Here is a 56,760-nt window from a genome sequence, read left to right on the forward strand (position 1 = left end):
GAGGCCAGATCATCGGTATTGGTGGCGGCGATGCGGGCAGACACCTCGTCGGTGCCAACGCTGCGGCCTTCGAATTTCAAGGTATCGATGGCAGAGGAATTAATCTCTAAAACGCGCCGCAGCTGCGATGGCGAGCCCTTCAAATTCGGTTCCCCATCGTCTTGTAGGACCAGGTTTTCAACTAATTCGGAGTGCTCGCGGGTTTCGGTAATCGCCAGCACCGCGCCGGAGTCCTCGATAATCCAGCGCACCTGGGAGGCGGACGAGGAAGGATAAACCGGAACCGATGCCGCACCGGCGGCCCAGATGGCGTAGTCCAGCAGGGACCATTCGTAGCGGGTAGCAGAAATCAGAGCGATGCGATCGCCCTGCTCGACGCCTAGCGCGATTAAGCCTTGGGCTACTTCAAAGACCTCATCGATAAACTCTTTACCGGTGACATTGACCCACTCGTAATTAGCTGGGCGGGTAAACATGACGCCGTGCGGGCGCTTCTTCGCGGTATCCATCAGGGCGGTGAGGCAGGTCTCCCCCGGCTCAATGGTAAAATCCGCCGGAGTGTGCACTTGTTGCAGGGTCACGCGATGTCCTTTCGCACAGCTAATAATAATCTGTGCCTACTGTACCAACCGGTTGGCGTATCAACGCGTTTCACCCACGATCGAAGCTGTAATTATTCACGGCTTATAACACCAGAGTGGTCCATTTATTGGAGCAGTCCACCAGTTTGTCCTAGGGCCACAGGCTGCCGATAAGCGCAACGATGAGAACTAACGCAATCATGGACCACAGCGTGAGCGAGACCCGGGATTTAGGCAGAGAGCGCTTGCGGCGAACGGGCTGAGAGGTGCCAGCAACCAGCGGGTTTGCAGCGCGCTCATCCTTTTTGCGCTCTGGATCCCACAGGCCTTCGCGGGGATCGACCGGCTGGATCCTATCCGAGCTGGCGCTGGGCACGTCGCCGCTCGCTGCGTTATCGCCCGCGCCCTCCGAATGTTGTTCAGCCATGGTCTTTTACTGTAGTGCCGCGATTGCGAAACTGGGAAATTAGGACGGCGCTGCGGTCCACGGCCCACATCAGGCACCAGGCCAGCCCAATCATGATGGGCACCACGATGATGACCACGATGATCATCTGTACCCACACGGGCGCCTGCACCAAGAACTGCGAAAATGCGCTGCTCACGTCAGTCAACCACTCCATGGGTCCTTATATTACTGCCCCACGGTAATCTGGCAGGTATGTCGAGCGCACAGATACCCGTTACCATTGCCACCCCATCTGGACGCATCACCGGCTTTAGCCGCGATGGCCTCTCCTACTTTCATTCGCTGCGCTTTTGCGAAATCCCTAGCCGCTTTTCCACGGCGCGGCCGCTGGATGAGCCCCTCGACCAAGATGCGCGCACACCGCAACCGGATGAGGTAGCGCTCAGTATTACTGCCCCGGAAAACGCGACGGATTGCCCCGTGGTGGTCTATATCCACGGGGGAAGTTTTGAAGGCGGCTCGCATGAGGACGAGCGGGTGCCAGGCACGGTAACGGCCCGCAAGGGCATCATCCAAGTCCGGGTGGGCTACCGCGTGGGCCTGGCTGGTTTCGCCCGCTTTGCCGACGATGAAGCGGACCGCTACCGGGGCATCGATGACTGCGTGCTGGCGTTGGAGTGGCTACAGGACAATATCGAATCCTTTGGCGGGGATAAAACGAATATCACCCTGGTAGGACAATCCGCCGGCGCGGCGATTAGCCTGTGGCTTGCCCGGCGCGATCACTATCGCGGCGCTTTCCGGCGCGTCCTCGCCCTCTCGCCCGCCTACCCCCGCGATACCTTTGAGCACCGCGTGGCGGGATTGCACAGGTACCTCTCGGTACCTATTGAGCGCAGCGCCCTGGAATCGCTCTCGCCCGAGGCATTGGAAAAGGGCTATAAAAAGTTCCGCAAGAAGCACCGCTATGACTTGGCCCTCGGCCCGGCGCCGATGCAGGCATCCGAACTGGCGGATATCCCCATCGTGGTGAGCTCCACCCGGGATGAGTTTTACGATCTCCCGGCCGGCAAGCGCATCGATAATATGGCCCTGGGCAAGTTTATTTGTAACTACCTGTCCCAGCGCTTCGGCTTCCCGCACGGCCGCTACACGCAATGGCGCCAGCTCGCGCAGTACGTGGACCCGGACCGCCTGATGGGCCGGATGATCGGCGATTCCCTCGTTCGCCGCTGGACGGCGCAGGTGGCCTCCGGCGCACCGGGGCCAACCTGGATGATGGAGTTTACGAGGAAGCTTAAGCCAGCGCTGCACTGCGATGAGCTCTACCCGCTCTTCGGCACCGACTGCGAGCTGAACGAGTGGCTCTGCCACTTCGCCACCACCGGCGAGCCGGGCTTCCCCAACTATGGCAGCGACCACCGCGTGCTCGAATTTGATTTGGATACCGGGGATAGGCGCATCGCCTATGCCACCCTTGATTACGTGGCGGCGGCGTTTTATGAGGAAGACTAACTGCTACTGCGCCAAAGACTGAAGCGCCGCGCGCAATTCGGCTTCCGCCAGTTCCTCGCACATCCACGGGCTAAATACCGCCGGCACGGCATCGGCCGCGGCGATAAGCCGGGCGGGCTCGACCCATTCCCAGGAGTCGACCTCGTCCGGGTTCGGCTGCCACTGCGCTTGGGAGTCGAGCTCTACGCAGTAGACGGGGCAGATTTCGTTTTCCACCAAGCCGGAAGAATCCACCGCACGGTAGGAAAAGGTGGGCAGCACCACGCGCAAGTTGGATAACGCATCCGCGGGAATGCCTAGCTCGAATTCGGCGCGGCGAGTAACGGCATCGGCAGTCGCCTCCCCCGGACCAGGATGCCCGCAGAAGGAATTGGTCCACACGCCGGGCCAGGTTTGCTTGCCCAGCGCCCGGCGGGTGATGAGCACCTTTCCGTGGCAGGTAACCCACGCGGAAAAGGCAAAGTGCAAGGCGGTGTCGGTGGTATGCACCTCGGATTTGAGCGCAGTACCAATGGCTTTTCCATCAGCACCCGCCAGGACTACCCGTTCCGTCATAGGTTCAGATCCCCCACCCACGTGACGTTTCCAATGTGCAGGCGGGCATTCCAGAGGTTACCCGGCGCGACATCGTAACGGTATTGGAGGTTGACCGCGGCGCCCGCGCCCAGCGGGTGATCGAGGCCCGGGGGTTCCACGTCAGGCGCGGAGTTCTCGTCATACGGCAGGGCTTTTACCTTAGACCAGCCGCCATTCCCGTCGGCGCGCTCAAGGACGGGGTCATCGAAGGCATCGGTGGGCAGGGCCATTTCGTTTTCGTTCTTGAGCAAAATGGTTACCACGGAGCCGCCGGAATTATTGTCCGTATACACTCCTTGCAGCTCCCAGCTGACACCGAGGCCGGCATCTTTGACCGGGCTCGCTAGGTTGGAAGTGACTTCCTTATCGTCGGTGTCTTCCGCTTGATAAGGCGCTTCTTCTGAGCTGGAGACGGTGATATTGTCCCCCAGCCCGGTCTCTTCCGGCTGGAGAATGCTGCATCCGGCCAGGGTCACGGCGAGAAGGCTGACCACGCCTGCGCCTAAAGTGTGAGAAATTTTCACCGTGGATGGATCCTTTGCACGCGAAGATAACTTTATTTCTGCACAGATACCTTAGCCGAAAGCCCGCCCAAGGTATGCATCTGGGCTGCGCGCCGTGGCGTGTGGCATACTGGACTGTCTCTTTTAGGTACTCTACTTCCCTACGCGTCTTTGAATTGAGCATCCCTCCATGAAATCCCTCGTACGCATTACCCGCAGCGCTTCTGCCCTGTGGCCCTATTATCTCGGCGTGTTGCTCGCAGCGACGGTCACCGCCGTCCTTGCGTTGATTTCACCCTTTTTCACCAGGGAAGCCACCGACATCATCGTTGAGGCCCTCCAAACAAGCGAGCCGCTTGGCGATGCCCTTCGTTCCGTCCTTTTCCTAGCCCTCGCCCTCTTCCTGGCTGATGCCGCCAATGCCCTATTCCGCAATATCGGCAGCTACATCGGCGATGTCATGGTCTCGCGCCTGCGCCAGATTTTATCCAACCGCTACTTTGCCAAGCTCTTGGCGCTGCCGCAGGGCTATTACGATAATCAGGTCACCGGCACGATCATCGCCCGACTGGATCGCTCCATCGCGAATATCACGCAGTTTATCCAGTCCTTTGCCAATAATTTCTTCACGATGATCATTCAGACCATCGCGGTATTGGCCATTACCGCCTGGTACTACTGGCCGCTGACCATCTTATTGGCGCTGCTTTTCCCCATTTATATGTGGCTGACCGCGCTGACCTCGAAGCGCTGGCAAAAATTTGAAGCCATTAAAAACGAAAACATCGACCAAGCCAATGGCCGCTTCGCCGAGGTCATAGGCCAGGTCAAGGTCACCAAGTCCTTCGTCGCCGAATCCCGCGAGTTGGACCACTTTGCCCAGCGCTATGGCACCGTAGTCGATACCACGCGGCCGCAGTCCCGCTGGTGGCACATGATGGATACCTTCCGCGGCATCGCCATGGCCGTAATCTTTTTAGGCATCTATGCGGTCATCTTTTGGCGCACCCTTGAAGGCCACTTCTCCATCGGCGATATGGTCATGCTCTTGCAGATGGTCACCATGGCCAAGCAACCCGTCTTCATGATGAGCTGGATGATCGATACGGCCCAGCGCGCTATCGCCGGCTCACGCGACTACTTCAAGGTCATGGAAGAAGACCTGGAGCCCACCGCCTCGCGCGAGCTGGTCGCCGCCATCACAGACTCCGGCACCCCCGATCTGAACCTCACCCCTATTACCCCATTGGAGCCCACGCCCGGCGCGCCGGTCTTTGCCTTTGATGATGTTTCCTTCGCTTATGAAGAAGGAAAACCCGTCGTTACAAATATCTCCTTTAGCGCGCACGAGGGCCAGAAGGTCGCGCTCGTGGGTGAATCGGGCGGCGGTAAATCCACCCTGGTCAACCTGCTGCTGGGCCTGTATCACCCCTCGGCTGGCCACCTCGACGTGCTGGGCCACCGCGTCGATGACCTCACCGCTTCACGCCTGCGCGCGTCCGTCGGCGTGGTCTTCCAAGAGTCCTACCTCTTTTCGGGCACCATCCGCGACAATATTGCCTATGGCAAGCCGGGGGCTACTGAGGAAGAAATCGTGGATGTGGCCAAGCGCGCCAATGCCCATGACTTCATTGAGGCCTTCCCGGATGGTTATGACACGGTCATCGGCGAGCGCGGGTTGAAGCTTTCCGGTGGGCAGAAGCAGCGCGTGTCCGTCGCGCGCGCCATGTTAAAGGATGCGCCCATCCTGGTGCTCGATGAGGCCACCTCCGCGCTGGATACCAAGGCCGAGCGCGCGGTCCAGGCTGGCCTAGACGAGCTGATGAAGGACCGGACCACGCTTATTATCGCGCACCGCCTATCCACCATCGCGGATGTCGATACCATCATCACCCTAGAGGCAGGGCGAATTGATGAAATGGGCTCGCCTGCCGAGCTCGCGCAATCCGGTGGTATTTATGCCGAGCTGCTCAAGCTCACCCAATCCAGCTCCGCCGCGGACCGCCGCCGGCTGAAAAAGTACGGCTTTGTCACCGGGACCAATTCCCGCAGCGAGCACGGCGAAGAAAGTGAATAAATCCACTGGGACTGCTGCGCTTAAAGCGTTAAGCTTGTGTGCATGCAGTTTCCTAGCCTAGAAGAGTTGCAAGCCCGCGGAACCCGCAAGTGGACCGTCTTTGATGAGGACGTCCTCCCGCTGTGGATCGCGGAGTCCGATTTTCCCACCGCCCCCGCCGTCAAAAAGGCGCTGCAGGAGATGGTGGATAATGAAACCTTCGGCTATACCCCCTCCCCCAAGGCCTCGGGGCTGCGCGAGGCAGTCGCCGATTTCTATGCGGAACGCTACGACTGGCGCCCCAATGCCGATCACATCTTCTGGATAGGCGATGTCGTCCGCGGCCTCTTGCTCGGCGTGCAGTACTTCACCCGCAATGATTCCCCCGTCATCGTGCCCGTGCCCTCCTACCCACCGCTGCTAGAGCTCCCCCGCACGGCTGGGCGCGAAAAGATAGAAACTAGCCTCGAGCTAGAGGAAATCGAGCAGGCCTTCAAGGACGGCGCCGGTTCTATTCTCTTGGCCAATCCGTATAACCCGCACGGCCACGTCTTGTCGGAGGACTACCTCCGCGGGCTGGTGGAGTTGGCGGAGAAATACGATGCCCGCATCTTGGCCGATGAGATCCATGCCCCGCTGGTTTATGAAGGAAAGCATATCCCGGTGGCATCGCTAAGCGAGGAAGCAGCGCAGCGCACCATCACCGTCACCGCCACTTCCAAGGCCTTTAATACCGCGGGACTCAAGTGCGCGCAGATCATCTTTTCCAATGCCGCCGATGCCCAAAAGTGGAACGGTCTGACCGGCGTAGCCAAAGACGGGACCGGCACCTTGGGCGTGCTTGCCGCCGAGGCCGCTTACCGCCACGGCGGGGGCTTCTTAGACGAGGGAATCGAGTACCTGCGCGAGACACGCGACTGGTTGGTGAAAGAACTCCCGCAGCGCATCCCTGGGCTAAAGACCTCGCAGCCCCAAGCCACCTACCTGTTGTGGCTAGACTTTTCCGATACCGCCCTCGCTGGCAATCCCCAGCCCGCCAAGTGGCTGCGCGAAAACGCCCGCGTCGCCCTCAACGAGGGCGATACCTTCGGCACCGGCGGCCCCGGCCACGCGCGGTTGAACTTCGCCACTTCCCGCGAGATCTTGGGCGAGGCACTCGACCGCATGGAAAAGGCCTTCGCCGAGCTCGACTAGCTCCCCCGCCATCCTTTCTCCTCGCCCCATCGCACGCGCGATGGGGCTTTTATTGCATTTTCACCATGCTTTGATTTCTCAACAGGTGGGCAGTAATATCTCATTACACGAATAGCCCCTATAGGGCTACAGAATTCGCATTCTCGTTCGCGCCCCGCCACCACGGCTCTCGGCGCGGCCGATGGTTTTAGTACGCAATGTTAAGGAGCCAGGATGGCTACCACCACCGCCTCAGGCACCCCCAAGAGCAAGGCCACCGTTGTCATTGCTTCGCTCATGCTCTTTTCGATGTTCTTCGGCGCCGGCAACCTCATTTTCCCGCCCATGGTGGGCGTATCCGCCGGTACCAACTTCTGGCCCGCGGTGCTGGGCTTCCTCGCTGCCGGCGTACTCTTGCCCGTCCTGGCCATCATCGCGGTCGCCATTTCCGGCCGCTCCGTGCGCGACCTGGGCGCGAATGGCGGCGCTATCTTCGGCGTCGCCTTTTCCGCCATGGCCTACCTGTCCATCGGCGCTTTCTACGCGCTCCCGCGCACCGGCGCGGTCTCCATGGAAACGGCGATTACTCCCCTTTTGGGCTGGGAAGGCACCCTGGCTAGCGGTTTATTCAATACCATCTTCTTCCTCATCGCGCTCGGCCTGGCGTGGAAGCCCAATTCCATCATCGATACCCTGGGCAAATTCCTCACCCCAGCCCTGGTTGCGCTGCTGGTCATCCTCATTACCTTGGCCGCGCTGAATCACCCGCGCGATCCCCAGATGCCCACTGAAGATTACGTTTCTTCCCCCATGGTCACCGGCCTTTTCGAGGGCTATAACACCATGGACGCCATCGCCGGCCTGGCCTTTTCCATCGTCATCGTGGGTTCCCTGCGCTCTAAGGGCTTTAAGACCCAAAAGTCCCTGGTGAAGGGCACCATCACCGCGGCGCTCGTCGCCGGCGCCCTGCTTGCCGCCATCTACCTGGGCCTTGCCTGGGTAGGCCAGACCTTGCCCGATGGCCAGTCCTATGATTCAGGTGCGCCGCTGCTTGCCGAGGCCGCCAATCTCACCATGGGCACCTTCGGCCAGGCCCTCTTCTCCGCCATCGTCGTCCTCGCTTGCCTGACCACCGCGGTGGGCCTTATTACCGCCACCTCCGCGTTCTTCGAGATGCTGGTGCCGAAGACGACCTACCACCTGTGGGCCTGCATCTTTACCGCGATGTCTATCCTCTTCGCCTTCCAAGGCCTCGACACCGTGCTATCCATTGCGGTGCCGTTTATTACCTTCCTGTACCCACCGGCCATTTCCCTTATCCTGCTCACGCTTATCCAGCCGGCGGTAAAGAAGTCCGTCGTGTTCTACTGGACCTACCGCCTGGCCCTGTGGGTATCGGTCATCTGGTCCGCCCTGACCGTCATTTCCGCGCAGGGTTGGGGCACCACCGCCCTGGATCCCGTCTTGTCGCTGTCGCCGGGCCAAGCGGTGGATCTTGGCTGGATCGTGCCGACCGTCATCGCGGCAGTTATTGGCCTGATTGTGGATATCTCCACCAAGGCCGGGGAGAAGCACTCCAACTCCGTGACCGCGGCGGCCGATGCTGATGACGAGGCCGTCGTTGACTCGCCGCTCGATGCCGCGGCATCGCCAAAGAGCTAAGCTCTCTCCTTCCACACCCCGCCGTGGGCCCGCATTCCTCGGGCTCCGCGGCGGGGTTTTGTCTGCGATTTCAACTCAGCTAGGGACGCCGGGATGCGCATGGTCGCGCGAAAAAGTACGGAATAGCCCCGCCCCACGTACCGTTGCACTATAGGTACTATCCCCGCGAGAAAAAGGATTATTTTCCCATGACTGATCAGGCGCCGCTTTCCGTATTGGACTTTTGCACCATCTATGACGGTGAAACCCCTGCCCAATCCATTAACCGGTCGGTGGAATTGGCCCAAGAAGCCGAAAAGCTGGGGTATTCCCGCATGTGGTACACCGAGCACCACAATATGAAGTCCATTATGTCCTCCGCGCCCGCCGTCCTCATCGCGCACATCGGCGCCAAGACGGAGCGCATCCGGTTAGGCTCCGGCGGCGTGATGCTGCCCAACCACTCGCCGTACGTCATCGCCGAGCAATTCGGCACCCTGGAAGAGATGTACCCGAACCGCATCGACTTGGGCGTCGGCCGCGCCCCCGGCACGGACATGAATACCTTGGGCCGTGCGCTGCGCCGCGATGGGCAGTCTGCCGAGCGTTTTCCAGAAGACGTCAAAGAGCTCAATGCGTACCTCGAGGGCAAGGCCTATATCCCTGGAGTTAGCGCGATTCCCGGAGCTAATACGAACGTTCCTATCTATATTCTGGGCTCGTCCATGTTCGGCGCTTCGCTCGCGGCAAAGCTCGGCCTCCCCTACGCCTTTGCCTCCCACTTCGCCCCGCAGCACCTCGAGGAAGCAACCACCTACTACCGGGAAAACTTCCAGCCTTCCGAGCGGTTTACCAAGCCCTACGTCATCGCCGGGGTAAACGTCACAGCCGCCGATACTATGCAAGAGGCAGAAGCCGAGTACGAGCGCGTGTGCTTCAACCGCGTGAAGTCTTTCGCCGGCCGCGGCAAGTACCTGACCGATCAGCAGGTAGAGCAGATCATCGAGTCCTACCAGGGCCAGCAAATCCTGGACATGCTGCGCTACTCCGCGGTGGGTACCACCAAGGAAGTCACCGAATACTTAGAGAAGTTCCAAGAGCACGCCAAGGCCGACGAGCTTATGATTTCCCTGCAGTCCAGCTCGCACGAGAACGTCATCAAGAATATGCACGTGCTTGCTGAGGGCTGGCAGCTCGATCCAGCCAACGTAGCGGGTACCCCGCGCTAAACCCCGCCTCACTGCGCTACAAAGCGCCGCGTTGGGCCGCCCTCGGCCTCAACGCTGGCCGCTCGGTGCCACCGAGGCTCGCCACACAACAGCCGCTGAGATTGCCCTAATTAATGGCAATATATGCCTCCCCCCGAATGGTTTTAGAGCGTTTATGTGTTGAGTAACACACACGTTATTCTTCATTTATGAAAATTTTGCGTGCGCGCTCAGCGCTAGGCTGTCTCGCGATGGTGACAGCGCTGAGCACGATAACAGCTTGTTCAGCGGGCCATACCGCGGTGGTAGATACCTCCGGCGACAACGCCGCCCTAACGGTGGCATCTAGTTCGGGGGCCACCTCGCTCGATTTCACCACTACCGGTGGGGCCGCCGCGCCCTCGGTGCTTATGGATAATGTCTATGAAACCTTGGTGCGCATCGATGAAGACGGCTCCATCACCCCAGGCTTAGCCAAGGACTGGGACATCAGTGAGGATGCGAAGACCTATACTTTCCACCTGCGCGATGGCGTGACCTTTTCCAATGGCGACCCCTTTACCGCGCAGACCGCAGCCTTTTCCATTAATTACGTAAAAAATGACTGGGCCAACGGCATTTCCGCTGCCATGGACCCCGTCGAAAGCGCCACCGCAGTAGATGACCACACCCTCAAGGTGCGCCTAGAAAAGCCCTCCAACCGCTGGCTGTGGTCCATGGGCACCACCATCGGCGCGATGATGTCGCCTAAGGGCATGGATGACCTTGCAGCGAAGCCTATCGGCACCGGCCCCTACGAGGTGGCGGGATTTTCCCCCGCAGAATTCGTCTCCTTGCACAAGCGCGATGATTACTGGGGCACACCGTCTGAGCACGATGTCACGGTGCGCTACTTCCCCGATGCCATTTCCTCGGTCACCGCGCTGCGTTCGGGCGGAGTGGACGTCGTCTGGGGCGTGGGTAATCCCGAAATCCTCGATTCCCTGGATGATTCCATCGATACCAACGTAGGCACCACCAATGGTGAGGTCCTGTTATCGATGAATAATGACCGCGCCCCCTTCGACGATCCGCGCGTGCGGCAGGCCGTGGCCTACGCCGTCGACCGCGAGGCGGCCAATGACATCGTGTGGTCCGGCATGGCCACCGATACCGGCGGCGCGCCCATGCCGCCCACCGATCCTTGGTTCGAGGGCAAGAACTATTACGACTTCAACCCGGATAAAGCCCGCTCGCTGCTTGCCGATGCCGGCGCCGAGGGCACCCCACTCACCATCACCGTGCCCACGCTCTACTACGCCCAGGCCATTTCCGAGCTGCTGTACTCGCAGCTTTCCGATGTCGGTTTTGATGTCACCCTCGAAACCGCCGAGTTCCCCGCCGTGTGGCTGGGCCAGGTTCACGGCGCCAAGGACTACCAGATGTCGATTATCTCCCACGTGGAGGCCCGCGATATTCCGGCGCTTTTTGGCAACCCGGATTACTACCTGAATTACGATTCCGCCCGCACGCGCGAGCTGCTCGATAAGGCCGATACCGCAGCGCCTGAAGACTATCCCCGCCGCATGACGCAGGTGGTGGACCAAATCATGGCCGATGCCGGCGCGCTGACCGTGATGAATATGCCGAATGTCGTTTTAACGCGCCACGGCATTAGCGGCTTGCACACAGATCAGGTCACCGACGCGATAGTCTTGCGCGATCTCACCGACGACAAGGAGGACCAATGAGTACCTCTCGAGCCCAGGCCTTAATCCGGCCGCTGCTGCGCTTTGTGCTCACGCTTTTTCTCGCCTCCCTCATCATTTTCGCGCTCATGCGCGCCGTGCCCGGCAACCCGGCGCGCGTCGCGTTGGGGGTTAATGCCACTGATGATGCCATCGCCGAGCTCAGCGCGGAACTCGGCCTGGACCGGCCGCTGCTCGCACAGTATGTCGAGTGGGTAAAGGGCCTGGCCACCGGCGATTTCGGCAAGTCGCTGTCCTCGCAGCAGGACATCACCCCGCTCGTCCTTGACCGCCTGCAGGTCACGCTCATCCTCATCGGCCTGGCCATGGCCTTGGCGCTGGCCTGCGCGATTCCCATCGGTATGTGGTTGGCGCACAACCGCAATTCGCGGGTTGCCGGCTTGGTCTCTGCGGGAACGCAGCTGGGCATCGCCGTACCAAGCTTCTTGGTCGGCATCATCTTAGTGGCCATCTTCGCGGTCCACCTGGGCTGGCTGCCGGCCAATGGTTGGGTGCCACCTAACCGCGGCGTAGGCGATTTCCTGCGCCACCTCATCCTGCCGGTCATCGCCTTGGCCCTGGTCCAGGGTGCGATGCTCACGCGCTATATGCGCTCCTCGGTGCTCGACGTTATGGACCAAGACTATATCCGTACCGCGCGCGCCCTGGGCGATTCCCCGCGGGAGGCCCTGCACCGCCACGGGCTGCGCAATGCCGCGCTGCCGGTACTGACTGTTTCTGGCCTGCAATTGACCTCGATGGTGGTAGGCGCCGTGGTCATTGAATCCGTCTTCGTCATCCCCGGCGTAGGTTCCATGCTGCTCGATGCAGTCTCCGTGCGCGATCTGACCACGGTGCAGACGCTTGTCATGCTGCTGGTCACCTTCGCGCTGGCAGTAAACATGCTTACCGATGTCGCCTACCGCCTCATCGATCCCCGAATCAAGGCAGGTGACGCACGATGAAAATGCGTTTTTCTGGTTGGCTAGGCGCCGTGCTCGTCGGCGCGGTCGTAGTAGTCGCCCTCGTATCGCTGGTGTGGACGCCGTACGATCCCACCCTCGCGCAACCGGGCAGCCGCCTGTCCGGCCCCACCGCAGATCATCTCTTGGGCACGGACCGCTTCGGGCGCGATACCGCCTCGCGCATCATGGCGGGCGCGAAAATCACGGTCTTCGTGGGGCTTATCGCCGTCGGCATCGCAGGGCTTATCGGCATCCCGCTGGGGATCCTCGCGGGCATGCGCCGCGGCACCTGGGTAGAAGCGCTGGTCATGCGCGGCGCCGACGTCGTAATCGCCTTCCCGGCGCTTTTGCTAGCCATTATCGCCGGCGCGGTCTGGGGCCCATCGACGCTTACGGCCATGATTGCCATCGGTATTTCCGGCATCCCGTCCTTTGCCCGCGTGGCGCGTTCAGGCACGCTGCAGGTGGTCACGCAGGACTATATCGCCTCCGCCCGCATCTCCGCCGTGCCGGGATGGAAGGTGGCGGTGCGCCATGTCCTCCCGAATATCGCGGGCCTTATCATCGTCCAGGCGTCGGTGTATTTTGCCCTCGCCATCCTCGCAGAGGCGGGCCTGTCCTACCTCGGTTTGGGGACGCCTCCCCCGGCCGCCTCGTGGGGCCGCATGCTGCAGGACTCCCAATCGCTGCTGAGCACCGATCCCCTCCAGGCCCTCTGGCCAGGCCTTGCCATCGCCGCCACGGTCTTGGGCTTTAACCTGCTTGGCGATGCCCTCCGTGATGCCCTCGACCCCCGCATGAAAGGAGCCACGCGATGAGCCTTTTAAGCGTGCGCGATCTCAGCCTCAGTGCCTCCGAATCCTCCCTCGTCGGGCCTCTTAACTTCGAGCTCGAGGCGGGCGAAAAGCTCGGCATCATCGGCGAATCCGGCTCTGGTAAATCACTGACCGCGCTGTCCATCATGGGCTTGCTGTCCACGGGCATTTCCGCCACCGGCGAGGTCACAGTGGCCGATCACCAGATCATCGGCGCGCGGGATTCCGCTATCCGCCCGCTGCGCGGCAAGACCATGGCCATGGTCTTTCAAGAGCCCATGAGCGCGCTGGATCCCTTAATGCGCATTAGTGCCCAGCTCACCCACGCCGGCGCACACGATACCGCCGCGGCCCTAGAGGAAGTCGACCTCGACGCCGACCTCGCCTCGCGCTTTCCCCACCAGCTATCCGGCGGGCAGCGCCAGCGCGTCCTCTTAGCCATGGCCATGGCGGGCAGCCCCGACGTGCTCATCTGCGACGAGCCCACCACCGCCCTCGATGCCACCACGCAGGACGGTGTCCTCCGCGTCATCGAGCGCGTTACCGAACAACGCGGCACCGCACTGCTTTTTATCACCCACGACCTCAATGTCATCCAGCGCATGTGCCCGCGGGTGTTGGTCATGCGCGATGGCTACATCGTGGAAGAAGGCCGCACCGAGCGCGTGCTTACTAAGCCCCGCCACGCTTATACCCAAGAGCTGGTCTCGGCCTCGCAGCCGCCCGACTTCGCCCTCACCCCGGCGGGCGAGGGGAAGGATGTGGTGGTATTGGAGGGCATCGGCAAGCAGCATGGCTCCCAGGCCGCGCTGGCGGGGATCGATCTCCGCGTGCGCCGCGGCGAGCGGCTCGGCATTGTCGGTGGCTCCGGTTCCGGCAAGACCAGCCTGCTGAAGATTGTGGCGGGCCTGGATGCCCCGACCTCTGGAACCAGCACCGTGGACGGGCGCGTGCAGATGGTTTTCCAAGACCCGCAAGGTTCACTGAACCCGCGGCTGAAGATCTGGAAATCCATCGCCGAGGCCATGCCCGGGCGCCTATCCAAGGCCGAGCAGCGCGAGCGCGCCGCCGCCGCACTGGAAGAAGTGGGAATTTCCGGCAAAGCGCTCGACCGCTATCCCCACGAGTTTTCCGGCGGGCAACGCCAACGCATCTCCATCGCCCGCGCGCTGTGCGGCGAACCGGATATTCTACTTGCCGATGAAGCCGTCTCCGCCCTCGATATGTCCGTGCAAGCCCAGGTGCTGGAATTGCTCGCCCGCCTCATTGAGGATCGCGGGCTGACCCTGCTATTTGTCACCCACGATCTCTCCGTGGTGCGCGGGCTCTGCGATAGGGTCGCCGTGCTCAACCGCGGCGAACTGGTCGAACACGGTCCCACCGAGCGCGTGTGGTCGAAGCCCGAGAGCGACTACACCCGCCGGCTCATCGCCGCCGCAGGGCAATAAATTCCCACGGCGTAAGGTGGTTGCGGTAGACGTTTTTAGCGAAAGGAGTCCCACAGGCTCGTGAGCATCGACCACCCTATCCCGCAACGCCCCAGCACCACCCAGTTGCTGACCGCCTTTAATACCGCCTCCGTGCGCTGGCCCGGTGCCCTGCGCGCGGCCCTGGCACTGCTGATTCCCGGCACCTTCGCCCTGCTCACCGGCCACGACTACGCCATCCTGCTGCTGGCCACCGGCGCCTTCGCCGTGATTTTCGGCGAAGGCCATCCCTTTCGCACCCGGCCCCGCGTCATCCTCACCGCTGGCTTAGCCCTGACCACCGTGGCGACCGTGGGCGTGCTGGTCGGCCACCTCATTTTCGTCCCCGGGCACGGGCACTGGTGGCTGCTGCTCGCCGGTCTTTATTCCCTCCTGCTCGCCGCGCTTTGTGGCTTCACCCAGAACGCGCTGCGCCTGCCGCCGCCGGGCGCCTTCTTCCTCGTCTTGGTCGGCGGCGGTTCGGTGATGTTGGCGCGGACGGATACCAGTGTTAGCCAGCTGTTCCTCTGGTCCCTGACCGGCGTGCTGGCCAGCCTGCTTTTGGGCATGGCGCCCGCGCTCATTGATGTGCACGGCCCCGAACGCCGCGCCGTCGCAGCCTTGGAAAAGGCCACCGCCGCGTTTGTCTCCGGTGAAGATGATTCCCTCGCCCGCCACCACCAGGCCCAGACGGCGTTGTCGACGGCCTGGCAAGCGCTTGCCAATGCCGGCATCATCCGCGGCGGCCGCATCATCAATACCGCCGCCGCGGGCTTGGTGGATCGCACCTTGCAGGCCCAAGGGCGCATCGTCGCGCATAACCGCGCGCTGGATCTGGGATCCTCTTCGGACCTGCTCACCGATCACGCTACCGATGTGGATCCGCACCGCACCGCCATCCCGCACACCCACCCCACCGGCCGCTACCGCATCTACCGCGCCGCGGTGCGGGATTCGCATGCCATGGTGACCACGCAAAAGATCGTGGTCTCCGCCGCCATCACAACGGTGGTCAGCCTGTCTTTAGGCTTTGACCGCCCGGACTGGGGCGTGGTCTCCGCCTTCCTCATGCTGCAGTGGGGACCGGACCACGTCGCCGGCACCGTCCGCGGCATCCACCGCATGCTCGGATCCATCGTCGGCGTCATGCTGTTTTCTATCTTCCACTACTTCGGCGTATCCGGGTGGAGCTTGCTCTTAGCCCTCGCCGCCTGCCAATTCTGCGCAGAGATTTTCGTGGCCAAGAACTACGCCATCTGCGTCATCTTCTCCACCCCGCTCGCACTGCTCATGGGCAATTCCGCGCAGCGCCCCCTCTGGCCCACCATCCAGGCGCGCATCAGCGAGGTCCTCATCTCCATCATCGTGGCCACCATCGTGCTGTGGTTCTGGCAGCGCTCCGCGCCCGTCCGCAACCAGCACCGCTTGCAAACCCGCGCCATGGAATCCATGTCCACCCTGCTCGGGTTGCTGTTTATCAATACCCCCGAAGAGGTCCTAGCCAGCCGCCGCGACCTGCAATACGAGTTGTTATCCGAGCGCCGCGCCATCCAATCCCTCGCCGCCGATAACCCCGCCACCGCCCGCGAATTGTGGCAACGGCACATCGCCATCCAGCACGCGGGCTATTTCCTGCTCGATTATTGCTCCACGCACCCGTTCAGGATGGCGAGCAGGGAGGAGCTAGATGGCATCGTCAAGCAGATTCACGCCGCGCATGCCCAACCGCGCTAGCTTGTGGAATGCGCTGCGGTGCTGAACAATTGAAGCCACGACTCCCGCCGAGCTAAGGACACCGTGACTTCTTCCTCCCGCGCCTATAAGCGCTCCCTCGAACCGCACGATAAGGGCAGCGCCGTCGGGCTCTACCCGCACAATATGCACCCCGGGCTGGTGCCCGGCATCAGCGTTGAGGACCAACGCAACCGCTTCGGCCTGGATAAATCGCTATTTTCCATCACCGCCGTCCTCATCGTAGCCTTCATCATTTGGGGCATTACCATGCCCGATAACCTGGCCGCCGCCTCCTCCACCGCCTTTAACTGGGCCATTACCAATACCGGATGGCTGCTGAACATCACCATGCTGCTGGCCACCGTGACCATGGCCTATATCGGGTTCTCCCGCCTCGGCCGCATCAAGCTCGGCACGGATACAGAAAAGCCCGAATTCAGCTACTTTAGCTGGGTAGCGATGATGTTTGGTGCCGGCATCGGCGTCGGGATCTTCTTCTATGGGCCCTCCGAGCCGCTATCGCACTACCTCAGCCCTCCCCCGCACACCGTGGATAACGGCAGCTCCGTCGAGGCATTGCACCAAGCCATGGCCCAATCGCACTTCCACTGGGGCATTTCCCCGTGGGCGGCCTATGCTTTGGTTGGCGCGGCGATTGCCTATTCCTCCTACCGGCGCGGGCGCGTTCCCCTCATCTCTTCCATCTTCCAGCCGCTCTTCGGCTCCCGCGCCACGGATGGTCCGCTGGGCAAGCTTATCGATGTCATGGCGCTTATCGCCACCCTCTTCGGCACCGCCGCTACCCTGGGGCTTTCTGCGATTCAAATCGGCGAAGGTGTCAGCATCATTCGCGGCGCAGGCCCCATGACCAATTCCGCGCTCATCATCGTCATCGCCGTTTTGGGCTGCGCGTTTATCGTCTCCGCAGTCTCTGGCGTCGCGCGCGGCGTGCGCTACCTGTCCAACTTCAATATCACCTTGACCTTGGGGCTAATTGCCTTCGTCTTCTTGGTCGGGCCCACCCTATTGCTGCTAAACCTCATTCCTTCGGGCATCGTGGTCTATATCGATCAATTCCTGCCCATGATGGCCAAGGGGCTGTCGTGGGGCGATGAAACCATTGAATTCCAGTCCTACTGGACGGCGTTCTACTGGGCCTGGTGGATTGCATGGACGCCGTTTGTGGGCATGTTCGTCGCCCGCATCTCCCGCGGCCGCACCATCCGCGAATTCGCCGCCGTCACCATCTTCGCGCCCACCGCCATTTTGGCGCTGGCTTTTACCATCTTTGGTGGCACCGCCATTTCCTTCAATCAGGATGGCGTAGCGGGTTTCGACGGTGAATCCTCCAATGAGCAGGTGCTCTTTTCGATGTTCCAAGATCTCCCCCTCGGCACCATCACCCCGTTTATCCTTTTGGTTATCCTCGCGGTCTTCTTTGTCACCTCGGCTGACTCTGCCTCTGTGGTCATGGGCACCATGTCCTCCAAGGGCGACCCAACCCCCAATAAGCTCATCGTCATCTTTTGGGGCCTGTGCATGATGGGCATCGCCATCGTCATGCTGCTGACCGGTGGCGAAGACGTGCTCACCGGCCTGCAAAACCTCACCATCCTGGCCGCCCTGCCCTTCTGCCTCGTGCTGCTAACTATGATGGTGGCGTTCATCAAGGATCTGCGCTCTGATCCAATGTTTATCCGCCGCACCTATGCCCGTTCGGCGATGGACAATGCGGTCATGCGCGGCATCGCGGAGCATGGCGATGAGTTCGAGTTCTCCGTCCAGCACGCCGAAGACGACCGCGGGGCCGGCCATGACTTCGATTCCGCCGCGGACCGCTACACCGAGTGGTACCAGCGCACGGACGAAGAAGGTCGAAACGTCGACTACGACTTCGAAACCGGCGAATGGTCCGACGGCTACGACCCAGAGGAGGAGAAGTAATGGGTCTTCCCAGCGAGGTTGTCCTCGATGGCTACACCCTCATCGAGCAACACGAGATTGACCACGAATTCTTATTGCGCGGCTCGCCGCTTAGCACCAACACTCCCCTGCTCTTCGCGCTCACCATCGCCGGCATCGCGCTCGTCGCCGCCAGCTTATTCCTGCGCGGGCGCGGGCGGGTCATCGCTGGTGTACCGGGCGCGGTGCTCACGGTGAGCAAGCTGTGGTGGATGCCTTTCGCTTTGGCACGGCACTTCGATGACGGTCAGGTCTTTGGCTATACACTCAAGTACTTCCCGCAATACTGGCCGGTGGCCTCGGTCATTGTCGGCGCCATCGCGCTCATCGGCCTTGCCTCTGCCTTTATCCGACGGCCTTAGCCGCCGAGCACGGCACCTCCAGCGACCTGCCCACTACTCTGGCGCACGCGCAGTTCACAGGGATGAATTACTTCTGCACGCCGGCGGCCTCGCGCATGGCCTTGGTCTGCGCGGAAGGGTGCTCGTTTTCGGTGGCTAGGCGCTCGAAAGCCACGGCGGCGAGCGCTGCCGCCTGCATACCGAGCACGGAGTCGTCGAAACGCATCATCGGCGAGTGGTTCCACTCGCGCTGGTTTTCGGGTGTCGAAGGGTTGGCCGTACCCATCCACATAAACGTGCCCGGCACCTGCGAAAGGACATAGCCGAAGTCCTCGGAGGCCATCATCGGGGCCTCGAAAGGCTGCATGTTTTCCGCGCCAAACATCTGCCCCCACAGCGTAGCGGCGAATTGATTCTCCCGCGGGTTTGTCTTCGTCGTGGGATACAACACCTCGAAATCCACCTGCGCGGTGCACCGGTGCGAGGCGGCCACCGAGCTGGAGACCTCGGTAATCATTTGGCGGACGGCGTCGATCTTTTCGTCGCGAAGCACGCGCACCGTCGCCCCCAGCGCCGCGCGATCCGGAATGGCGTTATACGCACCATTGCCCGCCCATAGGTTGGTCACGGTGATCACGATGGGCTCCAGCGCGTCGAAGCGGCGCGTGAGCGCGGTCTGCAGCGCCATCTGGATTTCCGCCAGCGCCGCGACGGGATCGATGGCATCGTGCGGGCGGGACCCGTGCCCGCCCTTGCCCAGCACCGTAATGGTTAGGTTGGACGAGCTTGCCATCATCGGCCCGGGAACATAGTGGAACGTGCCCCGATCCTGCGGGCCGACGTGCAGGCCGTAGGCGGCGATTGGGCGTCGGCCAGCGGCATCGAGCACGCCCTCCTCGATCATCAGCTGCGCGCCGCCGGGGCCTTCCTCGCCGGGCTGGAACATAAAGGTGACATCGCCATGCAACTCCTCGCGGTGCTCGCACAGCATGCGCGCCGCCCCAATCAGCCCCGCGGTATGCAGGTCGTGGCCACAGGCGTGCATGTATTCATTGATCGACGCAAAGGGGCTGCCGGTCTGCTCATGCACCTCCAGGGCGTCCATGTCCGCGCGCAGCAGCACCGAAACCGGCCGCTCGCCGCGCTTGCCGCCGCGCAGCACCGCCACTACGGAGCTGAGGTCCTGCCCCACATGAATCTCCAGCGGCAGGCCCTCGAGTGCTTCAAGGACCTTTTTCTGGGTGCGCGGCAGGTGCAGCCCGATTTCCGGGTGGCGGTGCAAATCGCGCCGAATGTCCTGCAGGTCCTCCACCATGGATTCGCCCATGTCCTGAAAAATCTCCGTCGCCGGCTGCTTGCCAATGCGCGCCCTTGTCACCGGCAGCGGCGGCAACTCCTGCGCCTGGCGCGGGACGGACTTACGGCCGGGGTGGTTGGGGCGAACAATTTTCGTGGGATCAGTCATGTGGGCTCCTTTACTCGCTGTCGTATTCGACAATACCGCAGGTTATCCACAGGGTGAATGGCGGCGAGGCATCAGGTGTGACGCGTGGGGCGAGTTATCCACAGGCGGGGCGGCGCGGGCTTTCCCGCGGGTGGCCGGTGGATTAACCTCGCAGGCATGACCCGCTTGCAGGACTACGCCCGCCAATTAACCTCGCCGATGGAGCTTCTCGGCGAGGTCTTCGTCCTTGCCGAGGCGGACCTGCGCCGGACTGGCATTTCCCGGCAGGAATCGCGCGAATTGCTGCTGCTTGCCGATACCTACTTCGGCCCCACCTCCTTCACCCGCCGCCAGCGCACGTGCCGGGCGACGAAGCACTGCTTAACCACGCTCAAGTTGATTGAAAAATACGTCTCCCGCACCAACACGAAGAGGGATGCTTGGGCGCTGCGGGCAGAGTTGTGTGGGACTTCGGGGGACATTGACAAGCTGGCGCGCACCCGCCTCAAGGAGATGTATCCTCCCCGCCAGCCCCAGCGCGGGGTGCGCATGACCCGGCGAAAGGGCGGGCCCTCCACGCTGTCGATTACCGGCGATTCCGATTTCATCGCCGACCTGCATTCCACCATTGGGGAGGATTCCCCGCTCGAGGCCGTCGATCGCATCTTCTTCCGCGGTGGCGCCACGCGCCCGGTGGCTAGCACCAATATCGTCATCCACCTCGATGAGATGGACAAGATCTTAAGCGGTGGCGGCGAAGAGGTCACGCTGCAGATGACCAATGGCGCCGAGATTTCCGGGGCCAAGTTGGTGGAGAAAAAGCTTGCCGAGGTCGGCCTTGTCACCCTCATTCACCCCTTCGAGGGCCCAGTCAACCTCTATAGAACCTCGCGGTTCGCCTCCGAAAAGCAGCGGCTGATGGCCGCCGCTGAAAACCCCTCCTGCCCGTGGACGGAGTGCAATTATCCGGCCGATAAATGCCAAGTCCACCATCTCCAGGCGTGGAAGCACGGCGGCGAGACGAATATGGACAACTTGACCATTTCTTGCCCCTATCACAACGGCGTCAATGACGATGACCCGCACGCCCCACCGGTGCGCGGCCGCCTGCATCGCCATCGCGGCCGCATCGAATGGCTTCCGCCCTGGGCCTCGCCGCCCAGCTAAGTGCCGCCTTTACTTGATTCGATTGAGCCGGGCCCGAGAAGTTCTGCGGTTCCTAAGTAAGTGGCTCCTTTTCCTACCGTTGCTCTTCTCATTGCCGCCGATAGCAACCGCTGGTTTAGCGGTTGCCGGTTTGGCATGCCATAAGCCTTCTACCCTGCGGAGCGTATGCTGTGAGACCCGTGCACCGTGGGAACCGTGTGCCATGAGACCCGTGCGCCGTAAGGCTCGCGCGCCATGGGAACCGTATGCCAAGAGACAGGACGCCCTGGGGTCCGGCCGCCGTAGCATCTTTGTGCCGCCGGTGCGCTGTGGTGTGTCCTCAACGCTGGGTGGTGGCTAAGTCACGGCCTTGGCGCGGTGGTAGATGTTCGCGAGCGACCAGTGGTTAGCTGGGTAGGAGGCTTTATGCTTCGAGGAGGCTGCGGCCGAAATAATCGGATTCATCGGCAATGCCGGGAAGCGCGTAGAAGTAGCCGCCGCCGTAGGGGCGGATATAGTCAGCCAGCGGTTCGCCTTCGAGGCGTTTTTGCACCGTAATGAACTGTCGTTCCAGGTCCTGCTGGAAGGAGATGAAGACCAGCCCCACGTCGAGGGTGCCGTTATCGCGCACGCCGTTGTCGTAATTATAAGCGCGGCGCAACATAAGTTGGTCAGCGGTTTCTGGGGTGCGGGGGTTGGCCAGGCGGATGTGGGCATCGGTGGGAATGACATCGCCGGTGGCGTCGTCGAGGTAATCCGGCTCGGCGTGCTCGTCGCCGCCCGATAACGGGCCGCCCGTTGCGCGGTCGCGGCCGAAGATTTGCTCCTGCTCAGCAATGGAAATGCGATCCCAAAACTCGGTGTACATGGCAATAAGCCGCACCGCCATATAGCTGCCGCCCGTGGCCCAGGCAGGCTCATCCGAACCGGCCCACACGAGCGAATCGTAGTCATCGGGGCCAGGATTGACGATGCCATCCTTAAACCCCAGGTGATTGCGCTGCGTACCCGATGGCCGCGGCGAGTTCATATAACCATTTTGCCGCCAGCGCACCGCCACATCGCCGCGCGTATGTCGCAATATATCGCGCAGGGCGTGGAGAACGGTATCGCGTTCATCGGCGCAAATCTGCAAGGCTAAGTCACCGTGGCACATTTCTTCTTGCAGGGTGTCATCGGCAAACGATTCCATCGCGCTCAAGTGCGCGGGCTTGTGGGCGGCAAGGCTGAAGCGGTCATCGAAAAGCGAATCGCCCACCGCGAGGGTGATGGATAAGTGATCGGCCGGCAGCTCTGGGCCCAACTCGCCCGAATCCATCGCCGGATAGGCAATTCCGTCGGGGGCGAGCGTGCCACCTGCGGTTAAGATGCGCGCCCTTTCACTTAGCGTGCGCAGGAGCTTGTCCAAACGGGCTTTTGTCTTCACCTGCACGTCCAGCGCCACTATTTCCGAGTATTTCTGCGGGGGATTGATGATGCCTTGCTGGTGTTCGCCGTGAAAATCCAGCGCGCCCGGCTGATCCAAGGAGTCGGTGGATTCCAACGGAAGCGAGGGGGACTCAGCTTCTGCTCCCGGGGCTGCGCCGACGGCCGCGGAGGCGGCGAGGCCAGATAAAAAGGAGCGGCGGGAAAAGTTAAACGGGCACGGCACTAGTTCATCCTCCGGATAACGGTCATGGTGGCAACCGGGGCGAGCAGCTCATTCGCCTTGGCGACGCCCGCCTGCAAACGCAAGCGGTCCTCCTGCGGCCAGTCCGCAAAAGCGACGCTAGGCGCACCACCGTATTTATCGTCGAATTCCTCAGCAAGAGCGTCCAAGTCCGCGAGCTGGTCGTAGATGGGCTCGGTGTCTAAGCCGCGATCCTCGACCAAAGAGCGCACGGGATCCAACGTCACCCGCGTCGATGTAATAACCCCGCGCAGGGCGGAAGGAAGGGCATGGGCGCCGAAATCGCACTCGCCGCGCAGGTCAAAGCGCTCGAACTCCTCCATCACCTCATGCGCGCGCAGCCCATAATCCGGGGCGGGGATGGCGAAATGGGAGGTATCGAGGGCGTGGGCGGTTTTGTCGGTGGCATCGGCAAGCGCGGTGGCGGGCAGGGTGGCATCGCTGGGCGGGCGGTTGGACCACAGGATGCGCTCGATGTCTTCGTAGCCCTCCAAATCCGGGCCCGGCCACTCCGCGCTGGAATCGTCGAAGGAACGGTAATACTCCAAGTAGTCGAGGTAGGCGGCTCGGGCGGCGGAGCGGGAGGAGGAGGTGGCATCGGCAAGCGCATGCGCACGCTTTTGCAGCTCCGGCACGCGCTTTTTCTGGTTTTCTGCCTGCTTGATGGACACCGCGGCGACCTCGTGATCCGTAATGGGAACCATCTTGGGAGCATCAGCCACGGTAGAGCCCGCCACCGTGAAATCATCCGACTCCACCGCGGAATCGTTGTGAAATACACAGGTCAGGTGGTAGGTTCCATCCTCCAGCTGGGGGTTCCACTCGCGGATGGCGGGGGTACCGATACGCTCGAGGACCTGGTAGGCATTACCCTTGTCATCTGAAACATAGACCGTGAGGGCAAGCCCGGTGGTGTTATTGATCTTCCATTTCGCCTCGCCCTGCACGTCCTCAGGCACCGGGCAGGAATACACATCGCGCACGGCGAGCTCGCGCATGGGTTGCTCGTCGCTGTGCCCGCCGAGCCTCGCCTGGGCAGCCGTTTGCGGGATGGAAAGCCCAACGGCGAGCGCGAATGCAATGGCGAAACGGGAAATCTTCATAACTTAGAACGGCAGGTTCTTCAAATCTAGGCCGGGGTGACCGCTCATGAACCAGCCGATGATGCCGGCGGCGATGCCCAGTGCGGCGAGGATGCCGATGATGCCTGCCTTGGAGGACCCGGAAGCGGCGTGGTTGGTGTCCGGCTGCTGGGCCTTATCCAGCGTGGTCACGGCGGGAACGCCCTGCTCGGTGACCTTGGTGTCATTCATGCCATCGACAACCGGCTTCAGATTGGTGCCAGCGCGTGAGGTGTCATCCACGCGCTCTACGGAGTCATAATCTTCTGCGACAGTGCCATCGGTTTCATTGAGGAAGAGCTTCGGAGCCTTATCTGCAGCCGCAAAGTCGAACATGCCGGTGAGCGCACCTGCGCGGTCATCGAAGGAATCGCCGCCCAAGCGGCCGAGGCCCCAGTTGTCCTGGATGAACTGGGTTACCGAGGTCTGCTCGGTATAGGTGGAATCGATGTGGTTGGTCTTGGCGTAGGGGGATACAACCAGCAGCGGCTGGCGGGTGCCGGGTCCGCACTGGCCGTTCTTATCGCCCTTGATGCCTACCTTTGCGGCAGCGGCGGTGCAGATTTCCTTATCCTGGTGCGGGTCGGCGGAGCCATTGAGGATTTCCGGCGCCTTGTGGTCGTACCAGCCATCGGAATCGTCGTAAGCGATGACGACGGCGGTGGAATCCCACTCCGGGGAGTTTTGCAGCTCGTTGATGTAGTGGGTGATAAACGCCTGCTCATCCAGTGGGTTGGAGTAGCCGGCGTGGCCATCCTGGTAGTTGGCGGCCTTGAGGAAGGACACGGAGGGCAGGTTGCCCTGCTCGATGGCGGTATCGAAGTCCGCGAGGTCGTACTGGTGGTTTGCCTGGTCGGTCTTGCCAATCATGTCATCGCTGGACGGGGCCAGGTGGTGCGGGTTGGCGGTAGAGGCGTAGTACTGGAACGGCTCGTGGTGCGGGTTGTAATCCGTCTGGTTCTGACCGGTCAGCGTGGTGTGCGAAGAACCGCAGCGGGCGCGAGAGTCCTTCGTCGCCTCATCGGTGGGGCGGAATCCGCCTTGGAACCAGCCCCAGGTGACGTCCTTATCGTTGAGCTGGTCACCGATGTTCTTGGAGTGCATCGCGGTGACCTGGTTGGTACCGGCGGAGGACTTATTGGAGCAGTCATCGAAAAGCGGGTCCGGGTCGCCCACCACGGTGGCAGTGCTGCCGTCCTCGGATACGCCGGCCAGGGCGTGGTTCTTGCCATCTTCGATTTTCTGCTGGTCACCCGTGGCTGGGTCGTGCATGGTGGCATCCGCGACGGTGCCGGAAATCAGGTTCAGCGCTCCCGGGGTGGAGGGGCCGAAGATGGTGGAAAAGCTGTTGTCATTCAGCGCGAAGTTCTGCGCGTAGTTCCACATGCCGGTCACGGTATTGCCGTCGTAGTATCCCATGGTCATGCCGGGGGTGGCGTACGAGCCTTCGCCATACTTATCGATGTCCGTGGACACCGTCTCCGGGAACTTGTCCATCTTGCCGCCGTTGTAGGCTTCCTGCTCATCGGCGTAATGGTGGTTCTGGTCCGTGGTCACGGCGTGTTCGGGAGCGATGCGGAAGGGCTTGATGGAGTTGGGGTTCTTCTCCCCCAGCAGGTCAGTATTTTCGAGGTTTTCTGCCCGAGGGGTGTCGTCCTTGGCGGTGAATTTGGGGGCGGGCTTCTCGCTGCCCTGGAGTTTCTCGTCGTCGTTATTTGCGGCGTGGGGGTAGGTGCCGAAGTAGTGGTCGAAGGAAATGTTTTCGGAGTAAATGACCACGACGTGATCGATGGGGGTCTTGGTTTCGGCCTGTGCGATACCGGGGGCCAAGAAAGTTGTGGCAGCGGCTGCGGCGCACACTGCCACAGCGCGAGAGCGAAGCTTCATCTTATTTTCCGCCTTAAGTTAAACGAGTGAAACAAAGAGGGAGAAAGTGGCTGTGGCTCGCCGAAGAGTCATCGGTCGCTTTCGAATCGAAATTAAACGCCGCGAAACCATAAACCGCAAACACTCAAAATGGGCATTCCCAGTCTCAGGAATGCCCTATAGGTGCAGCTCAGCCTCGCTTTTAGGCGGCGGCCACCGCGGAGATTGTTAACTGAAAGTTAAGGTACTATTACGCTGCGCTTTCCAGTGCCTAGTCGTCCCCGTCGGTCGACAGTGCCGCCACAAAGGCCTCCTGCGGCACCGACACGGAGCCCAAGGTCTTCATGCGCTTTTTACCCGCCTTCTGCTTTTCCAGCAGCTTGCGCTTACGCGAAATATCGCCGCCGTAGCACTTGGCCAGCACGTCCTTGCGCATGGCGCGGATGTTTTCGCGGGCGATGACCTTGGTGCCAATAGCCGCCTGGACGGGGACCTCGAATTGCTGGCGCGGGATGAGCTCTTTGAGCTTCTTGGTCATCTTATTGCCGTACCACTGGGCGGAATCGCGGTGGATGATGGCGGAGAAGGCATCCACCGGGTCGCCGTTGAGGAGGATATCCACCTTAACGAGGTCCGATTGCTGCTCACCGGCCTCCTCATAGTTGAGCGAGGCGTAGCCCTTGGTGCGGGATTTCAACATGTCGAAGAAATCAAAGATGATTTCGCCCAAGGGCATGGTGTAGCGCAGCTCCACGCGGTCTTCGGACAGGTAATCCATCCCGCCCATCTGGCCACGCTTGGATTGGCATAGCTCCATCGTCGGGCCGACGAACTGCTCGGGCACGATGACGGTCATGGAAACAATGGGCTCGTAGACCTCATTGAGCTTGCCTTCCGGCCAATCTGAAGGGTTGTGAACCCAGCTTTCCTCGCCGTCTTCTGCCACCACGCGGTAGGTCACGGACGGGGCGGTAGAAATCAGGTCGAGTCCGAACTCGCGCTCCAGGCGGTCGCGGGTGATTTCCATGTGCAGCAGGCCCAAGAAACCGCAGCGGAAGCCAAAGCCTAGGGCGACGGAGGTCTCGGGTTCGAATGTCAAGGAGGCATCGTTAAGCTGCAGCTTTTCCAGCGCATCGCGCAGGTCGGGGAAATCGGCCTGGGAGATGGGGAAAAGCCCGGAATAGACCATCGGGTCAGGGTCCTTGTAGCCCTTCAGCGGGGTCTCGGCGCCGCCGTGGGACCAGGTAACGGTATCGCCCACCTTGGTCTCGCGCACGTCCTTCACGCCGGTAATCAGGTAGCCCACCTCGCCAGGGCCCAATCCCTCACACTTTTGCATCGTGGGCGAGACGATGCCGATTTCCAGCAGCTCGTGGTTGGCGTTGGTGGACATCATCGTCACCTTCTGGCGCGGGGTGAGCTTGCCGTCCACCATGCGGATATAGGTCACCACGCCGCGGTAGGTGTCATAGACGGAGTCAAAAATCATCGCGCGCGCGGGGGCATCGGGAGTGTGCTCCGAGGAGGGCGGCGGCACCAACTCGCAGACCTTATCGAGCAGCTCGACCACGCCCTCGCCGGTCTTGCCCGATACCTTCAGCACTTCCTCGGGCTCGCAGCCGATGATATTGGCGATTTCCAGCGCGTACTTTTCCGGATCCGCCGCAGGCAGGTCGATCTTATTGAGCACTGGGATGATTTCCAGGTCATTTTCCATCGCCAGGTACAGGTTGGCGAGGGTTTGGGCTTCGATGCCCTGGGCGGCATCGACAAGCAGAATGGCGCCTTCACACGCCTCGAGCGCACGGGAGACTTCGTACGTAAAGTCCACGTGGCCGGGCGTGTCGATCATCTGCATGACGATCTGCTCGCCTGCCGATGCCCCAGATTGCGGCACCCACGGCAGGCGCACGTTCTGCGCCTTAATAGTAATGCCGCGTTCGCGCTCGATATCCATGTTATCGAGGAACTGGTCACGCATATCGCGCTCCGCAACCACCTTAGATAGCTGCAGGATGCGGTCTGCCAGCGTCGACTTTCCGTGGTCGATGTGAGCAATAATGCAGAAATTACGGATCCGGGAGGGATCCGTAAACGTCGTGGCCGCAAAGTTTTCAGACATACGTCTACAATAGTCGACATGAATTCCGGCATGCTCACCCGTCTGCGCGAGGCGCTCGGAATCAGCGAGCGCGAGCCCGTGGACTCCGGCCTCAACCGCATCAACTCCCAGTTAGGGCTGGATAGGTCCACCCACAACCACGAGCCGCGCAAGGCCGCCTCCATCCAGGTCGAGGCCACCGCGGCGCACCCCCGCTCCATCTTCTTCTCCCCCGATATGGATGGCCAGGCCGATTCCGGCGAGGTGGTATGGGTGTGGACGCCATCGGAAGGCAAGCAGTCGCCTCCCCGCGAGCGCGCCATCTTGGTGATCGGGCGCACCCGCACCACCGTGACGGGCCTGCTCATTTCCGCCAACCCGGAGCATGCGCTTGACGATGCCTGGCTCGAAATCGGCAGCGGCGAATGGGACGCCTCCGGGCGCAATTGTTGGGTGCGCTTGGACCGTTTATTGGAGGTTTCCGAGGAGCAGGTGCGCCGCCAGGGCATCCTTTTTCCAGAACGCAGGTTCGAACGGATTGCGAACCGCTTGCGCTCGCGCTATCACTGGGCGTAGCTCAGCGGCGTGGCGGCGGCAGACTTGGCTGATGCGCGGTTGCGCTGCTACTATGTGCAAGTTACTTACTTTCCGGGCGCGTTGGTCGGGGCGGGCAGGACCTTGGGTTCGCTCTTCGAATACCAACGCCGAGCGCTTCTCCACGCTTAGTGGGGATCACGGGACACGTCCGGCGGGTTTGTTTCTGAATCAATCATCTTCGATTATCAAGAGGTATTTTCATGGCTAATATCAAGTCCAAGCAGAAGCGCGTTCTGACCAACGAGAAGTCTCGTCAGCGCAACAAGAGCGTACGTTCCGCGGTTCGCACCGAGATCCGCAAGTTCCACGCAGCCGTAGAGACTGGTGACAAGGCTGCAGCTGAAAAGCAGCTGCGCGTCGCTTCCCGTGCGCTGGATAAGTCCGTTTCCAAGGGCGTCTTCCACCGCAACGCTGCTGCCAACAAGAAGTCCGGTTTGGCCACCGCCTTCAACAAGATGGACTAGTAACTAGCCTTCTTGTCTCCCCCGAGCAAAGCGCTGCCTGTGTGCAGCGGCTTGTTCGGGGGATTTTTATTGCGCCGAGGTGGACCTAGGCTAGGTCATCATCGAAGTAGGCCTCGAAGATCTTGCCTGCATCCGCATAGGCCACCGACAAAGATGTACGGCCATGGGTTTCGACGAAAGTCTGGATGGCGGTTTGAAACTGCGTGTGGATGATATTGACCGTCGGAATGAGCCTCAGATCCGAGGCCTTCCACCCTTCGCGCGCTTGCAATGCCCGGCGGATGTGCATCATGACGCGTTCGTTTCGGCGCCAATACATGGACAATAACTTCCCGTCTTGGGAAAGCGCCTGGGCGGTTAATTGGGAAATCTCCGGGAAATGATCGTTACCCACGGCGTGATCAAATTCCGCATTCGCCATGATGGCAGAATCCTCCCGCAGGCTACCCGTGGGCAGGCCTGCGGCGAAGTTCTGCAATTGCTGGTCGAACTTTTCCGAAACCTCTGGGCCCAGAACCGCCGATTCCTTATCCTTGACGTAGTTAAAAAGGGTGCGCCGCGATATCCCTACGTCTTGTGCAAGCTCTTCCATGGTGAACCCGTCATATCCGTGGTCAATGACGAGCCGCAGTGCTGCGACGCGGATTTCTGAAATGCGCGGCATACTCTCTCCCCTCTTCCTCACGATATTCAACCCGTGGAAACCCAACTATTCAACCCCATAAATATGGTATTTTTCTTCACCTTATAGTCTTTCTGCCCACCACGAAAAACCGACCCTTGGTAGGCTTGCCTAACCGTCTTAAATCACCGAAGTTACAGCATGTCAATACGACGTTCCCAGCCCACGACGGCAAAGCAGGCGCCTACTCAAACGCTAAGACAGCTACTGAAGCAGGCGCTTGATCGCCGGGACATTTTACGCTGTAGCAACCAGTTTATGGGCTTATACGTTCGAAAGGGTGATGGTGTTCGTGTCTGCGGGGGCGGCTAAGATAAGTCACCAATGAACAACGTCAAGCCTCTGGTGAAATGGGCCGGCGGAAAACGCCAGCTCTTGCCGCATATTCACGCCGCCCTGCCCGCTGGGACGCCGCGGCGTTATTATGAACCCTTCATCGGCGGCGGAGCGGTTTTATTTTCGCTCACCCCGGCCTCAGCGCGGGTCAATGACCTCAACTCGGAGCTGATTAATTTATATGAGGTAGTGCGCGAAGGTGTCGACGAGCTCATCGGCTTGGTATCGACGTATCCGAACGACGCGGACTTTTTCTACCAGCTGCGCGCGGTGGACCGGGATGCGGAACGATTCGCGGCGCTTTCTGCCACCGAGCGCGCCGCGCGGACGCTGTATCTGAATAAGACCTGCTATAACGGCCTGTACCGGGTAAATTCCGCGGGGCAATTCAATGCGCCTTTTGGACGCTATAAAAACCCCACTATCTGTGATGCGGATACGCTGCGCGGGGTCCACCGGTATTTTCGGGACAATGACGTTACCTTCACGCAGGGCGATTTCGCTGCGGCGGTGGCAGGTGCTGGTGAGGGAGACTTTGTCTATTTCGATCCGCCCTATGACCCGGTCAACGTCACCAGTTCCTTTACCGGTTATCAAAAGGGCGGTTTTGACCGCGCGGAACAAGAGCGATTGAAGGCGGTGTGCGATGACCTCGATGCCCGCGGGGTGAAGTTCCTCCTCTCTAATTCCGCCACGGAGTTCATCCGCGACCTCTACGCGGATTTTTCCATCGACACCGTTGCGGCCACCCGCGCCATCAACTCCGTGGGATCGCGCCGCGGCAAGGTAGATGAAGTGCTCGTGCGTAACTACGAGGTGGGCCATGAGTAAAGTACCGAGCGCCCAAGAACAGCGGGAGCTTCGCACGCTGTTCGGTGTCCCAGAGGGCGAAAAGCTTGGCCTCGATGATTGGGGCTGGCTGCGCATCGTGGCCTCGGGGTGTGGCGAGCAGCTAGAAGAAAAAGGATACTTCTACCTCACGGCCAAAGAGCTAAAGGAGCTCTCCGGCCGGGAGCCGCGGCTGATGGCCAAACACGACTTTTCCACCTCTCGGCCGTGGATTTTCAAGGAATTGGGGCTTGGGATTCTCCCGGTTAGCCGCAGCGAATACTTTGTCGGGCCATTGGACCTGTATGAACAGTTCCCGGAGCCCACCCACGCCGGGGCGGGTTCCGTGCGCACGCTGGACATGCCCGCGGGCCTTGACACCCTCGATATCGAAAGCGTGAACTCGGAATCGATGGCGTTGAATGTGGCATCGGCAAGCGGCATGCTTGAGCACTTCTTGGGATGCGAACCATTGCAGGCCACCGTCGCTGGGCGCATGTCGTCGCTGGAGATGACCATTCCGGTGCCGGATCTTGGGCTGAAAGTCAAGGTCGACCGCGCGCAGATGGAAATCGACGGCGGCTTCGAATCCCTCGAGCATTTGGTGCTGGTGGAGGCGAAAAATCACATCTCCGAAGACTTCAATATCCGGCAATTGTATTTTCCGTACCGGCGTTTCCAGCAATGGCTATCCAAGGCCGTGGTGCCGGTCTTTTTGGTCTACTCGAATGGGATTTTCCACCTGTATCGGTACGACTTCAGCGATCCCGCGGATTTTCGCAGCATCGCGCTGGTAGACCACGCTCGCTACGCCCTGAGCGCTTCGCACCTCAACGTGGAGGATGCGCTGGGCATCATTGGCTCCGTCGAGGCCGAGCCGGAGCCGGCGGGGATTCCCTTCCCACAGGCCAATAGCTTCGAGCGCGTGGTCAACCTGGTGGAGCTCATCGCGCAGCAGCCGATGAGCAAGGAGGACATCGCCGAGCAGTACGATTTCCATCTGCGCCAGGCGGACTATTACGCCAATGCGGCCTGCTACCTCGGGCTGCTGGCGCTTGCCGATGGTCACTATCAGCTCACCCCTCGCGGCGAAAAGGCCATCGCACAGCCGCGGCGCGATGGGCGCAACGCTGCCCTGCTGCGCGCGTTGGCGGCGCGGCAGGTATTCCGGCAGGCGCTAGAGGTGAGCCTGCGGCGTGGGAAGGTGGCCGAGGCGCACGAGATAGCGGCGGCGATAGAAGGACTCGGCTTGGGCGCTGGCACGGCGAGGCGGCGGGCCTCGACGGTGGCGCGGTGGATCCAGTGGGCGCTGGATGTGGTGGCAGAGGGCGAACCTGAAACCCTGCCCGGGCTTTAAGCCACGAGCTGCTGTACACCAGCGACCACGAGCGCGAGGCCGGCGATGATGAAGAACAGGCCCGATCCGATATCGATCCACGGGCCCGCGGCGATGAGCTTGCGGCGCACCGCATTCGTGGAAATCACCGTGGCCACCACGAGGAAGAAGGCGAAGGCCGATAGCGCCAGCGCCAGGGTTAAGGCGATGGCCAGCCACAACGGCGGGGATGCCGGCAGCTGCGGGGCGATCATGGCGGCGAGGAACAATACGATCTTCGGGTTGGACAGGTTCGTTGCCAGCCCCATCTTGAAGGAATGGCGCAGCCGGCCCAGCTTGGCCTCGGCGTCCTCCAGATCAACGGGCGGGTTGGTGCGCTGTTCGAGGCCGCTGCGCAGCGCCCGCCATCCCATGAAAACGAGGAAACTGCCGCCGATTGCCTGGACCGCGCCTAAGATTCCGGGGAAAGCGGTCAGGAGGGCGGCCGCACCAAAGACCGTGGCGCCGCACCAGAACAACACGCCGATTTGAATGCCCGCGGCCGCGGCGATGGCATGGCGGCGCGACTTGGTGGCGTAGCGGGTGACCAGGATGATATCCGGGCCTGGCGAGGCCACACCCACCAGGTTCATCAGGAGGATGGTGAAAAATGAAGTCCAGCTCACTGCGCGGACTCGCCTTCCAGGCGGCCGAGCAGATCCTCGCGGCCAAACATGCGGGCCGAATCGATGGCGGTTGGTTGGCCGGCGGTAGCGGAGGCGCCGGCGTTTAGGAGGGCATCGACAACCGCGTCTTCTTTTTTGAAGATCGCACCTGCCAGGGGTGACTGGCCGCGATCATTGAGCAAGTTCACGTCGGCGCCGGCCTTCGCTAGCGCGGTGACGAGTTCCGCGTGGCCGTGGTAGGCGGCAAGCATGAGAAAAGACTGGCCTTCTTGGTTGACCAGATTGATATTGACGCCCTGGTCAATATAGTTCAGGAGATCCGGGTTTCCTTCCCGCGCCATGTCAAAGAGCCGGCCGGCGAATTCTTGCACTTGTTCCTCAGACATGGACTCTAGCTTAACGTGCCAATTCCGCGATTCGTTTTACGGCCGCCTCAACGGCGAATTCGGGCTCGCCACCTTGGCCTTTAACGGCGGCATCCAGTTCAGAGACGAGGATGACGGCGGCGGTGATGTCATCGGCAGTCCAGCGCCTGGCTACCGGTTGGGTCATTTTTACAACGTACGGGGCAAGCCCGGTTTGGCTGGCAAGTGTGTACTGGTCCCCGCGGGCGGAATACAGGCGCGCGATGGCACCCACCTTATTGGCCAAGGCCGCGGCGATGGCCACGGGGCTGGCGCCGAGTTGGAGGGCGCGCCGGCAGGTAGAGACGGCGGCCTCAACGCGGCCGGCGACGGCGGCATCGGCAATGTCCCAATTGGCTACCTCGGCCACGCCGACGTAATAATTACGCACCGCTTCCTGCGTCACGTTTCCACCAGTATCGGCCACGAGCTGGGAGATGGCGGAGGCAAGCTCGCGGAGGTCGGAGCCGACGCCGTCGAGTACCGCGTGCACGACATCCGGGGTGGGGCGAACGCCGTGGGAGGCGAACTCGCGGGTGGCCCACTGGCCCAGCTCATTGGGGTAGAGCGAAAAGACTTCGTGCACCTCCGCAATCTTGCGCAGCTTCGCCACCAGCTCGGGCGCCTTCTTCTTTTTCTTCAGTGTCTTCGCGGCCACGGAATAAACCACCACCATGGTCATGCCCGGCGCGGGATTAACGCAGGCGCGCAGGATGATATCGACTACCTCTTTCCCGGCGCGTTCGCAGTCCGTGATGACGATGACGCGGTTATCGCCAAACAGCGACGGGCTGGTGGCCTCCAGGATTTCGCCCTCGGAAACCTCGGAGGCCTTGAGCGTCATCAATTCGGGGCGAGTGGCCTCGCCTTCGGCCGCTGCCTTGTGGATGGTGTGGCGGGCGCGTTCGGTGAGGAATTCATCGTCGCCGAGAATGAGGTGTACGGGAGGCATGCCCATCATTTTAGCGCTAGGCGGCAAACGCACCCAGACAAACGATGCCCGCGATAACCCCTGCCAAGGTCAGCCATGGCCGGTGATACAGCAGCCCGGCGCTGACCCATCCGTACGCAAGGAGCGTAAACAGCGGGTGGGCGGTGATGGTGACCACGGGCAGGCTAGCCACGCCGTGGGCGATGGTATTGATCCACCACGCTGCGGGTTCGATGAGTTTCAATAATCCCGCGGCGACGATGCTTAAGGGGCCTAGCTGCGCGGCGATGGCCGCGAGCAACCCCACCACAGTAATGGGGGCGGTGGCGGGTGCTACCAAGACATTGGCGAGGACCGAGACGACGGATACCTCGCCGGACATGAGGGCGATAAGCGGCAGGGTGAGGATATCGGCGGCAATCGCCACGGCGACAGCGCGCAGGAAGATGGCGGGCCAGCCGGTGACCGCGAGCTGCGAATAGATAAGCGGGCTCAGCATGACGATGCCGAAGGTCGCCGCACACGATAATGCAAAACCAAAGTGCACCGCGAGGTCCGAATCCACGAAAAGCAGGGTGAGGATGCCGAGGCTGAGCGCGTGGATGGGTTCCATAGTGGACGAGTGCAGCACCGCGAGCAGGCCTACTACCCCGGCGACGGCCGCGCGCTGCACCGACGGTTCAAGGCCCACCAAGACGACATAGATGGCTAGCGCGGCCAAGGACACCGCCACTCTGGTGCGTGGACCGGCGGCGCACGCGGCGCAGACGATGGCGGCAAAGGAACAGACGATGGCCACATTGGCACCGGATACAGCGCTGAGGTGCGATAGCCCGGTATCGATGTAGAGTTCGCGGTCCGCGGGGCTTTGCAGGGAGGTATCGCCAAGCACCATGCCTGGGATAAGCCCCTGGCTGCTCGGGCCTACTGTCTCTAGTACGACCGCGCGGAAGTTATCGGCCACCCGTGCGGCCCAGCCGGCCAGGCCCGAAGGTGGCGCAGAGATGCTCAGGTGGGAGGCGTTTGCTATCACGGTCCCGACTCCGGGTTGGTCGGACTCGGAAAGCTGTACCGCTACCGTGACCTGCGTTCCGGCGGGTGCGCTCAGTGGTTCGGGGCTAAAGACCGGAAGCTGCGCGGGATAGCCCGGGACATCGAGCCGGATGAGCCAGCCGCCGGTGCTCGTTTGGGTCGGCGCGGTGACCACCCGGCCGGTGATCTCGCGGCCGAACTCGAAGGCGGCCGCTCGCGCCTGCCGCACGGCGGCTACGAAGGCGGCGGCGCTGGCGAGTACGCCGCAAAAAATGGCTTGGCCCCAGTGCCGGGCGAGCAGGCATATCCCTACGACACTGCCGATGCACGCCACGGCCCACCCCTGCCCGAAAACCAGCACCGCGATGACCGCCACCCACGCGGTCAGGGCGCCGGGAAGCAGACGGAGTTCTTTCATCTCGGCGTGGCCTCTTACGTCTACAGCTGCACGTTATCTTTGAGCTTGGCAAACTTGGCAGGGCCAATCCCACTGACCTCGAGGAGTTCCTCGACGTCCTTAAAACCCCCGCGCTCTTCGCGGAAGGAGACGATGGCTTCCGCGGTGACCTCCCCTACCCCGTTGAGATCCATGAGTTCGGCGGCGGTCGCGGAATTGAGGCTGACTTTATCGCCGCCGGCGGGTGCGGCGGTGGGGGCATCGGCAAGCGCGGGGTCGGGCGGAGCACCTTGGGGCAGGATGCGGAGCTGCTGGCCATCGGCAAGCCGCTGCGCTTGGTTGAGCGTCATGGTCTCCGCCTCCGGCAAGGGCGTGGCGGCCGCGAGGGCATCGGCGACGCGGGCACCAGGCTCGAGGGTCTTCAGGCCGGGCGCTGCAACTTCGCCGACGACGGATACGACGATTTCGCTCGCCTCCGCGCTAGGCTCGGCGGTGGTACTGCCCATCGCCGCGGGTTCGGGCATGCCGGACTCATCCGAATTGCGGGTACTAAGGCCCAGCCAGATAATGACGCCCACCACCACAATGATGGCTACCGCGCAGGCCTGCCAGCGGCTGATGCGCACGCGCGGGCGCGGGTAATCGACGTGGAGGAGTTCTTCCTCGCCGGTGGGTTGGGTAAATTCGCGGAGTCGTTCGCTGATTTTGGGTGCCGCCATAGCCCACAGGCTAGGAAGCCGCCGCGTGCGGTGCGAGAACGTGGGCGGAGGCGCTGTGGATAAGTCGTTGTAGGAAGCAACCAAACGGGTCCTGGCGGGGTGGTTATCCACAATCGGGGGCGCACAGGCCGTCGGGCTTCGCCCGTGCGTGCGAGGGCCTAGGAGCTAAATACCGCAGATACCCCAATGGCGGAGGGTCCAGCGTGCACGGCGAGCACCTCGGTTAGGGGCGTGGTGATAAAGGACGTGCCTTCTGGTAGGGCATCGCGCAAGAGGCCCTGCAGCTTGTCCGCCGCTTCGCCGGCCTGGTTATGCTGAATGGCGATGAAGGCGGGCTCCCCGGCGGCGCGGGCGGCGATGATCTCTACCACCTTGGTAAAGGCCTTGGTCTGCGTGCGGGTTTTTCCCACCAACTCCAGCTTGCCATCTACGATGGACATAATCGGCTTGGTGGCTAAAAGCGCGGTGGACAACATGGCGGTGGCCGCGGACATGCGGCCCGAGCGGCGCATATCCTCCGTGGAATGCAGGTACACCCAGGTAGCCGCGCGTTCGATGCTGTCTAGCGCCGCCGCGTGGCATTCTTCCAGCGCCGCGCCCTGTGCCGCCTTGGTAGCAGCCGCCATCGCCGCCGCGCCCATGACCATGCCGGCCGAGCCGGAATCGATAACGCGCACCGTATCGGGAAAAACCCCAGCTGCGGCCACCGCCGCCGACCACGTGGACGAAAGCTCCTTGGACAGGTGGATGGCGATCACGCCATCATCCTGCGCCTTTTCCATTTCCCGGCCGTAGGCGGCGGCCAATTCGAGGGAAGACAGGCCCGAGGTGGTGCGCAGCTTTCCGCCCTTATCCTCGCTATCCATCACGTGTAGGTCAATGACGGTGATATCGAGTTCTTCAGCGATCTCTGGGGGCAGGCTGGCCGCGGAGTCAGTAATGACGCGAACGGTCACTAGGTATCTGCCCCTCCATCACCGGTGACCTCGCCACCCATATTCCAGCCGTCGAAGTACCATTGTGCGCTCGCCACCGTCTCCGGCGTAAATTCCAGGGAGGTCACGGGGGTTTCTGGATTGAAATCCGGGCGGGCGGTCAGCTGCGACCAGTGGGTATTTTTCAGACCGGATAAAATTCCGTACTGGCCGTGATCCAAGCCCAACAGGTGGCACGTGAGCGCGGAGATTGCGCCACCGTGGGCGACGATGAGTACGGCGCCGTCATCCCAACCGGAAAATTCCTGCATGAGCTCGTCAATGACCGGGCGGGCGCGCCGTGCCACGTCCACGCGGGACTCGCCCTCTGGCGGGGCCCAGGTGGGATCGTGGCGCCAGATGGCGCGGGCGCCGGGGAATTCCGCATCCACTTCGGCAGAGCTCTTTCCCTGCCACTGCCCTAGATTGGTCTCGCGCAGGCGAGGGTCCGTAGAAAAGTCCAAGCCGAGTGATTCTGCCACTACCCGCGCGGTTTCCCGAGCGCGCTGCAAATCGGAGGCGACGATTTTTACCACGCCCTGATCCCGGAGCAGGCGCGCAGCGGCGCGGGCCTGTTCGTAGCCGACATCGGAAAGCTCAGTATCCAAGTGGCCCTGCATGCGGCCGGAGGCATTGTAGGTGGTTTGTCCGTGGCGGATCAGAATCAGGCGGCGGCTCATGGTGGGGTTAAAGCTCCTCGTCCTCGCCAGGGGCCTTTTGCGCCAATGGCAGCTCATCAATGGAATCCACGGTGCGCGGATTGATGCCGTTGGTCCAATCGCCGGGGCGCTCGGGTGGCTCAATGCCCTCAATGTCCACCAAAGGGCAATCGTGGTAGAGGCGGTCGAGCCCATAGTGCTCCCGCTGGTCCGTGCGCTGCACGTGGATGACGATATTGCCATAATCCAACAGCACCCAGCGGTTTTCGCGGTTGCCCTCGCGGCGCTGCGGCTCGAAGCCCTGAGCCGTCATCTGGTCCTCCACCTCATCCACGATGGAGCCGACCTGGCGCTCATTATCGGCAGAAGCCAGCACAAAAACCTCGGTGATGGCGAGGACATCGGAGACATCGATTGCAGCGATATTGCTTGCCAGCTTGTCCTGTGCGGCATGCGCCGCGGTTGCCGCCATGCGGCGGGCGAGATCAGAAATAGACAATGTATAAAAATTCCCTTTTCGCGTCTGGTGAGGAAGTGTCTTTTAGCTGTCTATTCTTGCACGTTCGGCGCGATTGTGCCCAAACTTGAACTATAAAGGTTTATCCGGCTGCGCCGAGTAGAGGTTATTTTTGGTGATGTATTGCACCACCCCATCCGGAACCAGGTACCACACCGGGCGGTTTTGGGCGGCCCGCTCGCGGCAATCCGTGGAAGAAATGGCCATGGCCGGGATATCGATAAGGTTGATATCCTCCCGCGAACCGGCGGGCAGCATGTCCGTACTCAGCTCGTAGCCCGGGCGCGTGACGCCCACGAAGTGCGCCATTTCCAGCATCTCTTCCCAGTTATGCCAGCTCATAATGGATTGCAGGGAATCCGCACCGGTGATGAAGTAAAACTCGGCGTCCGGAAAAAGCTCGCGCAGATCCCGCAGGGTATCGATGGTATAGGTAGGGCCCTTGCGGTCGATGTCCACGCGGGAGACGGTAAAGCGCGGGTTGGAGGCAGTTGCCACCATCGTCATCAAATACCGGTGCTCCGCGGCGGTGACCTCGCGGGAGGCCTTCTGCCACGGTTTGCCGGTGGGCACAAAGACTACGGTATCGAGGGCAAAGCGGTGCGCCGCCTCGCTGGCGGCGACCAAGTGGCCATTGTGGATTGGATCAAAGGTGCCGCCCATGATCCCAATGCGCTGGGAATTAGTCATGGCTGGAGAGTATAGCCGCTACCCTGCTGGGGAGTTAAGCCAGCCAGCCACGGTATCGGCCACGCGGGCATTGTCCTGTTCCACTGCCGCATCGCCTTCGCTATCGCGGAAATATGAGGCGTGGTGGGCGGCCTTGGTGGCCAGGGTGTCTTTGGCATTGCGCAGGTTGAGGTCGCAGACGAAGTCGCCGGCAAGGCAGTAATCGATCCGGCGATCGGCCTGCAGTGCGGCGCTGTGAGGAATGAGATATCGCGGAATCGGCCCGGCCATGCCGCCGGGACGCCGCAAGGGATTGCCCAGGTAGATCGCCCCGGCGAGCTTGTCCTGGGACGCGAGGTAGCGCTCCGCGCTGGTGGCGATAATGGCTCCTTGCGAATACCCAGCGGTGATATAGCGCGGGCTGCAGCCGGTTTCCTCTTCGTACTTCTCCACCACACGCGGCGCGTTGTTCATACCGCTGCGCAGGCTCTGCACAAAGCCAACGGTGACCTGATAGACCAGCTCATGCAAGGGATGTTCCAGCAGCACCCCGCCCAAGCGGCGCATCAGCTGCAGCGGGCCCAGGTTTTCGCCCTCTTGGGCCAACGGTGGAAGGTTCATAGAGGCCGGATATGCATCCGCATCCAACGCCAGCACGTAGGCATTATCCATGGTTCCGGGGTGGCGTTGTTCTACCAGGTGGAAGAGCGCTGCGAGGTTGGGACCTTCATAGCCATTGGATTCCGCGCCCTGGTCCGAATAGCGCTGCGGGCCGAAGTACTCCCCGTGTTCCTCATTTTGGTCCGAGCCGCGCGCGGCAAGGAATACATAGTCGGGGCAGGTCTCGGCCGGCGGATGAGTCTCCCCCGCTGCCGCGACAGGTGTGAGCACAGACATGCCAAGCGCCGCCGTGGCGGAGATAGCTACAAAGCCAGCGGCGGCGCGAGAGAGAGGAAAAAGGCGCACGTTCTTATGGGCGTACGTGACCGGTGCCTTGGAGGACCCACTTGGAGGAGGTCAGCTCCGGCAGGGCCATTGGGCCACGAGCGTGCAGCTTCTGGGTGGAAATACCGATTTCTGCACCCATGCCGTAGACCTCGCCATCGGTGAAGGCAGTGGAGGCATTCAGCATGACGGCTGCGGCATCAACCTCGTTGCCGAACTTGACCAAGACGTCCGCATCCTGGGCGGCGATGCCCTCGGTATGGCCGGTGGTAAATTCCGCGATGTGGGCGATGGCAGCGTCAACGCCGTCGACCACCTTCGCACAGATATCCATGGACAGCGACTCTTCGCGCCAGTCCTCCTCGGTAGCCTGAACAACGTCCGTGGCGCCGAAGCCCTCGAGCTCGTCTACATCACCGTGGACGGTGACGTCTGCGTCCTGGAGGGCGCGGACGATACGCAGCTTGGTGGCATCATCAAGCGCGGCATCAATAAGCACGCACTCGGTGGAGTTGCAGACAGAGGTGCGGCGGGTCTTGCCGTTGATGACCATGTCGATGGCCTTGTCCATATCGGCCGAAGCATCGATGTAGAAGTGGCAGTTGCCGGTACCGGTCTCGATGGCCGGAACGGTAGCGCCGGTAACTACAGCCTCGATGAGCTTGGCACCGCCACGGGGAATGACTAGGTCCACCAAGCCGCGGGCGGTAATCAAGTCCTGGACGGAATCGTGGGTCTCACAGGGCAGGAGCTGGACTACCTCGCGCGGCAGATCAAACTCTGCAAGGGTGTCCTGCAGGAGCTCCACCAGCTTGGTATTGGAGTTGCGCGCGGACTTGGAACCGCGCAGCAGCGGCACGTTGCCGGATTTCAAAGCGAGGCCGAAGGCATCCACGGTGACATTCGGGCGGGCCTCGTAGACCATGCCCATCACACCGAGCGGGACGCGCACCTGCTTCATCTGGATGCCGTTATCCATGGTGCGGCCCTGCAGGATCTCGCCTACCGGGTCTTGCAGGCCAGCGACTTGGCGCAGGCCATCGGCAATGCCCTCGACGCGGGCAGCGTCCAAGGTCAGGCGGTCAATCAGGGAATCGGACATGCCGCGTTCGCGGCCTGCCTCAATGTCCTGCTGGTTGGCAGCAAGGATGTCATCGGTGTGGGCAATGAGATTTTCGGCTGCGCGCTGCAAGATTTCATTCTTGCGCGGCGTGGACAGCTGCGCCACGACGGGCGCAACGTCCTTTGCAGCACGGGCTTTGGACAGAACTTCTTCGCGTTCAGTGTTGCTCATGTCATACCAGAGTAACGTACCCGCCCGAGTTTTTCAGCCGCCCGCCGTGAACCTCACGCTTTGCCTGAATTGGACAGGCCACGCAGAGAAAACCACTTCCCTACCCTAGCCCGAAAGTGCAGTGAACCTCACAATACCAAATCTTATTGTTCAATACCTTGAAACTTTTAATTGGGTATGTTTATTCTTTGTTTGATAAGTTTCAGCCTGAAAAAGGAGCACTCATGAAAAAGAACGTGGCCAAGCTGGGCCTGATGTTGACCCTGAGCGGGCTCGCCCTCGCCGCCTGCAGCACGAATGACGGAGGCAACGGTGCCAACGCGGGCTCCGGTTCGGGCGACGATCAGACCATCAAGGCTGTTGCCACCACCACGCAGATCTGCGATTACCTCACCCAGATTGCCCAGGGTGGCATGACGCTCCACAAGGTGGATTCCAGCGGCAAGGAAACCACCGAGGGCGATGGCGATACCACCCTCGATCTCACCTGCCTGTTGGCGCCGAATGCCAGCGCGCACGAGCACGAGATGACCCCGCAGCAGATGAGTGCCATGGCAGATGCGGACTTCCTCTTTAAAAACGGCGTCGATCTCGAGCACTTCCTCGATAACGCCGTGGAGTCTTCCGGCTTTGACGGCGAGACCATCGTCACCGCCGGCGATGACAACTCCAAGCACAAGGTAGACCTGCGCGAGTGGCCTTTCCCCGGTGAGGACGGCGAGGAACCAGAATTCACCCACGACCCGCACGTATGGACCTCCCCCAAGAACGCCAAGATCCAGGTAGAAAACATCGTGGATGCCTTGGCCGATAAGGAGCCATCCGTGAAGGAAGTCGGCGAAAAGTACACCAAGCAGCTCGACGAGCTGGATAAGTGGGTCACCGAGTCCCTGGAGACCGTCCCCGAGCAGGACCGCATGCTGTTTACTTCGCACGATGCCTTTGGCTACTTCTCTAACGATTATGACGTGAAGTTCATCGGCTCCGCGCTCACGGACTTCAATAACCAGCAGGACGCCACCTCCTCGCACATCGAGGATGCCGCTAAGGAGGTTCGCGATTCCGGCGCCAAGGCCATCTTCGCGGAAAACTCCAATAACTCTAAGTCCATCGAGGCCATCGCCCGCGCCGCAGGCGTCAAGGCCATTATGGATGACGACGCCCTGTACGGCGACTCCTTGGGCGTGCCGAATAGCGACGGCGCCACCTACATCGGCTCCATCATCCACAACGTCACCACCTTGGTAGATGCCTGGGACGGTGAAGCGGCCGATCTGCCAGAAAGCCTGGATAACGCACGATGAATGCACCGCTTTTAGAACTTTCCCATGCCTCCTGCGGCTATGGCACCACCACCATCGTGGACGATGTCTCCTTGACCATCCACGAAGGTGAGGCCATCGCGCTGCTGGGGGCTAATGGTGCTGGTAAATCCACTCTCTTAAAGGCCATCGCCGGCCTTGCTACGCTGCGCGGCGAGCATCAGCGCACGGCGACGCTGGGCTATGTTCCCCAGCACCACACCTGCGATCCCACCTTTCCCGTCACCGCCGGCCGGGTCGTGGAAATGGGCCTGCTCAATAAGGCCTCGTGGTGGGAGCGCATGGGCAGCATGCGCCGCCTGCGCCCGCAGATCGACCAAGCGCTAGAGCTCGTCGGCATGGCGGATAAGGCGAAGACCCGCTGGGATAAGCTATCGGGTGGGCAGCGCCAGCGCATCTTTATCGCCCGCGCGCTCGCCGCGCACCCGGACTTGGTGCTCATGGACGAGCCCTTCAATGGCCTGGACCAAGACAGCAGGCAGGTGCTTTTAGGGATCATCGCCAAGCTTAAGGAAAGCGGGGTTGCCCTGCTCATTTCTACCCACGATCCCATTTTGGCGCAGCGCGCTTGCGATGCTGGAATGCTCATCGTGGACGGCCACAGCGAGGTCCTCGATACCGAGGATGCAGTCGAGCGCTACCTGGAGGCCACGTCGGTATTACAGGGGGACATGTGACGCTTCTGCTTACTGCTCCCTACATGCAGCGCGCCGCCCTGTTCTTGCTGTGCGTGGCCTTAACCGGCGCGGTGGTCAGCGTGGTGGTCAACCTGCGCCGCATGGAATTTAGCGTTGAGGCGCTGGTCCACTCGGTATTCCCGGGCATCGTCATCGGCCTGGCCGTGGCGGGCTTTCCCGGCATCTTGCCCGGTGCCGCCGTCGCCGCGGGTGTCGCCGTGCTCATTTTGGCGCGCCTGAATTCCGGCAGCGATGGCCACGACCATGAATCCGGCACCGCGGTGGTACTGACCTTGATGTATGGCATCGGCGTGGTCATCAGCCTCGCCGTGGGGGATCGCTCCGGCCAGCTGGAGGCCCTTATGTTTGGCCGCTTGCTCGATATCACCACTGACCGCATGATCCCCTCGATCATCTTGTGCGTGGTTGCCGCCCTGCTCATTCTGGCCACCTGGCGCTCGCAAGTAGCCGTCGCCTTTGACCGCGAATCCGCGCGCGCCACCGGCATCCGCGTGGGGCTAATCGATGTCACTGCCAACGTAGCGGTGGGCCTTATCGTCGTCGCCGCGAGCTCCGCCATCGGCGTATTGCTCGTTTTGGGTTTCGTGGTGGTCCCGGGCCTGGTCGGGCGCGTCCTGGCTAGCACCCCACTGCAGATGCTCCTGTGGGCGCTGGTGGGCGCGGTAGTCGCCGTATGCGTGGGCCTGTGGCTCATGCTTTCGGTGACCTCCCACCAGATTTCCCCGCAAGCCATCGTCGCGCTGTCGCTGTCCCTGACCGTTCCGCTCGCACTTTTAGGCAGGCGCATATGGGTGTCTTAACTTTGCCATTCTTCGAAGCCATCGCGGTAGGCTGCCTCTCCGGGCTGGTAGGTACGCTCATGGTGTTGGGCAATCGCGTCTTTTTTGCTGAGAGCCTCTCCCACGGCACCTTTCCCGGCGCGGTCCTCGGCGTCGTCGTGGCCAATGCGCTGGGTGCCAACTTGAGCGATGGGCTCATGCTCGGCTCCGTGGCGGTCTGCATTCCGCTGGCGATTTTCATGCATTACCTGGGCAAGGTGCACGGCGTCTCCTCCACCGCTGCGGCGGGCACCACGCTCACTCTGGGGTTTGCGATGGGTATCTTGTTGCTGCGCTGGTTCCAGCCGCTGCCGCTGCACGTCGATAGCTTCCTGGTGGGCTCGCTTACCACGGTCAACCACCGCGATGTCGCCGTCGCAGCCGGCCTGGTCATTATCTGCCTACTGGCGGTACTAGCCTGCCGGCGCCGCCTCTTCCAGGCGTATTTCGACCCCACCACGTCCCCGCATAGCGGGCTTTACGATGCCCTGACGCTCGGCCTTATCTGCTTGACGATGGCCGCCGTCATCCCCGCCGTCGGCACCATCTTGTCCATCGCCTTGCTCGTGGCTCCAGCCGCGGGCCTGCGCCCGTGGGTATCGCGCCCGGAGGCGCTGCTTATCGGGGCGGGCATCATCGGCATCACCATCGCGGTGGCCGGGCTTTTTATCGCTGCGCACTTGAGCCTTTCGGCCGGCGGCACCATCGCCATTGTGGCCGGCGTGTTCTACCTCGCCAGCATGACGGCCTATAAGGCGGTCTCCTAACGTGCGGCGCAGCATGGCGTCGCACGGCGCGGCGCAGCACTGCGTTGCTGCGCCGCGCGTTAATTAGACGAGGACAGGCGGACTGTGATCTCGCGGGCGGCCACCTCCGCCAGCGACATCTCGCCGCCTTTGGTCTGCACCGTCAATAAGCCGGCCACGCTATCGCTTACGCGCAGCTCATTGCCCAGCTCCACCCCAAAGCGGTCGAGGTAGCGCAATAGGCCAGGATCCTCATCGCAGACGCGCTCCACGGTCACGGGAGCATCGAGCGGGGCGCTGGCGAGCGTGAGCGTGCCAAGATCCTCGATCCCGCCGCCAATATCGGGAATGGGATCGCCGTGCGGATCGCGGTCGGGGGATCCCAGCAGCGCATCGATGCGGCCAATAAAGCGATCGGAGCAGGCGTGCTCGAGGCGATCAGCGTCCTCGTGCACCTCGTCCCAGGAATAGTCCAGGGTCTCTACCAAGAAGGTTTCTAAAAGCCGGTGGCGGCGCACCATCTGCATCGCCAGCTCGCGGCCCGCAGGGCTCAATGAGACGCCCTGATAGCGCTCATGCTCCACCAGCCCTTGAGCGGCGAGCTTTTTAATCGCCTCTGAGGCAGTAGGCACCTTTTGATCCAGGCGCCCCGCCACATCCTTCAGCCCCACTGGGGCGCCGCCGGAATGCTCCGATAAGTCCCACAGAACTTTGAGGTAGTCCTGGCTGCGGGTAGGGAGTTCTTCTAGGTGCATGTCCACCATCTTAATAATCGTGCTTGTGTTGCCCTTGGATAAGTGTTAAATTAGCAGTAGTTCAACACATTGAACTTTTAATTTCACTTGCCACGGACAGTGGGCGGTACGTCCTTTCTTCGGTACACACACGACGCACCCAGGCTTCGCTGTCCGTGGCTCTTAAGCTTTCTAGTATCCCGCCTCCGGATCTACCTGGGTGGGCATGGGCTCACCCTTATCCCACGCGACGGCATTGGCATTAAAAATATCGCCCATGTGGTACTGCGCCACGTGCTTTGTTGCCCCGATGTGCGGGGTCATGGTGCAATTGGGCAGGGAGAGCAACGGGTGGCCATCGGGAAGCGGCTCTGGGTCCACAACTTCCAAGCCGGCCCCGGCGATTTCACCCTCGCGCAGGGCATCCACGAGGTCATCGGTAACCACGGTGCTGCCGCGCCCGACGTTGATAAACAGCGAGGACGGTTTCATGGCGCGGAACTTTGCGGCATCGATTAGCCCCTCCGTTTCCTGCGTGGCGGGCAGGATGCAGAAAATAACATCGGCCTCGCCCCACACGTGTGCGGCATCAGCCATGGCAACCACCTCATCGGCGCCCTCCACGGGGCGCCCAGAGCGATTCACGGCGGTGATGTACACCCCAAAGGGCTTGAGCAGGGCAATGAGCTGCTTGCCGATGCCACCAGCACCCAAAATCGCTACCTTCTTCGGCCCCTGCTGGTCATAGATCCACTCCTGCGCTTCATCCAGCTCCTTGGCCACCGACCAGGTGCCGGCCTGCACAAAGGCCTTGTGCTGATGAGCTTGGGAGAGCAGTAGGCCCAAGGCGCATTCGGCCACCGGCTTGGCAAAGGCGCCGGCGGAATTGCACCACGGCAAGCCCTCAGGGGTAATCAATCCAGCATCAATGAGTTGGTTTACACCGGTAAAACAATGCTGCACCCAGCCGATATTGTCCGGCATCTCTGGGATGCGGCGTGGGCTGGGTGTGTTATTGACATAAACCTCTGCGTCTTCGAGGTTTTCTACGCGTTCGTGGCCGGCAGCGCTTAAGTCATCGACCATCGGCTGCCACGTTTCTGGTCCCATAAAATACTTCATGGGACCAGCGTACGGCACTTAGCTAGATGCGAGAGGCGAAGTTGGACAGGTAATCCGCGTGCACGACGGAGCGGCGCTTATCTTCTGGCAGCTCACTCATCTGCATGCCCTTGATGGCGTTCAATTCCTCGGAATCGAAGCGGACCTCACCGCGGCCGATAACCTCGCCCTTCGGGCCCAAGATATCGATGATCTCGCCCTTGTTGAATTCACCGCGGACATCGGTAATACCCACGGCGAGCAAGGAGGTACCGCCCTTGGTCACGGCCTCCTTGGCGCCCTCGTCCAGGCGGACGGCTCCGCCGGTATCGGCGCAGTAGAGCGCCCAGAACTTCCAAGCCGAAAGCTGGCGTTCCTCGCGGGTGTGGAAGACGGTGCCCACGGAGGCATCGGAAAGCGCGGGGCCAATATTATCGGTAGAGGTCAACAGCACAGGAATGCCGCCGCGGGTGGCCAGGCGGGCGGCGGAGACCTTCGTGGCCATGCCGCCGGTGCCGACCTTGCCGCCATCGCCGGCAACAACGCCCTTGAGATCCTTACCGGTGCGCACCTCATCGATGAACTTCGCATCCGGCTCGGCCGGGTTCTTGTCATAGAGGCCATCGACATCAGAGAACAGGAAGAGCGCGTCTGCGCCCACCAAGTTGGCGACCAAGGCCGACAGGCGGTCGTTATCGCCGAAGTGCATCTCAGAGGTAGCAACGGCGTCGTTTTCGTTCACGATGGGAATGGTGCGCAGCTGGCGCAGACGATCAATGGTGCGCTGCGCGTTGCGGGCGCGGTCGCGGTGTCCGGCATCGGAGGCCGTAAGCAGCACCTGACCGATGGTGCGCTGATAACGCGCAAAGGAACGGCCCCACTCATAGGCGAGGTGTACCTGGCCCACAGACGCCGAAGCCTGCTTCGTAGCCAGGTCGGTGGGGCGCTGGTGCAGGCCGAGCGGGCCCATACCGGCAGCAACCGCACCGGAGGAAACGATGATGACATCGGAGCGTCCCATGCGTGCGTGGACAGCATCAACGATGTGATCGATCTTTTCCTGCGCCACGCGGAAATTCTCATCCGTCAGCGACGAGGAACCAATCTTTACAACGACGCGCTTGGCCTCAGCGATAGAGTTGCGCAATTCGGATTCAAACCCGGAGGCTATCGGGTTTTCATCAAGGGCTTCGGGGAACGGAGTATCAGCGGTAGGGCCATCAAACGGCTCTACGGGGAGCGGAAGAATGGGCTCTTTCTGTTGATCAGAAGACATAACTCAATAGTGTACAAAGCTTATGCCTCCCGCCCCCTTCATTGGGGCACATTTCCCCCATGTGCGCAGCATAATGTGTCTGAACTGGGGGCAATCGTCCGGTGGAATTGCCCCCACTTCCCTTCGCCAGAAGTTAACAACTAACCCTGCCACCGGTCACGGTTAGCGCCTTCGCGGGTGATCTCTTCCTCATCTCCGTAGTCGAGCTCATCGACCAAGCCACGCCGGGCTTGGGAGGCACGCTTGCGCTCCGCTGCCGACACGCGGTTGGTGCCCTTCAGGCGGGCATCCTCGCCGCGGCTGGCCATAGTTGGATCGCCGCCGGTCATCGGCTCCCATTCGAATGTAATGCCGCCGATGGTCACGGGACAGCCTTCCACCGCGCCCTGCTTGTGCAGCTCGTCTTCCACGCCGGCCTTGGCCAGGCGGTCCGCCAAGTAACCCACGGCCTCATCGTTTTCAAAGTCGGTCTGGGTAATCCAGCGCTCGATCTTTTCGCCTTCCACAATGAATCCGCCCTGCACTTCTGGGTCCGGTCGCACGCTAAAGTCTGCGAAGCTGCCGGTGTTTTTCTTATGCGCTTGGGCCTTGGGGTGAATAACGGTATGGGAAGGATCCCGCTTCGGCTTAGGCTGTGCCTTGTGATGCTCGGTGACCATTTCCATGAGCTTGAATTTCAGCGGGTCCAAGCCCTTGCGTGCTGCCGCAGAAATGATGAACACCGGCCAGCCAAACTTTTCCTTCAGGTCATCCTTGACGAACTCCGCAAGCTCTTCCGCCTCCGGCACATCGGCCTTATTCAAAATAATGACGCGCGGGCGCTCGCGCAGGTCACCCAAACCGGTATCGCTTTCTAGCGCCTCCTGGTACTTAGCCAGCTCATTTTCCAGCGCCTCAATATCGGATTCCGGATCGCGGCCAGGCTCGATGGATGCGGTATCAACGACGTGGGCCAGCACGGCCGTGCGCTCGATGTGGCGCAGGAAGTCTAGGCCTAGGCCCTTGCCATCGGCGGCGCCAGGGATAAGGCCAGGGACATCGGCAATGGTAAAGGAGCTATCGCCCATATCCACCACACCCAAGTTGGGCTGCAGGGTGGTAAACGGGTAGTCACCAATCTTCGGCTTGGCTGCAGAGAGCACAGAGATCAACGAGGACTTACCCGCCGAAGGAAAGCCCACAAGCCCCACATCCGCCATGGATTTCAGCTCGAGCACCAAATCATGAGCTTGGCCCGGCTCGCCCTGCAGCGCAAAGCCCGGTGCCTTCCGGTTCTTAGACGCCAACGCCGCGTTGCCCAAGCCACCGAAACCGCCCTCAGCCGCGACGAAACGCGTGCCCGGCACAGTAAGATCCGCCAGGGTCTCACCCTTTTCCGTGCGCACAACCGTACCCGCGGGAACCTCCAGAATCAGGTCCTCACCGCGCGCGCCATTGCGCATATCGCCGGCACCGTTGCCGCCTCGTTCGGCCTTAATATGCGGGCGGTAGTGGAAGTCCATCAAAGTATGGATCTGCTCTGAAACTTCCAAAACGATGTCGCCACCGTGGCCGCCATTGCCGCCATCCGGTCCGCCCAATGGCTTGAATTTCTCGCGGTGGACAGACACACAGCCATGCCCACCGTCGCCAGCCTGCAAGTGCAAGACGACGCGGTCAATAAATCGTGCCATGATGTGCCACACCCTTCTTATTTAAATCTATTGTCTTAGCCAGTGTAATGCGTAGCCAAGCTCGGACTCCAACCCATGCCCTGCCAGCACAGTGGGAGGTAAAACGAGAAAATCCTCGAGCTGCCCTCACCCGTAGTGAAAGCTGCCCGAGGATTGACCGCTGCGGTCGTGCTTAAGCAGTAGCTTCTGCAGCAACCTCTTCAGCCGGGATGATGTTTACCATCCGGCGGCCGCGCTTGATGCCGAACTTCACGGAGCCAGCAGCAAGTGCGAACAAGGTGTCATCGCCGCCGCGACCAACGTTCTCACCTGGGTGGAACTTGGTGCCGCGCTGACGCACGATGATCTCGCCGGCGTTAACCTGCTGACCACCGAAGCGCTTGACGCCGAGGCGCTTGGACTCGGAATCGCGACCGTTGCTGGAGCTGGAAGCACCCTTCTTGTGTGCCATGTCGTTTCCCTCCTTCGGGGATGATTTGCAGCCCGGTTAAGGCTTACTTGATACCGGTGATCTTCAAGGTGGTCTGAGGCTGGCGGTGACCCAAACGCCTCTTGTAACCAGTCTTGTTCTTGTACTTCAAGATATCAATCTTTGGACCTTTACCCTGTTCAACGATTTCCGCAGCAACGGAAACCTTCTCCAAGTCGGAAGCCTTGGACTTCACAGCGGCGCCATCGACGAGCAGAACCGGGGTGAGAGCCACGGCAGAGCCTGGCTCACCCTCGATCTTCTCGACCTTGACGAGGTCACCTTCAGCAACCTTGTACTGCTTGCCGCCGGTCTTGACGATCGCGTACATAGAGGGTTACCCCTTATCTAAACTCGCTCGGACACGGCATCCAGGCCGTTATCCGAATGGACACTTACATATTGCGTTCAGACCCCGCGCGAACATGTCCGCAATCACCGGGCGGCAATTGTGGGCTGATCCAGCGCCGAGAGTTCTAAACAGCGACTGTCAAAGACTACCCCGCCGCGGGTACAAAATACAAACCACGCACTTCGCACCCGCGTGGCGATGCCCTAGGAAGTAGCTCGCCGTGCTACGCGGCGCCGCCGCCGGCCCGCGTCCTTAGCACCAGTCTGCGGGGTCTCCGGCGCGTTAGTGGACGCCTTTTCCCCAGTACGTTCCTGCCGCGCGGCCGCTGCCGGCGCCCCGGTCTTTTTCACCGCGCGCTTCTTCCCGCGGCGAATGACCTTGGTTTCAGTCTGCGGAGCACTAGCCTTCTGGGAATCCTTCTCCCCTTGAACAGGTGTAGCCGTTGGGCCACCCGCATTGTGCGAGGTGGCCTTATCCCTCGGGTTCGTACGCACCACCCGGCGCTTGCCGCGACGGCCTCCCTGTACCGAGGATTTATTCTTCCCGCCACTGATATTCTCGTGACGCTGCTCCGCAGTTCGCGAGGTGTCCCCGCGCTTGTCGTCCTGCTTTACATCCTGCGCGTTTGCCCGGTGCGAGGCCCGCACATTTGCCCGGCGGGAATTTGGCTGGGTGCGAACGCTGCGACGCCGACCACGCCCGCGTGACTTGCTGCGAGGCTTTTGCTGCTCGGCGTCCTGCTGTGCCGCACCGTCACCGCGTGACTTCTCGGCGGAACCCGTGGATTCCTCTTTTTGTGGCTGGGCAAAAGCCTCTGGGCGCGGGCGATTATCGGAACGCGAATTTCCGCGCGTGCGCCGCTTCCGGCGCGGAGAAGCCTCAAACTCGGCTACTGCCTCCTCGTAGGTCTTCTCCGGGGCATCGGTAGCTACCGCCTTCTTCTCTTCAGCCGCCTGCTGGCGCTGTTTCTGCTGCTCCTGCACGCGGCGGGAAGCTGGCGAGGTCCGCGTTGCCCGGCGCGGCTTCTTGCCCCGCTGGGTGCGCTTCTTCTCCTTCGCCGGTGATTCTTGGCCATCGGGCACATAGGAATTAAATTCCTGTACCTCATCGCTTTCGGCGGCGTTTTCTGCCGCAGCATAGGCGATGGCCTCGATTTCAGAGACCTCGGACTTCTTCTGCACTCGGCGGCGCTTCTTCTGCTTGTCTTCGCTGCGGCCACGGCTGCGCTCGTCACGGTGTCCGCGGGCGTTGTCGGCTCGCTTCTGTGGGGCCTTCTGTGTGGAGTCGGCGGTCTCATCGTCTACGACGACATTGGCCACGAGCTCCTCCAGCGACGGTGACTGCTCGTCCTCGCTGCTGTAGAGGGGAGCGTTGGTCTTTTGGTACTTCTGCGGCTGGTTAGCGGCCTTATGCCCCTTGTGGTGCTTCTGGCCCTTCTTCTCCGCGCGCTCGTCTTCATCGTCATGCTCGTGCATGGCCACGGCAGCCGGGTGCTGCTGGGGATCGTGGTCTGGCTTCTTGTGCGACTTGGAGGAACCGTGCGAATGCTGGCCGGAGTGGTTGTCTTCAGCTTCATCGACCGGGTACTCGTGGATGATGATGCCGCGGCCATGGCAGTGCTCACACTCGGTAGAAAAGGTCTCTACCAAGCCAGTGCCCAAGCGCTTGCGCGTCATTTGCACCAAGCCCAGGGAGGTAACCTCGGATACCTGGTGGCGCGTGCGGTCGCGACCCAGGGCCTCCTTCAGGCGGCGCAAAACCAGGTCCTGGTTTTCCGGCAAGACCATGTCAATAAAGTCCACCACGATCATGCCGCCCAGATCGCGCAGGCGCATCTGGCGCACGATTTCTTCGGCCGCCTCCAGGTTATTGCGGGTCACGGTCTCTTCCAGGTTGCCGCCGGAGCCGGTGAACTTGCCGGTGTTGACATCGATGACGGTCATGGCCTCGGTACGATCGATGACCAAGGTGCCGCCAGATGGCAGCCATACCTTGCGCGAGAGCGCCTTATGCAGCTGCTCATCAATGCGGTAGGCGGCAAAGGCATCCTGGCCGCCGTGGTCCTTGGGCTTATAGCGCACCACGCGGTCTGCAAGGTCCGGGGCCATGGATTCCACGTAGGCATTGACCGTATTAAAGGAACGCTTCCCGTCCACGATCAGGCGATGGAAGTCTTCGTTGAAGAGATCCCGGACGACCTTGATGAGCATATTCGGCTCTTCATAGAGCGTGACCGGCTTAGCACCCTTGGAGGATTTTTCCTTCTTAGCTTGGGTGGAAATATCTTCCCACCGGTTATGCAGGCGCTGCACATCTGCTGCAATGGCCTCCTCGGGAACGTTTTCGGCAGCGGTACGGATGATGGCGCCGCCATCGCCTGGCACCACGCGGCCCAAGATGTCCTTTAAGCGCTTGCGCTCCGGTGCCGGCAGCTTGCGCGAAATTCCAGCACTGCGGCCGCCTGGTACGTAGACGAGGTAGCGCCCGGCCAAGGAAATCCGGGTGGTCAGGCGCGCACCCTTGTGGCCAATCGGGTCCTTTGCCACCTGCACCAAGATTTGGTCGCCGGATTTCAGGGTATTTTCAACCTTGCGGGAACGCCCGTGCAATTTGGTCTTGCGCCAGTCAATCTCGCCGGCATAAAGCACACCGTTGCGGCCCTGGCCGATGTCCACGAATGCCGCCTCCATGGACGGCAAGACGTTTTGCACGCGGCCTAAGTAAATATTGCCAATGAGGGAGGCTTGGGCCTCGGTGGTAACGAAGTGCTCGACCAAGAGGTCATCTTCAAGCACGCCCACCTGCGTGACGATGCCCGCGCCGTCCTCGCGCTGCTTATCGCGCACCACCATGGTGCGTTCCACGGCCTCGCGCCGCGCCAAAAATTCCGCCTGGGACACGATGTGCTGGCGCTCGCGGCCCTTCTCGCGCAATTCTGCGCGGCGGCGCTTCTGTGCCTCGATGCGGGTGGAGCCACGGATGGCCTTGGGCTCATCGATAAGCTCCGGCTCCTTATCCGCCACATCCTTCTTGGCGTTCTCGTGCACGCCGCGCCCACGGGAGGTACCACGGCGGCCGCGGCGACGCTTGTCAGAACCCCCGCGCGACGCCTTATTGTCTACCTCGGCCTCGTCCGGCTCTGCGTCGTCGCCAGGTTCCGCCGCATCAGCGGCTTCAGCGATCGCCGCCATGTCCGCGGCCTCATCCTCACCAAGCTCGGCGGCGTCCTGCTGCTGCGGCGGCATAAACAGCGGCGCGAAGTCATACGCAGCGGAATCGTCGTCCGTCTCCGCGCGCGGGACTATGCGCGGGGCATAGTAATCATCGTCGAAGTCCTCGCCGGCCTCTGCCAGCACCTCATGCAGCTTGGCCGGATCCACGGTCCCAGTCGCTTCGCCAGCTCCGGCAGCGGCAGCGTCGGTGGCATTAGCATCGGCATCATCTTCAGCGCGCGCGGGCGCGTTCGACGGCTCAGGATCCGGCAGTGCGCTCTTTACCAGCGAAGCATCGACCTTTTCCTCAATCTGGGAGATTTCATTGTCCACGTTCTTGCGCACGCGGTAGCGCAGGTTCTTTTCTTCTTCCGCATCGGCGGCGGTGTTTTCAGTGGGAGCGCCATCTTCTTCCCCATCATCAGCTTGTACTGGCCCTTTCTTTGCCGCAGGCGCAGACTTCTTCGTGGCTTTGCGGGTGCGCCGAGCGCGCTTGGTGGTCTTGGCCTTGCCCTCGGGCTTTGCTTCCGCTGGGCTCTCGTCCACGGTTGCAGGCTGCTCCGCATCCGCGCCCCCTGCATGGCGGGCTAGAGCAGCGAAGAGGTCGCCTGCTTCTGCGCGGGTAATGGAGCTCTGCGCGGTCTTGTTCAGGCCCATGTCCTTGAGCTGGGCCACCAGCTGGCGCGAGGATAGGCCGAGCTTTTGGGCCAAGGCATACACGCGGGTTTTATCTTTGAGCTCGCTCGGGTCTATCCGCTGGGCCAAAGCCGCGGCTGCCTGGAGGTTTTCAGTTGTTTCTTGAGAGTTCTGTGCCGCCATTAGTTGGGCTTACTCCTGTACTTCGATTGTATGGTGCGCCGGCTATTCGGGCGCAGGCACAGCCCAAAAAGGACCGCGCCGCTGCCGCACGAATAGCAACGAAAACGCACTGCGTTAAAGCTTATGGGTTATGAAATTATGCGCGCGCTGCGCGTGAGTTCCATTGTGTCACAGAATCTTGGCGGGGCGAGCAGGCTGTGGGCGATGATACGTTTGAACTTATGGCAGAACTGGCACCACGTCCCGCCCGAACATTATCGCAGTACCGGCAGCGTAATGAGATTACGCCGAAAGAGGCGTGCTTATTCGGCGTTCCGGCCGGTTTTGCCCTCGGGTTTGCCCAAACGGAGGCCAGCTACATGCTGATGGGCGCCGGCGTTTTTGCGGTCTTCGCGGTCATTGGATTGGTGCACCTCATCCGCCATTATCCCCGCTCTATTGGGGCTAGCCAGGATGTCTACCTCGAGGGCGATTACCCCGCCATTGCTTATTGGGCGCCAGTGATACCACTTGCTCTACCGCTGGCCATGGCCCCGCTGTCCGCGGCTGGCTGGTTGCCAAACATCTCGCTGGCCCCGCCCGTGGAAGGCATCTTAACCGGAGCGGTGTCGGCGTTCGCACTCCCGCTGGGCTTGTGGGCCATGCTTTCCCAGTCCTTTCGCATTGGCCGCCGCCGCATGCAGCGCATCGTGGCTGAAGATCCCTTAGAAGGGGTCACAGATCATGCCATGCAGCTTGCCGATGCCCACCTAAATATCCTCACCGCCCTCGTCACCGCCGGGGCCGTCCAGGGCAATACGACCACCACCAAGGCCTTGTCCCGCCTGATGCAGGTGGAACTAGATACCCTGCCGGATGCTCTTCAGGAACTAAAAAAGCATGGGCTCGTGAAGGTAGAAGATATTGGACTGCGCTCCAAAGTAGAAAGCTGGCGCATCACCCTCACCCCTACTGGAGTGAGGTGCCTGTATCAACTTGGCAGACGCTAATTCGGCAGACTCGGGTCTCCTGGAAATAACTTAGGACCAATCCAGAGCATTACGTATACCAAACCAACCAAAACCGGAATTTCAACAAGAGGCCCAATGGTACCGGCTAACGCTTGAGCAGAGGTGGCACCAAAGGTACCGATGGACACCGCGATGGCTAACTCAAAATTATTTCCCGCTGCGGTAAAGGCCACTGAGGCAGACTGTGCATAATTCATTCCGGCAACTTTAGCTACGCCCAAAGCCAGAAAGAACATCCCGACAAAGTACAACATCAGAGGCACCGCTACCCTAACCACTGCTACCGGCTGCTCCACTAGCTGTTCTCCTTGCAGGGAGAACAGTAAGACGATTGTATACAGCAAACCGATCATTGCCAAAGGAGACACCGCAGGAAGGTAACGGTTTTCGAACCACTCACGCCCTTTAGTTTTCTCTGCCCATACTCGGGAGATAACCCCGAGCAAAAGCGGGATGCCTAAGAATACGAGCACTGAAGTAACAATGGACCAGAAAGAGAATTCGACAGAGGTGGTATCAAGACCCAGCCATCCCGGCAGTATCTGCAGGTAGAACCAACCCAGGACACCGAACATCGCAACTTGGAAGACGGAGTTGATTGCTACTAATACTGCCGTGGCTTCTCGGTCACCGCAGGATAGGTCTGACCACACCAAGACCATGGCGATGCAGCGGGCAAGGCCGACAATGATAAGACCCGTGCGCAGCTCGGGTTGATCCGCCAAGAATAGCCAGGCCAGTGCGAACATGAATGCTGGCCCCACAAGCCAATTCAAAACGATTGACACGGTCATCAGCCGTCTGTCAGTGGCAATCTCCCGGGTCTTTTCATAGCGCACTTTAGCAAGCGGTGGATACATCATCACCAACAGCCCTAAAGCAATTGGAAGGGAAATACCCCCAACTTCTAAAGCTGAGAGCGCTTTTCCAATTCCTGGAAGAAAATGACCTATAAGCAGGCCAAGGACCATAGCGATGATGATCCACACGGGAAGAAAGCGATCGAGAAAAGCCAATCGCGGCTGCTGTGAGGTAGCCATACCTGTCTCCTTCATTGACCCA

52 protein-coding genes (1 of these 52 only partly in view) are annotated in these 56,760 nt (G+C 61.3%); 22 read left to right on the plus strand and 30 right to left on the minus strand.

The features are described from left to right. The 3 genes from MHX65_RS03300 to MHX65_RS03310 all read right to left on the minus strand — a co-directional run. On the minus strand, window positions 1–581 hold the start of the coding sequence (locus MHX65_RS03300; protein ID WP_239268634.1) for an AMP-dependent synthetase/ligase. The gene continues 1,252 nt to the left of window position 1, outside the view; 581 of the gene's 1,833 nt are visible here — the first part of the coding sequence; the start codon lies at window positions 579–581; the stop codon falls past the left edge of the window. Window positions 582–732: 151 nt separating this feature from the next. Beyond that, a complete protein-coding gene (locus tag MHX65_RS03305) occupies window positions 733–1,008 on the minus strand; it encodes a hypothetical protein (RefSeq protein ID WP_239268636.1) in 276 nt (91 codons plus the stop codon). Next, a complete protein-coding gene (locus tag MHX65_RS03310) occupies window positions 1,001–1,204 on the minus strand; it encodes a hypothetical protein (RefSeq protein WP_005278067.1) in 204 nt (67 codons plus the stop codon). Before MHX65_RS03310 ends, MHX65_RS03305 begins: the two co-directional genes overlap by 8 nt. A 38-nt stretch (window positions 1,205–1,242) precedes the next feature. On the opposite strand from MHX65_RS03310, the gene MHX65_RS03315 reads away from it, so the two are divergent. Next, window positions 1,243–2,505, plus strand: coding sequence for a carboxylesterase family protein (locus tag MHX65_RS03315; RefSeq protein ID WP_239268638.1), 1,263 nt, complete (start codon window positions 1,243–1,245; stop codon window positions 2,503–2,505). A gap of 3 nt (window positions 2,506–2,508) precedes the next feature. Here MHX65_RS03315 and idi read toward each other — a convergent pair whose 3' ends face one another. Both idi and MHX65_RS03325 read right to left on the minus strand, forming a co-directional pair. Beyond that, a complete protein-coding gene (gene idi, locus MHX65_RS03320; RefSeq protein WP_239268639.1) occupies window positions 2,509–3,060 on the minus strand; it encodes an isopentenyl-diphosphate Delta-isomerase in 552 nt (183 codons plus the stop codon). After that, window positions 3,057–3,605, minus strand: coding sequence for a hypothetical protein (locus MHX65_RS03325; protein ID WP_239268641.1), 549 nt, complete (start codon window positions 3,603–3,605; stop codon window positions 3,057–3,059). Before MHX65_RS03325 ends, idi begins: the two co-directional genes overlap by 4 nt. A 169-nt stretch (window positions 3,606–3,774) precedes the next feature. On the opposite strand from MHX65_RS03325, the gene MHX65_RS03330 reads away from it, so the two are divergent. The 11 genes from MHX65_RS03330 (at window position 3,775) to MHX65_RS03380 (ending at window position 18,693) form a co-directional block, all read left to right on the plus strand. Continuing rightward, complete coding sequence (locus MHX65_RS03330) at window positions 3,775–5,661, plus strand: ABC transporter ATP-binding protein (protein WP_239268643.1); 1,887 nt, start codon at window positions 3,775–3,777, stop codon at window positions 5,659–5,661. A gap of 42 nt (window positions 5,662–5,703) precedes the next feature. Further along, window positions 5,704–6,834 carry a MalY/PatB family protein gene (locus MHX65_RS03335; protein ID WP_239268645.1) on the plus strand — a complete coding sequence of 377 codons (1,131 nt, stop codon included), beginning with the start codon at window positions 5,704–5,706 and terminating at the stop codon, window positions 6,832–6,834. Between the two features lie 213 nt (window positions 6,835–7,047). Further along, window positions 7,048–8,475: a branched-chain amino acid transport system II carrier protein gene (brnQ, locus tag MHX65_RS03340; protein WP_239268647.1), complete on the plus strand. Its 1,428-nt coding sequence runs from the start codon at window positions 7,048–7,050 to the stop codon at window positions 8,473–8,475. 188 nt (window positions 8,476–8,663) lie between these two features. Beyond that, a complete protein-coding gene (locus MHX65_RS03345) occupies window positions 8,664–9,683 on the plus strand; it encodes an LLM class flavin-dependent oxidoreductase (RefSeq protein ID WP_239268649.1) in 1,020 nt (339 codons plus the stop codon). 230 nt (window positions 9,684–9,913) lie between these two features. Beyond that, window positions 9,914–11,392 carry an ABC transporter substrate-binding protein gene (locus MHX65_RS03350; RefSeq protein WP_239268651.1) on the plus strand — a complete coding sequence of 493 codons (1,479 nt, stop codon included), beginning with the start codon at window positions 9,914–9,916 and terminating at the stop codon, window positions 11,390–11,392. Next, entirely contained in the window at window positions 11,389–12,354 is a 966-nt protein-coding gene (locus MHX65_RS03355) for an ABC transporter permease (RefSeq protein WP_023023469.1), read from the plus strand. The genes MHX65_RS03350 and MHX65_RS03355 overlap by 4 nt, the downstream gene beginning before the upstream one ends. Further along, window positions 12,351–13,172 (plus strand): ABC transporter permease, encoded by an 822-nt coding sequence (locus tag MHX65_RS03360; RefSeq protein WP_239268653.1) that lies wholly within the window; start codon window positions 12,351–12,353, stop codon window positions 13,170–13,172. Before MHX65_RS03355 ends, MHX65_RS03360 begins: the two co-directional genes overlap by 4 nt. Continuing rightward, window positions 13,169–14,617, plus strand: a complete 1,449-nt coding sequence (locus tag MHX65_RS03365; protein WP_239268655.1) for an ATP-binding cassette domain-containing protein — start codon at window positions 13,169–13,171, stop codon at window positions 14,615–14,617. Before MHX65_RS03360 ends, MHX65_RS03365 begins: the two co-directional genes overlap by 4 nt. A 60-nt stretch (window positions 14,618–14,677) precedes the next feature. Next, entirely contained in the window at window positions 14,678–16,369 is a 1,692-nt protein-coding gene (locus tag MHX65_RS03370; protein ID WP_239268657.1) for an FUSC family protein, read from the plus strand. 144 nt (window positions 16,370–16,513) lie between these two features. Next, window positions 16,514–18,313, plus strand: coding sequence for a BCCT family transporter (locus MHX65_RS03375; protein WP_239268771.1), 1,800 nt, complete (start codon window positions 16,514–16,516; stop codon window positions 18,311–18,313). After that, window positions 18,313–18,693 carry a hypothetical protein gene (locus tag MHX65_RS03380; protein ID WP_239268659.1) on the plus strand — a complete coding sequence of 127 codons (381 nt, stop codon included), beginning with the start codon at window positions 18,313–18,315 and terminating at the stop codon, window positions 18,691–18,693. The genes MHX65_RS03375 and MHX65_RS03380 overlap by 1 nt, the downstream gene beginning before the upstream one ends. 67 nt (window positions 18,694–18,760) lie before the next feature. On the opposite strand, the gene MHX65_RS03385 is transcribed toward MHX65_RS03380, so the two are convergent. Continuing rightward, the gene (locus tag MHX65_RS03385; protein ID WP_239268660.1) at window positions 18,761–20,137 is read right to left on the minus strand and encodes a M20 metallopeptidase family protein; all 1,377 of its coding nucleotides are present in this window, start codon (window positions 20,135–20,137) and stop codon (window positions 18,761–18,763) included. Window positions 20,138–20,293: 156 nt separating this feature from the next. On the opposite strand from MHX65_RS03385, the gene MHX65_RS03390 reads away from it, so the two are divergent. Then, window positions 20,294–21,283, plus strand: coding sequence for an HNH endonuclease signature motif containing protein (locus MHX65_RS03390; RefSeq protein ID WP_239268662.1), 990 nt, complete (start codon window positions 20,294–20,296; stop codon window positions 21,281–21,283). A 403-nt stretch (window positions 21,284–21,686) separates the two neighbouring features. Here MHX65_RS03390 and efeB read toward each other — a convergent pair whose 3' ends face one another. The 4 genes from efeB to lepA all read right to left on the minus strand — a co-directional run bounded on the left by efeB (window position 21,687) and on the right by lepA (window position 28,040). After that, window positions 21,687–22,913, minus strand: coding sequence for an iron uptake transporter deferrochelatase/peroxidase subunit (gene efeB / locus MHX65_RS03395; RefSeq protein ID WP_239268664.1), 1,227 nt, complete (start codon window positions 22,911–22,913; stop codon window positions 21,687–21,689). Beyond that, window positions 22,913–24,034, minus strand: coding sequence for an EfeM/EfeO family lipoprotein (locus tag MHX65_RS03400; protein ID WP_239268666.1), 1,122 nt, complete (start codon window positions 24,032–24,034; stop codon window positions 22,913–22,915). Before MHX65_RS03400 ends, efeB begins: the two co-directional genes overlap by 1 nt. A 3-nt stretch (window positions 24,035–24,037) precedes the next feature. Further along, window positions 24,038–25,939 carry a phospholipase C gene (locus tag MHX65_RS03405; protein ID WP_239268668.1) on the minus strand — a complete coding sequence of 634 codons (1,902 nt, stop codon included), beginning with the start codon at window positions 25,937–25,939 and terminating at the stop codon, window positions 24,038–24,040. 250 nt (window positions 25,940–26,189) lie between these two features. Next, window positions 26,190–28,040, minus strand: coding sequence for a translation elongation factor 4 (gene lepA, locus MHX65_RS03410; RefSeq protein WP_239268670.1), 1,851 nt, complete (start codon window positions 28,038–28,040; stop codon window positions 26,190–26,192). A gap of 18 nt (window positions 28,041–28,058) precedes the next feature. On the opposite strand from lepA, the gene MHX65_RS03415 reads away from it, so the two are divergent. After that, a complete protein-coding gene (locus MHX65_RS03415) occupies window positions 28,059–28,595 on the plus strand; it encodes a type II toxin-antitoxin system PemK/MazF family toxin (protein WP_239268672.1) in 537 nt (178 codons plus the stop codon). Window positions 28,596–28,816: 221 nt separating this feature from the next. Further along, window positions 28,817–29,080, plus strand: coding sequence for a 30S ribosomal protein S20 (rpsT, locus tag MHX65_RS03420; RefSeq protein WP_023023493.1), 264 nt, complete (start codon window positions 28,817–28,819; stop codon window positions 29,078–29,080). 85 nt (window positions 29,081–29,165) lie between these two features. Here rpsT and MHX65_RS03425 read toward each other — a convergent pair whose 3' ends face one another. Continuing rightward, complete coding sequence (locus MHX65_RS03425; RefSeq protein WP_239268674.1) at window positions 29,166–29,744, minus strand: TetR/AcrR family transcriptional regulator; 579 nt, start codon at window positions 29,742–29,744, stop codon at window positions 29,166–29,168. A gap of 342 nt (window positions 29,745–30,086) precedes the next feature. On the opposite strand from MHX65_RS03425, the gene MHX65_RS03430 reads away from it, so the two are divergent. Together MHX65_RS03430 and MHX65_RS03435 are read left to right on the plus strand one after the other, a co-directional pair. Next, on the plus strand, window positions 30,087–30,929 hold the full coding sequence (locus tag MHX65_RS03430) for a DNA adenine methylase (RefSeq protein WP_239268676.1): 843 nt from the start codon (window positions 30,087–30,089) through the stop codon (window positions 30,927–30,929). Beyond that, window positions 30,922–32,283 carry a type II restriction enzyme gene (locus MHX65_RS03435; protein WP_239268678.1) on the plus strand — a complete coding sequence of 454 codons (1,362 nt, stop codon included), beginning with the start codon at window positions 30,922–30,924 and terminating at the stop codon, window positions 32,281–32,283. The genes MHX65_RS03430 and MHX65_RS03435 overlap by 8 nt, the downstream gene beginning before the upstream one ends. Here the strand turns inward: MHX65_RS03435 and MHX65_RS03440 are convergent. The 11 genes from MHX65_RS03440 to MHX65_RS03490 all read right to left on the minus strand — a co-directional run bounded on the left by MHX65_RS03440 (window position 32,280) and on the right by MHX65_RS03490 (window position 41,468). Then, window positions 32,280–32,927 carry a LysE family translocator gene (locus tag MHX65_RS03440; RefSeq protein WP_239268680.1) on the minus strand — a complete coding sequence of 216 codons (648 nt, stop codon included), beginning with the start codon at window positions 32,925–32,927 and terminating at the stop codon, window positions 32,280–32,282. The genes MHX65_RS03435 and MHX65_RS03440 overlap by 4 nt on opposite strands. Beyond that, on the minus strand, window positions 32,924–33,313 hold the full coding sequence (locus tag MHX65_RS03445) for an ankyrin repeat domain-containing protein (RefSeq protein ID WP_034659054.1): 390 nt from the start codon (window positions 33,311–33,313) through the stop codon (window positions 32,924–32,926). The genes MHX65_RS03440 and MHX65_RS03445 overlap by 4 nt, the downstream gene beginning before the upstream one ends. A 10-nt stretch (window positions 33,314–33,323) precedes the next feature. After that, window positions 33,324–34,292, minus strand: a complete 969-nt coding sequence (gene holA, locus MHX65_RS03450; RefSeq protein ID WP_239268681.1) for a DNA polymerase III subunit delta — start codon at window positions 34,290–34,292, stop codon at window positions 33,324–33,326. A gap of 7 nt (window positions 34,293–34,299) precedes the next feature. Then, a complete protein-coding gene (locus MHX65_RS03455; protein WP_239268683.1) occupies window positions 34,300–35,712 on the minus strand; it encodes a ComEC/Rec2 family competence protein in 1,413 nt (470 codons plus the stop codon). 20 nt (window positions 35,713–35,732) lie between these two features. Next, entirely contained in the window at window positions 35,733–36,410 is a 678-nt protein-coding gene (locus MHX65_RS03460; RefSeq protein ID WP_239268685.1) for a ComEA family DNA-binding protein, read from the minus strand. Between the two features lie 158 nt (window positions 36,411–36,568). Next, window positions 36,569–37,366, minus strand: a complete 798-nt coding sequence (locus MHX65_RS03465) for a DegV family protein (protein WP_239268687.1) — start codon at window positions 37,364–37,366, stop codon at window positions 36,569–36,571. After that, window positions 37,366–38,064: a histidine phosphatase family protein gene (locus MHX65_RS03470; RefSeq protein WP_005277992.1), complete on the minus strand. Its 699-nt coding sequence runs from the start codon at window positions 38,062–38,064 to the stop codon at window positions 37,366–37,368. The genes MHX65_RS03465 and MHX65_RS03470 overlap by 1 nt, the downstream gene beginning before the upstream one ends. A gap of 7 nt (window positions 38,065–38,071) precedes the next feature. Next, complete coding sequence (gene rsfS / locus MHX65_RS03475; protein ID WP_198010486.1) at window positions 38,072–38,515, minus strand: ribosome silencing factor; 444 nt, start codon at window positions 38,513–38,515, stop codon at window positions 38,072–38,074. Window positions 38,516–38,632: 117 nt separating this feature from the next. Next, window positions 38,633–39,250: a nicotinate-nucleotide adenylyltransferase gene (gene nadD / locus MHX65_RS03480; protein WP_023023517.1), complete on the minus strand. Its 618-nt coding sequence runs from the start codon at window positions 39,248–39,250 to the stop codon at window positions 38,633–38,635. Window positions 39,251–39,268: 18 nt separating this feature from the next. Then, the gene (locus MHX65_RS03485) at window positions 39,269–40,195 is read right to left on the minus strand and encodes a cutinase family protein (RefSeq protein WP_239268689.1); all 927 of its coding nucleotides are present in this window, start codon (window positions 40,193–40,195) and stop codon (window positions 39,269–39,271) included. A 4-nt stretch (window positions 40,196–40,199) separates the two neighbouring features. Next, window positions 40,200–41,468 carry a glutamate-5-semialdehyde dehydrogenase gene (locus MHX65_RS03490; RefSeq protein WP_239268691.1) on the minus strand — a complete coding sequence of 423 codons (1,269 nt, stop codon included), beginning with the start codon at window positions 41,466–41,468 and terminating at the stop codon, window positions 40,200–40,202. Between the two features lie 224 nt (window positions 41,469–41,692). On the opposite strand from MHX65_RS03490, the gene MHX65_RS03495 reads away from it, so the two are divergent. The 4 genes from MHX65_RS03495 to MHX65_RS03510 are packed head-to-tail and all read left to right on the plus strand — an operon-like array spanning window position 41,693 to window position 45,073. Next, window positions 41,693–42,772, plus strand: coding sequence for a metal ABC transporter substrate-binding protein (locus MHX65_RS03495; protein ID WP_239268693.1), 1,080 nt, complete (start codon window positions 41,693–41,695; stop codon window positions 42,770–42,772). After that, window positions 42,769–43,467, plus strand: coding sequence for a metal ABC transporter ATP-binding protein (locus tag MHX65_RS03500; protein WP_239268695.1), 699 nt, complete (start codon window positions 42,769–42,771; stop codon window positions 43,465–43,467). The genes MHX65_RS03495 and MHX65_RS03500 overlap by 4 nt, the downstream gene beginning before the upstream one ends. Next, window positions 43,464–44,288 carry a metal ABC transporter permease gene (locus MHX65_RS03505; protein WP_237800918.1) on the plus strand — a complete coding sequence of 275 codons (825 nt, stop codon included), beginning with the start codon at window positions 43,464–43,466 and terminating at the stop codon, window positions 44,286–44,288. Before MHX65_RS03500 ends, MHX65_RS03505 begins: the two co-directional genes overlap by 4 nt. Next, window positions 44,276–45,073: a metal ABC transporter permease gene (locus MHX65_RS03510; RefSeq protein ID WP_005284360.1), complete on the plus strand. Its 798-nt coding sequence runs from the start codon at window positions 44,276–44,278 to the stop codon at window positions 45,071–45,073. Before MHX65_RS03505 ends, MHX65_RS03510 begins: the two co-directional genes overlap by 13 nt. Before the next feature lie 59 nt (window positions 45,074–45,132). Here the strand turns inward: MHX65_RS03510 and MHX65_RS03515 are convergent, their stop codons facing one another. From MHX65_RS03515 to MHX65_RS03545, 7 genes are all read right to left on the minus strand, one after another. Then, a complete protein-coding gene (locus MHX65_RS03515; RefSeq protein ID WP_034659051.1) occupies window positions 45,133–45,807 on the minus strand; it encodes a metal-dependent transcriptional regulator in 675 nt (224 codons plus the stop codon). Window positions 45,808–45,978: 171 nt separating this feature from the next. Then, on the minus strand, window positions 45,979–46,908 hold the full coding sequence (locus MHX65_RS03520; RefSeq protein ID WP_239268697.1) for a D-isomer specific 2-hydroxyacid dehydrogenase family protein: 930 nt from the start codon (window positions 46,906–46,908) through the stop codon (window positions 45,979–45,981). 22 nt (window positions 46,909–46,930) lie between these two features. After that, window positions 46,931–48,163: a glutamate 5-kinase gene (gene proB, locus MHX65_RS03525; protein WP_023023537.1), complete on the minus strand. Its 1,233-nt coding sequence runs from the start codon at window positions 48,161–48,163 to the stop codon at window positions 46,931–46,933. Between the two features lie 140 nt (window positions 48,164–48,303). Further along, window positions 48,304–49,836 carry a GTPase ObgE gene (obgE, locus tag MHX65_RS03530; RefSeq protein WP_023023539.1) on the minus strand — a complete coding sequence of 511 codons (1,533 nt, stop codon included), beginning with the start codon at window positions 49,834–49,836 and terminating at the stop codon, window positions 48,304–48,306. Between the two features lie 172 nt (window positions 49,837–50,008). Further along, entirely contained in the window at window positions 50,009–50,287 is a 279-nt protein-coding gene (gene rpmA / locus MHX65_RS03535; RefSeq protein ID WP_005277951.1) for a 50S ribosomal protein L27, read from the minus strand. A gap of 43 nt (window positions 50,288–50,330) precedes the next feature. Continuing rightward, window positions 50,331–50,636, minus strand: coding sequence for a 50S ribosomal protein L21 (rplU, locus tag MHX65_RS03540; RefSeq protein WP_023023542.1), 306 nt, complete (start codon window positions 50,634–50,636; stop codon window positions 50,331–50,333). Between the two features lie 224 nt (window positions 50,637–50,860). Next, on the minus strand, window positions 50,861–54,688 hold the full coding sequence (locus MHX65_RS03545) for a translation initiation factor IF-2 N-terminal domain-containing protein (protein WP_239268699.1): 3,828 nt from the start codon (window positions 54,686–54,688) through the stop codon (window positions 50,861–50,863). Between the two features lie 221 nt (window positions 54,689–54,909). On the opposite strand from MHX65_RS03545, the gene MHX65_RS03550 reads away from it, so the two are divergent. Then, window positions 54,910–55,677 carry a hypothetical protein gene (locus MHX65_RS03550; protein ID WP_239268701.1) on the plus strand — a complete coding sequence of 256 codons (768 nt, stop codon included), beginning with the start codon at window positions 54,910–54,912 and terminating at the stop codon, window positions 55,675–55,677. On the opposite strand, the gene arsB is transcribed toward MHX65_RS03550, so the two are convergent. Beyond that, window positions 55,674–56,738, minus strand: coding sequence for an ACR3 family arsenite efflux transporter (gene arsB / locus MHX65_RS03555; protein ID WP_239268703.1), 1,065 nt, complete (start codon window positions 56,736–56,738; stop codon window positions 55,674–55,676). The genes MHX65_RS03550 and arsB overlap by 4 nt on opposite strands. Window positions 56,739–56,760 lie beyond the last annotated feature (22 nt).

The organism is Corynebacterium sp. ACRPS, assembly GCF_022346005.1.
In the GTDB taxonomy this organism is placed as follows: Bacteria; Actinomycetota; Actinomycetes; order Mycobacteriales; family Mycobacteriaceae; genus Corynebacterium.

Excerpts from the sequence above, each read along its gene's own strand:
- MHX65_RS03305 (WP_239268636.1), bottom strand. The coding sequence starts at position 1,008 with ATGGCTGAACAACATTCGGAGGGCGCGGGCGATAACGCAGCGAGCGGC.
- MHX65_RS03310 (WP_005278067.1), bottom strand. The coding sequence starts at position 1,204 with ATGGAGTGGTTGACTGACGTGAGCAGCGCATTTTCGCAGTTCTTGGTG.
- MHX65_RS03315 (WP_239268638.1), top strand. The coding sequence starts at position 1,243 with ATGTCGAGCGCACAGATACCCGTTACCATTGCCACCCCATCTGGACGC.
- idi (WP_239268639.1), bottom strand. The coding sequence starts at position 3,060 with ATGACGGAACGGGTAGTCCTGGCGGGTGCTGATGGAAAAGCCATTGGT.
- MHX65_RS03330 (WP_239268643.1), top strand. The coding sequence starts at position 3,775 with ATGAAATCCCTCGTACGCATTACCCGCAGCGCTTCTGCCCTGTGGCCC.
- MHX65_RS03335 (WP_239268645.1), top strand. The coding sequence starts at position 5,704 with ATGCAGTTTCCTAGCCTAGAAGAGTTGCAAGCCCGCGGAACCCGCAAG.
- brnQ (WP_239268647.1), top strand. The coding sequence starts at position 7,048 with ATGGCTACCACCACCGCCTCAGGCACCCCCAAGAGCAAGGCCACCGTT.
- MHX65_RS03345 (WP_239268649.1), top strand. The coding sequence starts at position 8,664 with ATGACTGATCAGGCGCCGCTTTCCGTATTGGACTTTTGCACCATCTAT.
- MHX65_RS03350 (WP_239268651.1), top strand. The coding sequence starts at position 9,914 with ATGGTGACAGCGCTGAGCACGATAACAGCTTGTTCAGCGGGCCATACC.
- MHX65_RS03355 (WP_023023469.1), top strand. The coding sequence starts at position 11,389 with ATGAGTACCTCTCGAGCCCAGGCCTTAATCCGGCCGCTGCTGCGCTTT.
- MHX65_RS03360 (WP_239268653.1), top strand. The coding sequence starts at position 12,351 with ATGAAAATGCGTTTTTCTGGTTGGCTAGGCGCCGTGCTCGTCGGCGCG.
- MHX65_RS03365 (WP_239268655.1), top strand. The coding sequence starts at position 13,169 with ATGAGCCTTTTAAGCGTGCGCGATCTCAGCCTCAGTGCCTCCGAATCC.
- MHX65_RS03375 (WP_239268771.1), top strand. The coding sequence starts at position 16,514 with ATGCACCCCGGGCTGGTGCCCGGCATCAGCGTTGAGGACCAACGCAAC.
- MHX65_RS03380 (WP_239268659.1), top strand. The coding sequence starts at position 18,313 with ATGGGTCTTCCCAGCGAGGTTGTCCTCGATGGCTACACCCTCATCGAG.
- MHX65_RS03385 (WP_239268660.1), bottom strand. The coding sequence starts at position 20,137 with ATGACTGATCCCACGAAAATTGTTCGCCCCAACCACCCCGGCCGTAAG.
- MHX65_RS03390 (WP_239268662.1), top strand. The coding sequence starts at position 20,294 with ATGACCCGCTTGCAGGACTACGCCCGCCAATTAACCTCGCCGATGGAG.
- MHX65_RS03400 (WP_239268666.1), bottom strand. The coding sequence starts at position 24,034 with ATGAAGATTTCCCGTTTCGCCATTGCATTCGCGCTCGCCGTTGGGCTT.
- MHX65_RS03405 (WP_239268668.1), bottom strand. The coding sequence starts at position 25,939 with ATGAAGCTTCGCTCTCGCGCTGTGGCAGTGTGCGCCGCAGCCGCTGCC.
- lepA (WP_239268670.1), bottom strand. The coding sequence starts at position 28,040 with ATGTCTGAAAACTTTGCGGCCACGACGTTTACGGATCCCTCCCGGATC.
- MHX65_RS03415 (WP_239268672.1), top strand. The coding sequence starts at position 28,059 with ATGAATTCCGGCATGCTCACCCGTCTGCGCGAGGCGCTCGGAATCAGC.
- rpsT (WP_023023493.1), top strand. The coding sequence starts at position 28,817 with ATGGCTAATATCAAGTCCAAGCAGAAGCGCGTTCTGACCAACGAGAAG.
- MHX65_RS03425 (WP_239268674.1), bottom strand. The coding sequence starts at position 29,744 with ATGCCGCGCATTTCAGAAATCCGCGTCGCAGCACTGCGGCTCGTCATT.
- MHX65_RS03430 (WP_239268676.1), top strand. The coding sequence starts at position 30,087 with ATGAACAACGTCAAGCCTCTGGTGAAATGGGCCGGCGGAAAACGCCAG.
- MHX65_RS03435 (WP_239268678.1), top strand. The coding sequence starts at position 30,922 with ATGAGTAAAGTACCGAGCGCCCAAGAACAGCGGGAGCTTCGCACGCTG.
- MHX65_RS03445 (WP_034659054.1), bottom strand. The coding sequence starts at position 33,313 with ATGTCTGAGGAACAAGTGCAAGAATTCGCCGGCCGGCTCTTTGACATG.
- holA (WP_239268681.1), bottom strand. The coding sequence starts at position 34,292 with ATGATGGGCATGCCTCCCGTACACCTCATTCTCGGCGACGATGAATTC.
- MHX65_RS03455 (WP_239268683.1), bottom strand. The coding sequence starts at position 35,712 with ATGAAAGAACTCCGTCTGCTTCCCGGCGCCCTGACCGCGTGGGTGGCG.
- MHX65_RS03460 (WP_239268685.1), bottom strand. The coding sequence starts at position 36,410 with ATGGCGGCACCCAAAATCAGCGAACGACTCCGCGAATTTACCCAACCC.
- MHX65_RS03470 (WP_005277992.1), bottom strand. The coding sequence starts at position 38,064 with ATGAGCCGCCGCCTGATTCTGATCCGCCACGGACAAACCACCTACAAT.
- rsfS (WP_198010486.1), bottom strand. The coding sequence starts at position 38,515 with ATGGCGGCAACCGCGGCGCATGCCGCACAGGACAAGCTGGCAAGCAAT.
- nadD (WP_023023517.1), bottom strand. The coding sequence starts at position 39,250 with ATGACTAATTCCCAGCGCATTGGGATCATGGGCGGCACCTTTGATCCA.
- MHX65_RS03490 (WP_239268691.1), bottom strand. The coding sequence starts at position 41,468 with ATGAGCAACACTGAACGCGAAGAAGTTCTGTCCAAAGCCCGTGCTGCA.
- MHX65_RS03495 (WP_239268693.1), top strand. The coding sequence starts at position 41,693 with ATGAAAAAGAACGTGGCCAAGCTGGGCCTGATGTTGACCCTGAGCGGG.
- MHX65_RS03500 (WP_239268695.1), top strand. The coding sequence starts at position 42,769 with ATGAATGCACCGCTTTTAGAACTTTCCCATGCCTCCTGCGGCTATGGC.
- MHX65_RS03510 (WP_005284360.1), top strand. The coding sequence starts at position 44,276 with ATGGGTGTCTTAACTTTGCCATTCTTCGAAGCCATCGCGGTAGGCTGC.
- MHX65_RS03515 (WP_034659051.1), bottom strand. The coding sequence starts at position 45,807 with ATGCACCTAGAAGAACTCCCTACCCGCAGCCAGGACTACCTCAAAGTT.
- MHX65_RS03520 (WP_239268697.1), bottom strand. The coding sequence starts at position 46,908 with ATGAAGTATTTTATGGGACCAGAAACGTGGCAGCCGATGGTCGATGAC.
- proB (WP_023023537.1), bottom strand. The coding sequence starts at position 48,163 with ATGTCTTCTGATCAACAGAAAGAGCCCATTCTTCCGCTCCCCGTAGAG.
- obgE (WP_023023539.1), bottom strand. The coding sequence starts at position 49,836 with ATGGCACGATTTATTGACCGCGTCGTCTTGCACTTGCAGGCTGGCGAC.
- rpmA (WP_005277951.1), bottom strand. The coding sequence starts at position 50,287 with ATGGCACACAAGAAGGGTGCTTCCAGCTCCAGCAACGGTCGCGATTCC.
- rplU (WP_023023542.1), bottom strand. The coding sequence starts at position 50,636 with ATGTACGCGATCGTCAAGACCGGCGGCAAGCAGTACAAGGTTGCTGAA.
- MHX65_RS03545 (WP_239268699.1), bottom strand. The coding sequence starts at position 54,688 with ATGGCGGCACAGAACTCTCAAGAAACAACTGAAAACCTCCAGGCAGCC.
- MHX65_RS03550 (WP_239268701.1), top strand. The coding sequence starts at position 54,910 with ATGGCAGAACTGGCACCACGTCCCGCCCGAACATTATCGCAGTACCGG.
- arsB (WP_239268703.1), bottom strand. The coding sequence starts at position 56,738 with ATGGCTACCTCACAGCAGCCGCGATTGGCTTTTCTCGATCGCTTTCTT.